The sequence below is a fragment of the Corynebacterium mendelii genome, from assembly GCF_017307055.1.
GTDB lineage: Bacteria > Actinomycetota > Actinomycetes > Mycobacteriales > Mycobacteriaceae > Corynebacterium > Corynebacterium mendelii.
In genome coordinates this window covers 102,202-153,488 of sequence record NZ_JAFLEQ010000015.1, presented here as the reverse complement: position 1 = coordinate 153,488, position 51,287 = coordinate 102,202, and the positions used below count along the sequence as shown (strand labels likewise).

The window sequence follows — 51,287 nt, the reverse complement described above, 5'->3', positions numbered from 1 at the left end:
CCGCCGCCTGCCCGGCGGCGAAGCCGGCGGTGGCCGCCGCCCGGCGGGCGATGGTGCGCGCGCTTGGCCCACAGGTGGCGGACTCGTGGCCGTCGGCGGCGGTGTCGGCGAGCTTTTTGCGTCTGGCCGCCGCCTTGTCGCCGGTGGCTGCGGCCTGGGCCATCGCCTGCGCCGAGGAATCACTGTGGCGGCGGACCGCCTCGGTGGCGGCGTCGGCGGCGGCATCGGCCACGGTGAGATCAATCGCCGGGGCAGTCTGGTAGGCGCCCGGGACCACCGGGCGGTCGGGGGCGGGTTCGAATTCTTCACGCATGTAGCCGTCATAGGTGGTCGCCGAGCCGTAGTCGGCGAAAAACTCGTCGACGACGTAGGTGCGCAGGGTGCGTTCCACCGACCACTGGCACAGCGGGAAGGTGCGCACCAAAAAACGCATGTTGACCATCCACGGCTGGCCGACCGCCGTCGGCTGGGTGATACCCACCGGCGGGTGGACCTCCAGCTCCCCCATGACATCATCGGCGATCACCGGATCAGCCAGGGCGCGTTTACCGGCGGCGACACAACGCTGCACCACCTCGGCCATCGATTCGCTGCCCAGCAGCGGCACCGGAATGACCACCACCGCCCGGGCCCAGTTGTTGGAGTGGTTGTAGCAGACCCGGGCCGTCGAGTTCGGGATGATGACGTTTTCCCCGCCGAGGGTGCGGATGTGGGTGGCCCGCATGGTGATTTTCATGACGTCGCCCTGCACATCAATGCCGTTGCCCTGGAAGCGGACCCAGTCGCCGAGGCCGAACTGTTTTTCGGTCAGGATGAAAAAACCGGCCAAAAAATCCGCGATGATCGACTGGGCGCCGAAACCGAGCGCCGCGGAGACCACCGTCGCCGGAACCGCCACCCCGGTGCCGGACAGCCCGAAGATTTTCAGGGCTATGACAAACAGCACCACATAGATGATGATCTGGGCCAGGTACACCCCCGTGCCGGCCAGTGCCAGCTGGGCTTTGGCTTCCTGGGAGCGCAGATTGACGCGGTTTTCGACGAAGCGGACGGCGAACCGGCCGATACGCGGAACAAGCAGCGCCAGGATCAGCACAATCCCCAACGGGATGCCGATCTCGACGATCCAGCGCCACAACACATTGAGCAGATAACCGAAAGGCATGGCACCAAAGATAACCCACCCGGAGGTTTGCGTCATCGCCGCACACGGCAGCACTTCGCAGTCGCCGCCGGTGCCCGCACGGCCACCTGCCGGGCGGCACGCCAAGCATGCGGACGCATTCTCCCCGGTCCGCCCCAGCTGTCCGCAGGGGTGGACGGGCGGACCCCTGTGTCACCCCCGATTGATGATTGCTTTCCGAGTGAGAGGATAAAGCTTGAAAAAGGGGTAAAAATACAGGTTGAGCACTACGGCGGTGGGGGTGGGGCGGGTATTTTTTTACCTCCCGCGGGGGTGGTGGCGGCGGCGTGGCGGCGCCGCACCGCTCACGCGGTGTCCCGACGGCGTGTAGTGTTCACTGACATGACGAACATTCTACTTGTAGTAATTATGTGTCGGCGTTAGCCGCGACCTTTTACTACTTGTCGTTGCCGTTAACGCCCTCGTTTCCCGCCCCCACCCGGCGGAGGAAAACGGGGGTTTTGTTTTGCTCCGGCCACCCCGGCACACCGGGGTGAACGGGTGAAAGGTTTTTGAAAAAATCGCATATCCCCACCGGCCATGGTGCCCGGTTGACGGTTTTGCCGCAGCCCACCCGTGCGCCGCCGCTTGTTTTTCAACCTGCTGCCACCACCCCGGCAGCCGTCGCGGCGGGCGGACAACACACCACCGGACGCCGCCGGGCGGGAACAAACCACCCCGGCCCCCACCCAACCGCCGCGGGACAACAGCATAAGAAAACACACAACGGAAAAAATTCCAGTGGTGGACTAAGGCCCCTCGCGCCCCACCGGCGCATCCGCCCGGTGTGGGTCAGGTTCAGCTGTGCCCAACCGGTGTTCCGGCGGGCGCCCCATGTTTTTTCCGCCACCCCATTCAACCCATCCCAAGGAGTAGGTGAGACGTCGTGACAGCGGCATCCAACCGGTCCCCGGCCACCGGCGCCACGTCGGCGGGCCACCAAGCCCAAACCATCCGCATCACCGGTGCGGAAGCGATCGTCAAGTCCCTGGAGAACCTCGGTGTGACCACCGTGTTCGGTCTTCCCGGCGGTGCTGTGCTTCCGCTGTACGAGTCGCTGTACAACTCGACGAGGCTGCGCCATGTGCTGGTGCGCCACGAGCAGGGGGCAGGCCATGCCGCCACCGGCTACGCCCAGGCCAATGGCCAGGTCGGGGTGTGCATCGCGACCTCCGGGCCGGGGGCGACCAACCTGGTGACCCCGATTGCCGACGCCTATCTTGATTCGGTTCCGGTGGTGGCGATCACCGGCCAGGTCGGGGCCGATCTGCTGGGCTCGGATGCTTTCCAGGAGGCCGATATCCGGGGCATCACCATGCCGGTGACCAAGCACAATTTCATTGTCAAAGACCCCAACGAAATCGGCTCCGCCATTGCCGAGGCCTTCCATCTGGCCAGCACCGGACGACCGGGGCCGGTGCTGGTGGATATCCCGAAAAATGTGCAAAACGCCGTCTTCGATTTCGTCTGGCCCCCGGAGATCGATCTGCCCGGCTACCGGCCGGTGGTCAAACCGCACCCGAAACAGATCAGTGGCGCCGTCGAGATGATCGCGGAGGCGAAAAAACCGGTGCTCTACATCGGTGGCGGCTGCATCAAAGCCGGGGCGCATGATGTGCTGAGGGAATTTGCCGAATACACCGGCATCCCGGTGGTCACCACATTAATGGCGCTCGGTGTCTTCCCCGACTCGCATCCGCAGCACATGGGCATGCCCGGTATGCACGGAACCGTCGCGGCCAACGGGGCGATGCAGAAATCCGATCTGCTCATCGCCATCGGTGCCCGCTTCGACGACCGGGTCACCGGCGACCTGGAGCATTTCGCCCCGGACGCCAAAGTCATCCACGCCGATATTGATCCGGCCGAGATCTCCAAAATCCGGGTCGCCGACCTGCCGATTGTCGGGGATGCGAAAGAAGTTCTCCACGGGCTGTTGAAGGCCTACAAAAAAAGCGGCAAAAAAACCCCGGATATTGCCCGGTGGAACAGCTACCTCAAGGGTCTGAAAGAAACCTACGCCCGCGGTTTCGACTGGCCCGAGGACGGCAGTCTGGCCCCGCAGTACGTCATCAACACGCTGTCGGAGATGGTCGGACCCGATGCGATCTATTGCGCCGGTGTCGGCCAGCACCAGATGTGGTCCGCCCAGTTCATCGACTACGAACGTCCCCGCACCTGGTTGAACTCCGGTGGTCTGGGAACCATGGGCTATGCGGTACCCGCCGCGATGGGGGCCAAAGCCGCCATGCCGGACACGGAAGTGTGGGCCATTGACGGTGACGGCTGTTTCCAGATGACCAACCAGGAGCTGGTCACCTGTGCAGTGGAGGGCTTCCCGATCAAAGTGGCGTTGATCAACAACGGCAACCTCGGGATGGTCCGCCAGTGGCAGACCCTGTTCTACGGGGGCCGCTACTCCCACACCAAGCTGCGCAACCAGAACGAATACGTGCCCGATTTCGTCGGGCTGGCCCAGGCGCTGGGCTGTGCCGCCTTCCGGGTGACCACGAAAGAGGAAGTCGAACACGCCATCGCACGCGCCCGGGAGATCAACGACCGGCCGGTGGTCATCGACTTCATTGTCGGCGAGGACGCGCAGGTGTGGCCGATGGTCGCCGCCGGCATGTCCAACTCGCAGGTCGAATACGCCCGGGGATTGCGGCCCCTGTTCGACGAAGACTCCGCCGCAGCCAGCTTCCAGGACCTCGATGACGCCATCGACCCCGACGGTGAGGAGAACTAACCATGGCACCGACATCCCCCAAAGGCCCCACCACCCCGAACCCGGTCGACCCTGTCCGCCGCCACACCCTGTCGGTGCTGGTCCAGGACGGTGAAGGCGTGATCTCCCGGATCACCGGATTGTTCACCAGGCGCGGGTTTTCCATTGAATCCATCGCCTCCGCCGCCACCGAACGGCCGGGTATCAACCGCATCACCATGGTGTGCCGCTGTGACGACTACCAGATCGAACAGATCACCAAGCAGCTCAACAAGCAGGTTCCGGTGCTGAAAGTGGTGTGCCTGGACGATGAGCAGATGGTGGCCCGGGCACTGTTGATGGTCAAAGTCTCCGCCAATGCCACCACCCGGCCGCAGATTGTCGACGCCGCCAACATCTTCCGCGCCCGCGTGGTGGATGTGGCCCCGGAATCGGTGGTCATCGAAGCCACCGGCACCCACCCGAAGCTGCGGGCCTTCCTGGATGTTCTCGAACCCTTCGGGATCAAGGAAGTGCTCGAATCCGGTCCGCTGGCCCTGCAGCGCGGACCGAAAACACTGTCCTACAACGGCGCGCTGAAACAGCGCGTGTGACAGACACCAACGACCGGCACGGCCCCGGCGGAAACCCCGCCGTTACCGGGGTCGTCCCGGGAGGCGGTGACACACCGGCCCCTTGGAAGCTGTCTCAACATGTGGTACAACTGGTACCGTAATATGAGACAATCTCCGGTGGTGCCGGTTGGCCGACCGGGCGGATGATCCGCCCGCACATCCCGCTGCCGCGGAATGCACCCACCAATTTTTCTTCTGCTATACCGAAAGGCCCATAACTAACCATGGCTATTGAAGTTCTTTACGACGATGACGCTGACCTGTCGATCATCCAGGGCAAGAAAGTGGCCGTGATCGGCTACGGCTCCCAGGGGCACGCCCATGCCCAGTGCCTGCGCGACTCCGGCGTCGAGGTCGTCATCGGCCTGCGCGAGGGGTCGAAATCCGCCGAGAAAGCCACCGAAGCCGGCTTTACGGTCAAGTCCAACGCCGAGGCCGCCGCATGGGCCGACCTGATCATGCTGCTGGCCCCCGACACCAGCCAGAAGAAGATCTTCACCGAGGACATCGAGCCGAACCTCAACGACGGTGACGCCTTGTTCTTCGGCCACGGCCTGAACATCCACTTCGGCCTGATTGAGCCGAAAGACACCATCACCATCGGCATGGTTGCCCCGAAGGGACCCGGCCACCTGGTGCGCCGCCAGTTCGTCGACGGCAAAGGTGTTCCCTGCCTGATCGCCGTGGCCCAGGATCCGGACGGCAACGGCCGGGATCTGGCACTGAGCTACGCTGCCGCCATCGGTGGAGCGCGCGCCGGTGTCATCCCCACCACCTTCCGTGAGGAAACCGAAACCGACCTGTTCGGTGAGCAGGTTGTGCTCTGCGGTGGCCTGGAAGTGCTGATGATGCAGGGCTTCGAGGTTCTCACCGAAGCCGGCTACGCCCCGGAGATGGCCTACTTCGAGGTTCTGCACGAGATGAAGCTGATCGTCGACCTGATTTGGGAAGGCGGGCTGCAGAACATGAACTACTCGATCTCGGACACCGCCGAATTCGGCGGCTACATCGCCGGCCCGCGCATCATCGACGGCGAGACCAAAAAGCGCATGAAGGAAGTTCTGGGCGACATCCAGGACGGCACCTTCGTCAAGCGTCTGATCAAAAACGTCGAAGGCGGCAACAAGGAACTCGAGGGCCTGCGCGCCGAGGTTGCCGCACACCCCATCGAGGAAACCGGCGCGAAGCTGCGTGACCTGATGAGCTGGGTGAAAAATCCCCTGACCGAAACCGCGTAAAAAACACCGGCGGCACAGACGGATCCGGCCGGAAACATCATCTGCGCCGGGTCGCAAGCCGGCATCACCCCGGCGGCAGCTACTTCTTCCCGTGGATGTACCCCGGGGCAGTGGCGGCCGCCGGGGTAGCGGTTTTTTACCCCTCCGCCGACGGTATACGGGTACACACGGGCGGGCACGCCGGCAGAGGTTTACTTCGGCAGTCAACACACCGCGCCGCCGCATCACCGACGATGCGGCGGCGCGGTGTGTGCCGGGGTGCCCCGTGCCAGTCCGGTCAGCGGAATGTGACGGTGATATCGGCTGCCGGGTCAATGGCCCGGACAATATCGCCGTAGAAGGATCGTGCCTGGGACTGGAGCGCCGCGCGGTTGTCGTCAATTTGTTTGTCTTTCGACGACGGGCCGAGGATGTCGTTGATCATCGCCGCTTCATCGATGTCGGCGGTGACAAAAGAGATGATCCCGTTGTCCTCGACGGCCTTTTTGAAGGTCACATCGCTGGTTCCCAGAAAGCTGAAATCGGGAATGGTGAGGGAGTAGGCGTGCTCACCGGTGGGGGTGATTGTCACCCGGGAGCCGTCAATGCCCAGCATGGCGGTGTACTCGTACTGCAGGTACAGGTTTCTGGCGGTGCCCGGGACAGTCTTGCCGAACAATTGCGCGGTCTGTTCCCTGGATGTGATGCCCTGCATGTGCAGCGCCAGCAGCACCACTTTTTCTTCTTTCGTCACCGCCTTGACTACCTGGGAGGAGTGGGTGCTGGAATCGGTGTCAACGGTGTTCCACAGGGTTGCGCCGGCGCCGGCGATCACCGCCAGTGTCACAGCAACGCCGATCAAGACCCCGAGCAGGGTGAGCAGGAATTTTTTCACGGTGTCTACTGTGGCTCCTTGGTAAAAATCCCGCTGCGGTGCAGCGAGGGATTGTGCTACCGGGGCTGTCCCGGCAGGGGGACTGGATAATGACCGCGGACGCGGGCCCGGACGGATAACCGGGACTTTCTAAGCTTCATCTTATCAACAGCTGCCGGTGCGGCCCCCGCCGGTTTCGGACCCGGTACCGGGGGAGGTGCGCCGGGCCGGGAGTGCCGGGTCCGGTCGGGGGCGGCAGGGCGGAAACAAGGTGTGCCTTTTATCCGGTGCGGGGTGGTCGGCGAAAGGATGGTGGGGGTGGGGCGAAGGGAAAAGTTCGGCACAGCGAAGATGTGGCGTTTGTGCCGGTCGGTGCCCCTAGCCTGGGCATAGTGGAAATCATTGTCTGTCCGCAGGGATCATTTATCACCCCCGTTCATTTTCATTAGGTTTTCAATAAGGGGTTGGCGGGGCTAACGTTGGCGGTACGGGCCGCATGCAAGGCAGCCCCAACAAACGGTGTTGTGGCAGGCACATTCCTGCCCCGGCACCGTGGAACCAGCAACCACGATCTTCCGGAGAACCTGTGACCATGACGAACCCCTTGACCGGTGACAATCCGGAGCACACCACCCCCGGCGGCGACCACCACCACGACCACGACCACGAGCACAGTCACGGTGACGACCACAGTCACGGTCATGACCACGGGGGACATGATCATTCGCATGCCCCGAAGTCGCTGAAGGCACTGTCGGCCGTGATCGGGTTGACCACCATCATTTTCCTGGCGGAAGTCATCTTCGGTGTGCTGTCGGGTTCGCTGGCACTGTTGGCCGACGCCGCCCACATGCTGTCGGATTCGGCCGGGCTGGTGATGGCGCTGGCCGCGATGCTCATCGGGCGGAAAGCGGCGTCGGCGAAAGCCACCTACGGCTACCGCCGGGTGGAGGTCATTGCGGCGGCCATCAATGCGGCCGCGGTGATGGCGATCTCTTTGTGGATCGTCGTCGAAGCCATCGACAGGTTGAACCGGCACGAACAGATCAACACCACCATGATGCTGGTGGTGGCGGTCATCGGTTTGGCCGCCAACACCATCAGTGCGCTGATTCTGGTGCGCCGGCAGCATGACTCGATGAATATGCAGGGCGCCTACCTGCATGTGCTGGCCGACGCCTTCGGTTCAGTGGCGGTCATTGTCGCCGGCCTGGTGGTCCGCTACACCGGTTTTGTGATGGCCGACACCATCGCCTCGGTGGTGATTGCCGTTATTATTCTGCCGCGTTCGCTGAAATTGCTGCGCCGGGCGCTGCGGGTGCTCATGGAACAGGTGCCCGCCCATTTGGACAGTGACGGCATCCGCGACACACTGTCGGCGGTCGACGGGGTGGCTGCCGTGCATGATCTGCACCTGTGGTCCACCGACGGCAATGATTTGATTGCCACCGCCCATCTGGTGGTCACTGACGAGGCAATGGCCGACGGCGGCTGTGATGTGCTGGACCGGGCCAACCGGGTGCTGGCCGGGATGGAGGTCACCCACGCCACCCTGCAGATTGAACCGCTGCTGCACGCCGAACACGAACCGGCCGTCCACGACTAGCCGGAAAAAACACGGGCCGGCGGCCGAAAAAAAGGGGGCGGTGCCGGCCGGGGTGGTGGGGAGAGAAAAATGTGCCGTGCGGCAATCCCGGATGGATGTCACCGCCATCGGTGCTGTGGCGGATGCGGCGGTGGTGAGGGGCTTTGCCGCTGCTTGGCCGGATGGGCGGACAGAAGTGTGCTGCAACAGTTAGAGTTGGTGCCATGGCCTTTACTTCGCCCTCCTACGACCTTATTGATCTGTTTTCCCGCATCGACCGCGGGGATTTGCAGGTTCCCGATTTCCAGCGCGACTACCTGTGGGATGTCGACCGGATCCGGGCACTGCTGATCACCTGCCTGCGCGGCTACCCGATGGGTTCGTTCATGGCACTGGATGTGCGCAACACCGAACCCCGTTTCCGTCCCCGGGCGGTGGCCGGTGCGCCCGATACCGGTGTGGCCCCCGGCCTGCTTCTGCTTGACGGCCAGCAGCGGCTGACCACCCTCTACCATTCGCTGCACGGTGACGGCATGGTTGACACGGTTGATTTCCGCTCCAAGAAAATCAAGCGGAAGTTCTACGTCAATGTCGACGCGGCGGTGTCCCGCACAATTCTTCCCGACGACGCGGTGTTTTCCGTCGACCCGTCGGGCAAGGTGATCAGCCACTATGCCCCGCGGATTGAAGGCGGTGTCACCGACCGTGAATCGGCGGTGAAAAACGGCTGCATCCCGCTGTCGGAGCTGCTGTCCGATGAGGGCACCGACATGCTGTTCGATATCGCCGATTCCCGCGACGACACGTCGCTGGAGCGGATCAAACGTTTCCACAACCAGGTGCTCAAGCCGCTGGTGCGCTACCAGATTCCGATGATCCGCCTGGACCGGGAGACCTCCCGGGGCGGGGTGGGCTCGATTTTCTCCCAGGCCAACAATGTCGGCATGCAGATGGATATTTTCGATCTGCTCACCGCCGTGTTCGCCAACGAGGATCCGTCCTTCCACCTGGCCGCCGAGTGGGAGAAAATCGCCGGCGAGCTGTATGCGCACCCGGTGCTGCGGGGGATCAGCAGGGTGGACTTTTTGACCGCGATCTCCATGTACGCCACCGCCCGGCTGCGGGGACGTGCCTCCGGTGCGCGGGAAGATATTCTGCGCATCGATCTCGGGCAGTTCAAGGAACTGGAGAAAATCCTCCGCGGCGGTTTCGCCAAGGCCGCCGAGTTCCTTGCCGCCCGCCACATGTACACCGCCTCCATGGTGCCCTACACCTCGCAGATCATTCCGCTGGCCGTGATTTTGGCGATTCTGGGCGAAGATGATCCGGAACTGTTCGATCTCGACAGCCCCTGCGACCGTCTCAACCGCTGGTTCTGGTCCGGGATTTTCGGTGAACTCTACGGCTCCGCCGCAGTGATCTCCCGGGCCGGCCGGGATGTCACGGAGGTGACTGCCTGGATCAAAGACTGCGCCGAGATGGTGCGGGAGGAAGCGAAAAAAGACAAACCCGCCAGCAAAAAGAAGGGGCGGGCCACCCGGGCCGACAAAGAGGCGACGGCGAAAGAAATCGCCGAACACCGGCGGGCCATGGCCCTGGGGCGCCCGACGGACAAAGTCGCCGAACCCGCGTCGATCCGGTCGGCGAAATTCGTGGAATCCCGCCTGCTGTCGGTGCGCGCCGATTCGGCGGTCTACAAGGGTATTTTCTCGTTGATCATGGGCCGCGGCGCGAGAGACTGGCGGGCCAATGAAGAGATCAACGCCCACAACTTTTTCACCATGTCCGTCGGCTTCCACCAGATTTTCCCCTCCGCCTACTGCTTCACCCACGGCATCAACCCGGTGCTGGCGGATTCGGTACTCAACCGCACCCCCATGGCGGAGAAAACCGACCACATGATCGGGGAGACCGATCCGGCCCGCTACCTTCCCCGGGTGCAGGGCAAATCACTGCTCGGCGACGCCGACTTCGATGAGGTGCTGGCAGGCCATCTGCTCGACCCGAAGCTTCTCCACCACGGCAAAGTCGACGAATTCTTCCTCGACCGCCGCCGCAAGCTGCTGCGCATGGTGGAAGAAGCCATGGGGCGCAAAGCCGTCCACGATGTCGACGACAGTGACCTGACAGCCGGTGAGGAAGGCCCCGCCGCCTTTTTCCGGGCCGCACAGAAATAGTCCCCACCGCATCACGGACTCCCCGGCGGGCGGACAGCCTGCCTGGCCGGGGAGGAAGAAAAAACCGCACCCGGTCACTCTGATCCGGCCACCACCGGTGGCCGGATCACGTCTGGGTGTTTAGTAGGGTGGCCAGTTGACTCCCCACCGAGAGGACATGTTTGTGACTGTGACGAGCCTGCGACGTTTCATCCGTGCCGCCCGTGGCCCTGTGGCGCTCGTGGTGGCGGTGGGACTGCTTGCCGCCTGTGCCGGCACTCCGGTGGGTGAGGCGGGCGACAGCCCGGCCGACGGGAAGTCGACGCAGAAAACAACCGCGGCAGCCGACCCGCTGGAGATGGCCAAAACGGAAAACCGCTCCCGCAGCGTCGACCCGCGTTTCGGGCAGACCCCGCAGGTTGTCGCCGACAGCGACTATTCCGGCATTGAAGCCAGTCAACTGTTTTTCACCTCCTCCGAAACCGTGGTCGTCTCCGGTCCGACCGTGTCCGAACAGCTGCGGGCCGCCTCCCTGGCGGTGGCCAGCCACGCCCCGGTGATCCGTTTCACCGGGCAGAACTTCTCCCGCGTCAACGCCGAAATCGACCGGCTGGCCGCGACTGTGGTGCTGGTGGTGGGCAATGTTCCCGACCCGGTGGGGGAGAACCTGACCCTGATCCGTGACCCCGGCACCTTCAAGGCCATCGGCCAGATGACCGCCCGCCAATTCGACCGCTTCGAAGTCGACCGGCTCGACCGTGCCGTCGCCGCGGTGGCCGGACTGGATCCGAAACAGCCGGTGCTGCTCTCCGCCGGTTTTGAGACCATGCCCGTTTTCCGCGCCACCCCCGGCACCAGCGGCGACCAACAGGTCACCCCGCAGGGCAGAAGCTCGATCACCTCCACCGGGGCGGAGGACTCACCGCTGAAACGCCTCACCGATCCCGCTGCCACCTCCGGCGGCAGCCGCGACGGTGAGGGGGCGGACAACAAAAAAGACCCCACCGATGTTGACGTGGCCGCATTCCCGGCGCAGTCGGCCCGCGACGGCGGAACCTCACCGATCGTGGTGTGTTCCCCGCTGTCGGGTATCCCGGCGGTGGCCACCGCCAAAGCCTGGGGCGCTGAAGTGCGGTTCATGGACTACCACGATCCGCGTTTCAACGACCACACCCGGGACACCGTGGCGGGGCTGGCGGATAAACCACTGGTTGCCCTGGGGCAGCAGTTTGGCACGGCGAATGATCTGTCCGAACGGATCCTTTTGGCCGACAGCGCCGCCCAGCAGCTGCCCGGCGGCGGGGGGCTGGTGTTTCCGGGCCGGCGCATGATCGCCTTCTACGGGCATCCCTCCGGCCCGGCGCTGGGGGTGATGGGGGAGCAGCCGCCGCAGGAAGCGGTGGACAGGCTCAGTGAGCTCGTCGCCGACTACCAGGGGCTGGAGCGCCAGCCGGTGATTCCCGCCTTCGAGATCATCGCCACTGTTGCCAGTGCCGGCCCGGGGGCCGACGGAAACTATTCAACAGCAACAGATCCGGCCGATATCATCCCCTGGATCGATGCGATCACCGCCGCCGGGGGCTACGCCATCGTTGACCTGCAGCCCGGCCGGGCCAGATTGCTCGACCAGGCGAAGCTCTACGAAAATCTGCTGCTGCGGCCGAATGTGGGGCTGGCCCTGGATCCGGAATGGAAACTCGGCCCGGACCAGGTGCCGCTGCAGCAGGTCGGCCACGCCACCGCCGCCGAGATCAACGAGGTGGCCGGGTGGCTGGCTGATCTGGTCAAAGACCATAAGCTGCCGCAAAAAGCCCTGGTGCTGCACCAGTTCCAGATGCAGATGATCCGGGACCGTGAGCAGCTGGACCTGTCCCGCCCGGAGCTTGCCTGGGTGCTGCACGCTGACGGCCACGGCCATCCGGCCCAGAAGTTCAGCACCTGGAATGTGCTGCGCCAGGGGCTTGATCCGCGCTTTTTCATGGCGTGGAAGAACTTCATCGACGAAGACAGCCCCACCTTCACCCCGGAGGAAACCTACGCGGTCAACCCCCGCCCCTGGTTTGTCAGCTACCAGTAGCAGGGGGAAACCACCAGCTTTCTGCGAGGTCGACCACACCGGGTGAACAGCTCGGTCGGTCATGGTTAGAATGGGTGCACCTGTGCCAGCCGCAGGGACCGCCGAATGGTGGGTGTTGCCGTTGTTTTTTCCGTGTGTCCACTCCATCGCGGCCACGTGCAGAACACGTGCCGCGTGATGCCGTTTCCCGCTCTGGATGCCGGACCGATGACAACGGGCGGGCGATGGCCTTGTGTTGTCCCCCCGCGTGATTGTTGTTTCCCGCCCCACCCCTCACCGGCAGCCGCACCCGATTAGTTTTTCACCAACCACCCCGTTGCCCACCCGCCGACAATCAAGACGGCGATGATTTGGAGTTTCTACCGTGAGCCCGCACAAACCGATCGTTCTCATCGCAGACAAACTGGCCCAATCGACTGTTGACGCCCTCGGCGACACCGTCGACATCCGTTGGGTGGACGGCCCCGACCGGCCGAAGCTTCTTGCGGCTGTCGCCGAAGCCGATGCCCTGCTGGTGCGTTCGGCGACCACCGTCGACAAGGAAGTCCTGTTGGCCGCCCCGAATCTGAAGATCGTCGGCCGGGCCGGGGTGGGGCTGGACAATGTCGACATCACCACCGCCACCGAGCGCGGGGTCATGGTCGTCAACGCCCCGACCTCGAATATCCACTCCGCCTGTGAGCAGGCCATCGCCCTGCTTCTGGCCACCGCCCGCCAGATTCCGGCCGCTGATGCGTCGCTGAAAGGCGGGGCGTGGAAACGCTCCAGCTTCAAGGGGGTGGAAATCTTCGGCAAAACCATCGGTGTTGTCGGCTTCGGTCACATCGGCCAGCTGTTCGCCCAGCGTCTGGCGGCGTTCGGCACCACCATCATCGCCCATGATCCCTACGCCAACCCGGCCACCGCCGCCTCGATGGGGGTGGAACTGGTTGAGCTTGACGAGCTGGTGGCCCGCGCCGATTTCGTGACCATCCACCTGCCGAAAACCAAGGAAACCGCCGGCATGTTCAATGCCGATCTGCTGGCGAAGGCGAAAAAGGGCCAGATCATCATCAACGCCGCCCGCGGCGGGCTGGTCGACGAGCAGGCGCTGGCCGAGGCCATCGAATCCGGGCATATCCGGGGCGCCGGTTTCGATGTGTTTTCAACTGAACCGTGCACCGACTCCCCGCTGTTTGGGCTGGATCAGGTCACCGTCACCCCGCACCTGGGGGCGTCGACGGTGGAAGCCCAGGACCGGGCGGGAACCGATGTGGCCGCCAGTGTGCTGGCCGCGCTGCGCGGTGATTTCGTCCCCGATGCGGTCAACGTGTCCGGCCGCGCCAGCGAAGAGGTGGCCCTGTGGCTGGATCTGGTGCGCAAACTGGGCCTGGTGGCCGGACGTATTCTCGACTGTGCGCCCGACACCCTGGTGGTGCAGGCCCGCGGTGAGCTGGCCGGCGAAAACGTCGACGCTCTGGGGCTGGCGGCCCTGCGGGGTCTGTTCCAGGCGACACTGACCGAGCCGGTCACCTTCGTCAACGCCCCGCGGATCGCCGAGGAACGCGGCGTGGAACTCAACGTGTCGGTGTCCAAGGAATCGGTCACCCACCGCAGTGTGGTGGAAGTCAAAGCCGTCGGCGCCGACGGCCAGTCCTGCACTGTTGTCGGTGCCCTGACAGGTTTGGACCGGGTGGAAAAAATCACCCGCATCAACAACCGCGGCCTGGATATGCGCGCCGAGGGCCAAAACCTGTTCCTGCACTACACCGACCAGCCCGGTGCACTGGGTAAAGTCGGCACCCTGCTGGGTGAAGACGGCATCAATATTGTGGCCGCCGCCCTGTCACAGGATGCCACCGGCACCGGCGCGACCCTGGTGCTGCGGGTGGACAAAGAAATCCCGGATGCGGTCGTTGACTCAATCACCGGTGAACTGGGCGCCCACAGCGTCCAGCTGAACTTGGACTAGGCGACACACCCGCCCGCACCGCCCCGCCCGCCGGTTCCCGGCGGGCGGGGATGACAGATGTGCGGTGTTGCTTTTTCGCTGTTCACCGCCGCCACCGCCGACCATGGGGTGGCGGCGGTGATGTTTTTCCCACCGGGCAATCCTGTGCCCGGAACCTTTCCAGGCAAGATACTGTGCCGGGGGAGGACACAGGGGGGAGGACAAGCAGCCGGGGGAGCGCTTTTCGAGGGCACAAGGGGCACCGTGCCGCGGCTTCCGGGGTGTGTGCTGCGTGTCTGACCGGTGATGGGGCTGTGGTGGCGATAGATTGAAACACATGGACGCGCACACACCACGGTCGTTTTCCGGCGGGGCCCGCCCCGCCGGGCGCCACAGGCTGGTGTGGGCTGCCGTGTTTTGTTTCGTGTTCACTTTGACCACCACAGCGCTGGCGGTGTGTGCGGGACTGCCGCTGGTGGCCGCCGGAACCGGGGCGCTGCCGTCCAGGGTGTCGTGGCTGGTGGCCGTGTGGTGGGCGGTGGCGGCACTGACAGTACCGGTGGCCATCCGTATCATCGACTCCCCGCCGCCGGTGGTGATGGCGGTGTGCGCCGGGGTGCATGTGCTGTGCGCTTCTTTCGCGGCCACGCTGGCGGGGACGGAAGGCATCATTATTTTGTGGGTGCTGGCGGCCGTGGCCGCCGGCTGCGCCACCCCGGCGGTGGCCCGGTTGTCCGCCGGGCTGCCCCGTGGCCGCTTCGGCGGGCTGGGGGTGCTGAAACTGGCGGTGGCCACCGCCATGACTGTGGGGGTTCCGGCCACTGTTGCCGTCAGCTGGTTCGGCCCCCGGCCCGACTGGCAGCGGCTTTTCTATGTTCTGGCGGTGCTGGGGGTGGTGTGCCTGGGAATGGCGGTGGTGGCGGTCAAACCGGCGGCACACCCGTCGGCCGGCCCGGACCATCCCGGCGGGATGCACAGGCACACACCCGGGCAGGCGACAAAAAACACACGGCCGGCATACGCCGGTACGGTGCCGATCACCGGCGGGGGGTTTGTGGCGGCAAGCCTGGCGTCGGGGGCACTGGCCACCGGGATGCTGGTTACCACCGCCACCACCCTGGCCCCTGCCGCCGGCGGTGGCGACCCGGGGGCGGCGATCGTGTTCGCCGCTGTCGGGGCCACCGGTTTGGTCGGTGCCGGGCTTGGCGGGCTGCCGCGTTTTCAGCGGCACCCGGATGCCCGGCTGTCGGCGACAGTGGCGTGTTTGCTGGCGGAGCTTGTTCTGGTGGCTGTGGCGGCAGCCGTCCAGCCGGTTGCATCGTTTCTGGTGACCGCACTGGTGTGCGCCATCGGCGCCACCGGCGGCCTGGCCATCAGATTGTTCCGGGACATCACCGCCGGGCAGATCGATCCCGCAGGTAGCGGCCCGGACGATCCGCCGGCCGGTGCTCTTCCCCGGGTGGGGGTGATCGCCGGATGCCCGGCGGCGGCCGGGGCAGTGGCGGGTGGACTGCTGCTTGATCATCTGTCCTGGCTGATCCCGCTGTGCGCGGCAGCGGCGGTGGCAGTGTCGCTGGTGCTGCTGCGGCTGGCCCGCGGTGGCCGCAGCCGGCCCGATGCCGCCGGACACACTGAACAAAGCCCGGATTCCAACGCCATGACCGGCTGTCAGCCGCACCCCACCGGGCCGCGGCCAGCCCGTGGCCCGAAGCCCCACCGCGACAACCGCCGCCGCGTGCCCCGGCGCCCACCACCGCGCCACAGCAATCGGCCGTGAACAGGGACTCCACCGCCTGCTTTCAGACCCGGGTTTTCCCACCCCTTGCGGGACCCGGTGGCACCGGGGGGCGTGAGTTTTCACGCTGCTGTCGGCTATTGTCGTAGTTTGGCGCGAAGGTGCGCCACCGCCGATATGTGCCCCGACAGCAGGAAAGGACCGCGGCAGACAGGGCTGTGCGAAAAATACCGTCCGGGAATAAGCCACCGCCACCACCGGTGGGCGGGGCGGTGAGGGACGTGTTTTTCAAAACAAACCCGTGTCTTGCGCGAAGGTGACCCACGATGGCTTCCCCCACGACGTTTTGCCCCGATACCGATGCGATTGCCGCCCGGGTGACAGCCGCCGGCCACACCGTGGTGGATACCGGCACCGATGGTGAAGGCAATCCCACCGTGGTCGCGGCCACGGACGGCTGTCTTGTCACCTTCACCTGCCGCAGCGCCCTGTCGGCGACGATGGCTGTGACCGGAACACTGTCCGCGGCAGGGTATGTGGCGGCGATTGTGGCCGCCAACAACGCCAACACCAACACCAGGGGAATCAAAATCGCCGTCGACGGTGACGGTGCGCCGCTCGGGAAAGCCCTCGGTGACAAAGACGCCCCCCTGGTGCTGCTGGCTGAACAGCAGCTTGTCACCGGCGACGGGGTGACCGGCCCGCAGCTGGATGATTTCGTCGGTGAGGTGCTGGCAACCGCCGCACAGCTTGTTGATTTCGCCGCCCGCCTGGCCGCCGACCCCGATCACGATGACCCCGATAACGCCCCGGAGACTGTGTTCGTTGACCGCGCCGCCACCACGCCCGCGGCGCGGGAGACACAGCCCGACGGCAGTTTCCCGCCGGTGGGCCGGGACCGTGTCGCCGCCTGGTTTGCCGCGCGCGGTATCACCGATGTGCCCTATGACGACGAGACGGAAACAGTGTGCCTGATGATGGACGGCACTCCGATCGACATTATTGTCGCCGACCCCGCGACAGTGACAGTGAAAATCGGCGCCCAGCTTCCGGCCACCGGTATCCAGGATCCGGGCACCATCATCCATGCCCTCAACCACGCCAACCTGGAGTTCCGTTCCACGGTGTGCGCCGCCCGCGCCGACGGCAACTGGTGGATCATCGCCCGGCATGTTCTGCCGCAGACCTTCGGCATGTCCGACAGCCAGCTCGACCAGCTGATCGGATCCGGTGTCGTGGAGGTCGCCGCCCAGTTGAAACAGACACTCAAAGCGATCCGCGAATCCTAGCGGCCCCCGGCCAACCACCGCCGCTGTGCCCTGCGGGGCCGAAGCGGGGTGAAACAACAGCGGGAATGTGTGTGTGACCCGTATGCCACAACAGGGGCACACCCGTGCCGGCGGGGCCGCAGCACCGGTGTACCGGGGATGTTTTTTTACCCCACCGTCGTTCGGCCGCCGGAGAGAAGATATCCCGCCGCCTGCCAGCCGGCCATGCCGTGGACCCCGCCGCCGGGGGATGTTGACGCGGAAGCCAGAACAACACCCGGCACACCTGTATCCCACGGCTGCACAAGCCTGGGCCGCCGGAGCAGTTGCAGCGGCGTGGCCGCCCCACCGCCGATATCCCCGCCATAAAGATTGGGGTTGTGCTCTTCCAGGGCTTTCGGCCCGCGGACTCTCATATCGACGATCTGGCCGCCAAATCCCGGGGCGTGGCGGTCGATGGTGGCGATGATCCGGGCGGTTTCATCCCCGGTACAACCGGCGGGCACATGGGCGTAGACCCACACCGGGTACACCGTTTGTCCGCGGTGGACGGCCAACCTGGATTCATCGGCCAGATACTGCTGGCCAACAAGAACAAACGGCTCGTCCGGCACAACCGAGTCGTTGACCGCCTGTTCTTTGTCGATGACGTCGCGTGCTGTGCCGCCGATGTGGACGGTACCGGCCGAGCGGGCTTGCTCGGCCAGCCAGCCGATCGGGCCGGCAAGAAGAAAATCCACCCGCCAGGCCGCCGGGCCGTGGACGAAACGGCGGTATCTGCGGGCAATCCGCCGCGGCTGGCGGGGAAAGGTGTTGTGGCTTGCGGCAACAATTGCGGCTGCGGCCCGCGGTGTGGTGGACAGCACCACCGGCTCACCGGGGCATATCCCCAGCGCATCCAGGCCGGTGACTGTAGTGCCGCACACAATCTCCCCACCGGCTTGGTGGAGAAGATCGACCAGAATGCCGGCGATCACCCCGGTGCCGCCGACCACCACCGGCCAGCCGGTTGTCTGCCCGCACAATCCAAGAACAACACCCGCCCCGGAAGACAGCAGGCCGGTCAACGGGGCCATGGTGTGGGCGGCGATACCGGCAAACAGTGCCGCGGCGTCCCCGCCGCCGAGAAGACCCGCGGTGGTAGAGGCCGGAAGCATGCTGCGCAGCCCCAGGTGCATGGCCGTGTGGACTCCGTGGCCGAGAACGTGTGCCGGGGCAGACAACGCGGCGGACACCATCTCACTCTGCCTGGCGACCAGGGGCGAAAACAGCCTGCGCCAGGCATGTGAACCTGTGGCAAGACCGGCGGCAGTGGCGTCCACCGACTGGTGCAGGGCAACCGCGTGGTCGGGTAAGACAAGATGAACCAGCGGAATATCCGGATGCGACAACGGCAGTTTTTCTGTCACCCCGAGCCGCTGGAAGGCAGGGGAGACCACGGCCAACGGATGGACTGCGGCACAGTCGTCGACAATGGTGCCGTGGAAATGCGAGGAGCGTGCCGCACCACCCGGCCGGTCGGCTGCCTCGATAACACGCACCCGGTAGCCGGCGCGGGCAAGACGGATCGCCGCCACCAGACCATTGGGTCCGGAACCGACAACGAAAGCCCGCGGAGTGTTCACGACCACTCATGCTAGCCGGGCCGGTTGAGACCGCAACGCAGGAAAAACAACCGCCTTGGCGTGATATGGGGCCTTTTCAGCCGAAGTAGAGGTTGCGGACCGGTCTAGTGCTCGCCGAGGCGCCCGGAGAGTTTTTCCCACCTGTCGGCCGACGGGCCGGTAAGCCCCGTGATGGACACGCCGGTGTTTTTCTCCCGGAACTTGCGGGTGATCGCATCCAGGGATGCCACCGTGGAGGCATCCCAGACTTCTGCTTGGGCCAGGTCGATGGTGACCCGGTCGAAACCGGCGTCGTAGTCGAACTGGTAGACCAGATCATTCGAGGAGGCGAAAAACAGCTGCCCGTTGACAGTGTAGACGGCCGAGACTGTCCCGTCCGGCCCGGTGGTGGTGTCGGTGAGTTCCACTTCCGCCAGGTGGGCCACCCGCCGGGCAAACGCAATGGAGGCGGCCACCACTCCGGTGATCACGCCGACGGCGAGATTGTGGGTGGCCAGGGTGGCGGCGACTGTGGCCAGCATGACCGCGGTTTCACTGGCGGGCATCAGTTTCAGGGTTGCCGGGGTCACCGAATGCCAGTCGAAGGTGGCGACGGAGACCATCACCATGATCCCGACCAGGGCGGCCATGGGGATGGCGCCGACCACCGGGCCCAGGGCGACGACGGCAATGAGCAGAAATACCCCGGCGAGAAGTGTCGACAGGCGGGTTCTGGCCCGGGAGGCTTTGACGTTGATCATGGTCTGGCCGATCATGGCGCAGCCGCCCATGCCGCCGACGAAAGCGGAAGCAATATTGGCGATACCCTGGCCGGCGGCTTCCCGGGTTTTATCCGAGTGGGTGTCGGTGATGTCATCGACCAGTTTCGCGGTCATCAGCGATTCCATCAGCCCCACCAGCGCCATGGCCAGCGCGTAGGGGGCGATGGTGGTGAAGGTCTCCAGGGTCACCGGCACATGGGGGATGAACAGTCCCGGCAGCGAGTCGGGCAGATCGCCCTGCCCGGCCACATCGGGCACGGGTTTGCCCAGCACCAGCGTGATGGTGGTGACAATGACAATGGCCACCAGCGGGGCGGGGATGGCGGTGGTGAACTTCGGCAGAAACACAATCACCGCAACAGATAAAGCCACCATCGGATAAACCAGCCACGGGACACCGAACAGGTGCGGCAGCTGGGCGCCGAAGATCAAAATGGCCAGCGCGTTGACGAAGCCGACCATCACCGACCGGGGAATGAACCGCATCAGTTTCGCCACCCCCACAGCCGAAAGAATCAACTGGAAGATACCCGCCAGAAGAACACAGGCCACCAGATAGTCAAGGCCGTGTTCTTTCACCAGCGGGGCGACCACCAGGGCCACGGCGCCGGTGGCGGCGGTGATCATGGCGGGCCTGCCGCCGGTGACACTGATGACCACCGCCATAATGAACGACGAGTACAGCCCGACCGCCGGATCAACTCCGGCCAGCACCGAGAAACTGATCGCTTCCGGGATCAGCGCCAAAGCGACCACCAGGCCCGCGAGGATTTCCGTGCGAAGCCGCGCCGGTGTGGCAAACGCCGCCCTGAATGATGCGGCGATACCGGTCGGCGGGGTGGTGGGGGACGGTCGGGTGGCAGTGGGTGAGTGCATGAAAGAAAAGGGGTATCCGTAAGCGGTGGAAAAAAAGGGGCGGGAAAAAACAGGTCGGCTTTAAAATTCAAGGTGCCGGGCAGCGAAAAAGGCGGCGGAGCATGATCGCTGCCGCACCCCTGGAACTGCTGCCTGCACCCACAGCCGGTTGATCACACCATGCTACGGACTCGGTCACCGCCAACCTAATCGGCGCAGCCGGTGATGTTAGACTTGACCCCTGAATGTTCACATAGTGGGAAAGGACTCCCGTTTCATGAAACTGGCTGTGATTGGCGGCGACGGCATCGGCCCGGAGGTCACCGCGGAAGCACTCAAAGTGCTCACCGCCGTGCGCGATGACGTGGAAACAACCGAGTTCGATCTGGGGGCGCGCCGGTATCTGGCGACCGGGGAGACACTGACCGGCAACGATCTGGAGGAGCTGAAAGCCCACGACGCGATCCTTCTGGGTGCGGTGGGTGCTCCCGGCAAGGTGCCCCCGGGTGTTCTGGAGCGGGGGCTTCTTCTCCGGCTGCGCTTCGAGCTGGATCACCACGTCAATCTGCGGCCGGCCAAACTCTATGCCGGGGCCCGCAGTCCGCTGGCAGATCCCGGGGAGATTGATTTCGTTGTTGTCCGCGAGGGCACGGAGGGTCTCTACTGCGGCAACGGCGGATTTTTGCGCAAAAACACCGCCGGTGAGATCGCCTCGGAGGTCTCCCAGAACACCCGCTTCGGGGTGGAGCGGGTGGTGCGTGACGCATTTACCCGCGCGCAGGCCCGCAGAAAACACCTGACCCTGGTGCACAAAAAGAATGTGCTGGTCCACGCCGGTGACCTGTGGCAGCGCACCGTTGATGCGGTGGCAGAACAGTTCCCGGATGTCACGGTCGACTACAACCACATTGATGCCGCCACCATCTACATGGCCACCGATCCCTCCCGGTTTGATGTGATTGTCACCGACAACTTGTTCGGCGACATCATCACCGACCTGGCAGGTGCCGTGGCCGGCGGCATCGGTTTGGCCGCCAGCGGCAATATCGATGCTTCCCGGACCAATCCGTCGATGTTCGAGCCGGTGCACGGCTCGGCACCGGATATCGCCGGCCGGGGTATCGCCGATCCGACAGCCGCCATTTTGTCGGTCTCTCTCATGCTGCAGCACCTGGGCGACAACACCGCAGCCGAGATCATTGACCGGGCTGTGGCAGACGATATCGCCACCCGCGGTGACACCCCCCTGCGCACCACCGAGGTCGGTGACCGGATCGCTGCCGCGGTGGCGACAGCCCGCGGCTAGCCGGTACCGCACCCGGCCGAAACACCCCGGATCCGTTTGTCACGGCCCTGTGCCTGCCCCATCCCACCTGCTTGCCGCCGGTGGGATGGGGCTGAAGCCGAATCCGACAGGCCCAAAAAACAGGCAACATCGCCGCCCGGGGTTTCGCCCGCACCCCACAGGTGCCAGGGCCCTCCCGGCGGGGATGTGTGGGTGCTGTCACCTCACAGGGTGCCGCTGGCGGCCGCCACATAGTCGCGGGCCATATCCTCCCGCCAGCAGGCCATGTCGTGCCCGCCGGCAAAACGCCCCGCTATGACGGTCACGCCCTGGTTGCGCAGTGTGTTCTCCCCCCAGGTGAAACCGTCGGTCAACAGCCATTCCAGGCTCCCGCCCCGGCTGATGATGACCGTATCTTTACCGGCACGGGTTACAGGCCAGGTGTCGGCCAGTGCCGCATACGGCGGGGAGTAGGCCAGTGCGGTGGAAAACACCCCCGGGTGGGCAAGTGTGGTGCGAACCGCCCCCACCCCGCCGTAGGAGCTTCCCGCCACCATGGCTTTATCGCCCGCAGACAGCCTTCCGGCGATCCGTGCCACCGCCCCCGGGAAATCGGGGCAGTCGATCAGGTCCCGGTTGCGCTCGGCCACACTGTCGCCGTGGCCGATAAACACCATGGCCCGGGGCAGCGGACACCCCGCCGCGAGATAGTGGTCGAGGTGGGCGTCAAGGAATTTGTTGCCGTCGAAAACCACCAGCACCGGGCCCGTGCCTGCGGTGGTGATCACCGTCGCCTGTGCTGCACCCGGATAGTCAAGGCACACATGCTCCCGCTGCCACCGTTCAGGCGGTGCGACAGCCTCCGGGCAGGAGGCATCGGGGGCTTTGACCAGGGAGCTTTTTCCCCGCGGGCCGGTCATCTCCGGCCCGTTGAACAGCACCGACCGGCTGATGGCCGCAAGCCAGAACTGTTTCATCGCCACCGCGTCCGTGCCGTCCGGGACCGCAATGTCACCGGGGAAGGGGATCAGTGAGCAGGCACCCCGCCAGGTGCGGGGTACCTCGAAGACAGCCGACAACACCGTATCCATGCCCTGGTGCGGGGTCAGTATCCCGGCTTCAATTCTGGACCTGTCGGTCAGTCCCCCGAGAGAAGCGAAAACCGTCATCCCCGCCAATCGCGGATCATCCCGGCTGACCGCCACCACCATGGCCCAGGCATCTTGTTCCGGCAGAAAAGCAAACTGCGGCACACCCAGCCGGACAGCGTCAGCCACCAGCTCCTGGTCGACGGCCCGGTCGGCGATCCGCCGGTTGGGAATGGGAACTGGTCTGGAGCCGGGGGATACCCGGCCCGGGGCCGATGATGGGGTGCTGTCCACTGCTGTATGAACTCCTCGGATGAAAAAGAACAAAAACGAATCACCGGCACGCTACGGGGCCTGCGCCCCACTTCACCGGCAGACAAGGTGCCGCCCGCCGGATCGGCCGACTGTCCGGCACACCGCCAACTGTATCGGAATATGTGGGACACGTTAAAGACCGGACCGAAGCTTGCCCGGACAAAGCGGTAGCCGTCCGCTGCCACGGTCCGGCATCCATCCACCTGTCCGCCACGCCCGGCCGCGGGGGTGACAACAGTGAGCGGTATGACAAAGACCCTTATCAGTGCCGCAGATCACCTATAGGCTTGGTGCATGTCTGTAGAGCTTGAAGAGATCGCCGAGTTCCTCGGTCACCACGAACCCTTCCGCCAACTGCCGCGGGAAGTGGTCGGGCAGCTGCCAAGCAAAATGGAGATCACCTACCTGCGCCGCGGGGAGATGGTGGTCGCTCCCGGGGCCGAAAACCACCGGCTCTACGTGATCCGCTCCGGGGCAGTCGACATTGTCTCCGCCGACGGCATTCTCCTCGACCGGCGGGAAGCCGGCCGCACCTTCGGCTACTCCACTCTGGTGGGCGAGAACCCCACCAGCGACTACCAGATGATCGCCGTCGAGGACTGCCTGCTTTTGTATCTGGGAAAGCGGGACTTTCTGGAGCTGTGCCACGCCAACCCGGACATCACACGCTACTACTCCGGGCAATCCGCGCGGGTGAGACAAGCCGCCGACTCACTGCGCGACGACTCCTCCTCACAGATGCTGCGCACCCAGTTGTCCGAGGTCATGGTCACCGACCCGGTCACCGTGGAACCAACAGTGACCATCCGGCAGGCAGCCCGGGCCATGGACGGGCGCAATGTCTCCAGCCTGCTGATCACCGACAGCGGCCGGCTGATGGGCATCATCACCGACCGGGATCTGCGCACACACCTGGCCACAGGCACCAGCAGCGACAACCCGGTCAAAACCATCATGACCGACAACCCCCGCACCGCCACCGGCAGTGACTCCGCTTTCGAAGCCATGCTCACCATGGCCGACATCGGCATCCACCACCTGCCCGTGGTTGATGAAGGCAAGCTGACAGGCATTGTCTCCACCGCCGACATCATGCGGCTGATGAGAAACGACCCCATCTATCTCACCGCCGACCTGGCCCGGCGCAGCACCCCGGAAGAGTTAAAGGAAATCTTCGGCAACGCCCATGATGTGGCGGTGCGCTTCATTGAGCGTGGCTCCTCCGCCCAGGAAGTCACCGGTCTTCTCACTGTCGCCGCCGACGGCCTGGCCCGCCGCCTGCTCACCCTGGCAGAGGAAAAACTCGGCCCCCCGCCGGTGCCCTACTGCTTTGTCACCATCGGCTCCCAGGGCAGGAAAGAAATCGGCCTGGCAAGCGACCAGGACAACGCCCTGGTACTGGACAACAGCTTTAACCAGTCCGCCCACGACGACTACTTCCAGCAGCTTTCCGATCTTGTCTGTGACGGCCTGGCGGCGGCCGGACAAGTGCTCTGCCCGGGAGAGATGATGGCCAAAAACCCGGTGTGGCGGATGACCGAGCACGCCTGGATCGCCCAATTCGCCGACTGGGTCGGAGCACCTGAACCCGACGCCATGCTGCACACCCAAACCTTCTTCGACTTCCGCGGCATCCACGGCGAGACAGCACTGGCCGAATCCGTGCACTCCCACGCGGTGGCCATGGCGCACCGGGCGGCACGCACCCACGCCCATCTGGCGGCGCTGGCCTCCCGGCGGGAACCACCGTTGGGAATATTCCGCGGACTGGTGGTCGACCGCTCCGGCGACTACGCCAACACCCTGGACGTGAAAAAAGGCGGCACCGCAGCCATTGTGCAGATGGCCAGACTCTATTCACTTGCCGCAGGAGTCGAAGCAGTCGGCACCCGGCAACGCCTGCTGCTGGCCGCCGAACACGGCGCAGTATCGGCCCGCGGGGCACAGGAACTCATCGACGCCTTCGACTTCCTTACCGGCATTGCCCTGCAACAGCAGGCGGCACAGGTGAGAGACGGCATCACCCCGAACTACCACATTGATCCGAAGAAGCTGAAAAAAATCGACCGGGAAACCATGCGGGATGCCTTCGGCTGCATCAAATCCATGCAAACCGCCCTGGCCACCACATACCCGGTCCGTGCCGTCTGATCACAGTTACGGCACCGATCCGGCGCCGCTGACACAGACCACCACACGAAAGGGCACACAGCCACACCATGTTCGGACTCGACAAACTCTCCCGGACGAAGAAAAAAGCCACCGGGGCGCTCGCCGATTTCTACACCGCGACTTTCCCCGACGGGCACACCCCACTCGACCAGTTGAAACTGTTGGCCGTCGACGTGGAAACCACCGGCCTGGAACCGGGCACACACCGTCTGCTGTCCATCGGCTGGGTACCGGTCAACGCCACCAGCATTGATTTGTCCGGGGCCGGGCATGTGATCGTCAAAGGCAGCGAAGGCGCAGCCTCTGTCGGGCACTCCGCCACCGTGCACGGACTGACCGACGACGCCGTAGCCGCCGGAACAGACCCCGCGGAAGCTGTCGCCATGGTGCTGGAAGCACTCAAAGGCAGAGCCATGCTCACCCACTACGCCCCCATGGAACAGGGCTTTTTGGGCCAGGCCTGCAAAACACACTTCGGCGCCGACCTCATCGTCCCGATTGTCGACACGTTTGCCTGCGAGAGACGCCACATGGAAAAAATGGCCACCTACCCCAGAGGCGAAGACCTGCGCCTGGCAAGAGTAAGAAGCAGATACAACCTGCCCGCCTACAGCAACCACAATGCTTTAACCGATGCGATCGCCTGCGCCGAGCTGTATCTCGCACTGGCCACAAACGTCCGCGGCGGCACCTTGAAATCCATGCAACCCTACGGCTGACCTGCCGATCGGCGGTATCCTCCGGCAACCACCTGCAACAACCGGCAGATCCCGGCTGCACCGTGGGGTGCATGCCGAAGCCGGCGGCGCGCCGGGCCTGCCGCCGGTAGAGGCCGTGGATGACAAACCCACTCCCGCCCGGTCCACGGCGGTGAAATAATGCCGCGGCAGTAAAAAACCGGTGCCGGTCCCGGACAATGGCGGGGGCAGTCGCCACTGTTTTTTCTCCGGCGCCGCACAGGGGCGCCACCAGCGCTTGTTGGGGTGCCCTTGGTCACATTTTCCCCCGTATGGCAGGGGTCACACCACAGGACGGTACGATCTGACTCATGCGTTTTGCGAGAATAGCCACCCCCACAGGATTACGTTTCGCCGTCATCGACGGAGAAGAAGGAGACGAAAAAGCAAAAATCATCAACGGCCACCCCTTTGCCGAACCCGACTACACCGGCGAGGAATTCGCCCTGGATGAAGTCCGTCTGCTGGCCCCGGTGCTGCCGTCGAAGATTGTGGCCATCGGTCGCAACTACGCCGACCATGTGGCGGAGGTGTTCAAAAAATCAGCCGACCAGCTGCCGCCGACCCTGTTCATCAAACCGCCGACAGCAGTGGTCGGCCCCGGTGCCGCCATCAAAATCCCCGAGTTCGCCCACGATGTCGAATTCGAGGGCGAGCTGGCCATGATTGTCGGAACACCGTGCAAAAACGTCAAAAGAAAAGACTGGAAATCGGTGATCCGCGGATTCACCATCGTCAACGATGTGTCGTCGCGTGCCCTGCAGTTCGCCGACGGTCAGTGGGCGCGTGCCAAAGGCATCGACACCTTCTGCCCGCTGGGTCCGTGGATGGAAACCGACATCGACGCATTCGATTTTTCTGACCTGCCGATCAAAGCCCATCTCACCCACGAAGGCGTCACCGAAACCAAGCAGGACTCCAATTCCAACCAGATGATCATGAGCCCCGGCGAGATCATCGAGTTCATCACCGCCTCGTTTACTCTGCTGCCCGGTGACGTGATCTGCACCGGCTCGCCCGCGGGTACGGCACCGATGGTCCCCGGCGATGAGATCGAAATCGACATCCCCGGTATCGGCAAGCTGAAAAACCCCGTCGCCCGGGCCTGATCACTGACAGCCCACGGGTGCATGGACATGCTTGACTGCACCAGTGGCAGTGGCAGGAACTGCGCTCCACAGAAAAGCGGGCGTGGATGACACCGTGGTCCGTTGGTGGCATCCGGTGGGAGATAACAGCCCACCACTTCTCACACCCCGGATACGGTGCCAGCGGCACCGTATCCGGGGTGCTGTTGGTTAAAGCCCCCGGCACACACCGCCCGCCACCTGCCCGCCAGAGACCAGTCGTGTGCACAGCACCAAGAACCGGGCACAGTCGACTGTCGGGAAACAAGTGAGACCCTTTTTCGTGCGGGAAGACCTTGCTAGCGTGGGAAGCACCATGAACATGCAGCAGCCCACCGGCGACCACGACGACAACCTGTACACAGGGCCGGAACGGGTGTGGTCCGGCTATCCCAATGCCGGCCTGGACAAAGCCCTGCGGGCAGTCGGCTGGACACAACAGACGGTGGCCGGTACCTCACCGGTACCCCGCGCCCTGGATATCGGCTGTGGGGAAGGGGCGGATGCGGTTTTTATGGCGCAGCTGGGTTTTGCCGTCACCGCCTGTGATCCGGTTGCCACGGCGATTGCCCGCACCGAGCAGTCAGCTGCTGCCGCCGGGGTTTTTCTGACCACTGTGGTGGCCGGAATCGACACCATTGCCGCCACCGTGGCAGATTGTGCTGTGGTCACCTCTTTTTTCGTCCCGTTGATCAAAAGCCGCGGTGATCTTGAAGTCCTCGACCGGCTGGTGGGCCCGGGCGGGGCGTTGATTATCGCCCACCATGACAACCCTTCCCGGCAGCTGGAGCGAAACGGCATCAGCCCCGACGATCTCATCGACCCGGTTACCGCGGACACAGAGCTTTCTGCCCGCGGCTGGCAACAGGTTGCCGGTTTCACTGTTGCCGCGAACCACCACAGCCATGCCCACCGCCACCGCCATCCCGACACCGGCGACACCTATGTCCCGGGCGATACGGTAATCCGGATACTGCGCAAACCCGCGGACGGAAAATAGCGTCTGCTTTCGCGCCCCGGTCCAGCCAAAGTGCCGGCTCCGGCGCAATCCGCCTTATTACACCAAAAACACACCGGAGAATCTCCGCAGAGAAGCAGGGCAGAAGACGGTTGGCCCAGTCGCCTTGGTTGGCCCAGGTGTTTCAGGTGTCCCAGTTGGTGCCGCTGTGTCCGGTTGCCTGTTTGTCCAGCCCCAACGCCCGCAGGATCGTCAGCAGCTTGTCGGTGGTTTCCGCAAGTTCTGCTTCCGGATCGGAACCGGCGGTAATTCCGCCCCCGGCCCACGCCCGGGCTGCCCGGCCATCACCGGAGACTTCCGCGCAGCGGATGGCCACCATGAATTCACCGTCGCCGTGTTTATCCGACCAGCCGACAGCCCCGGCGTAGAAATTGCGGGGGACCTCCACGGTGGTGATCAGTTCCTTGGCCAGATGGGTTGGTGTGCCGCAGATCGCCGGGGTGGGATGGACTTTCAGCGCCAGTTCCAGGGCGGTGATCGACGGATCCGCCACTGTTGCTTTCACCGGGGTGGCCAGATGCCACATTTCCGCGGTGCGGGTAATGGTGGGCCGCGGTGGGATTGAAAGATCAGTGCACACCGGTTGCAGGGATTTCCTGAGGGACTCCACCACGAAGCGGTGTTCATCCAGGTCTTTGGCGGAGGAGAAAAGCCGCGCCCCCTGCGCCTGATCCTGATCCCTGTTCGCCAGCCTGGGAAGGGAACCGGCCAGGGGGAAAGCGGTCACGGTGGATCCCTGCTTTTTTATCAGCACCTCCGGCGAGGAGCCGACCAGCATATGGCCGTTAAACTGCTCGCCGGCCGGCGACAGGTCAGCGGCGAAGCCGTCGAGGTTTTCCGACAGGGTGATCAGTCGTGCCGCCACCAGCAGCGGATCAACCGGGGGATCGAAGGCAATGTCGATGGCCCGGGCCAGCACCACTTTGTCCAGCGGTGTTTTCCTGATTGTCGCCACCGCAGCCTGCACCCGGCGGATGTGTTCTTCCGCATCCGGATGCACCTGGCCGGTGGTGGCGTGCAGCACACTGCCCGGCCCGAAGCGGTAGTGGGAGTGCGGTTCCAGCGGCCCGTCGTCCCGGATGATTTTCTCCGGGACGGTCAGTGCCGCAGGAGCGGTGGTATCAAACGGGATGGCCCCGACAACCATGTCGATTTTTCCGGCGACCAGATCATCGACGGCATCCCAGGCATCGTGGTAGGTGCCGAGTGTTCCCTGGGTGCGCACACTGCCGGTGGTGCGGCTGAGCAGGAAATCGGGGGCTGACGACGGCCGGTTGATATGCATAACTGCACAGATATTAGTCGACTGTGGCACCACATGTCCCCGGAAGCCCTTTCCACCGCTTGTGGCGCAGGTTGATTGGCTGGTTCGGACACCGGCACCGGCCACCGGCAGTGCCGACGGTCACACCACTGTCGGTGTCAACCCCCTCCGGGTGCACCACGACCCACACTGGCGGTGGCCGGTGAAACCTGCGTGTGCACCGGCCGGGTCGGCACAGTGGCGGGGCTGCGGGTTGGCGGGTGGACTACCATGGGCAACCATGTCTGATATTCGCGTCCGTTTCTGTCCGTCCCCGACCGGTACCCCGCATGTGGGTATGGTCCGCACAGCCCTGTTCAACTGGGCGTACGCCCGCCATACCGGCGGCAAACTGATTTTCCGCATCGAAGACACCGATGCCGCCCGCGACTCGGAAGAGTCCTACCAGGCGATCATCGATTCACTCGACTGGCTGGGTATGGCCTGGGATGAGGGGGTTAATGTCGGTGGACCCCATGAGCCTTACCGTCAGTCCCGCCGCGGCGATATCTATCAGGACGTGCTGGCCAAACTGAAACAGGCCGGCGAGATTTACCCGGCCTATTCCACCGCCGAGGAAGTCAAACAGCGCCATATTGAGGCCGGCCGTGACCCGCAGCTGGGCTACGACAACTTCGACCGGGACTTGACTGAGGAACAGATCGCCGCTTTCGAGGCTGAGGGCCGCAAACCTGTGTGGCGGTTGAAGATGCCGGACAAAACCTGGAAATGGACCGACCTGGTGCGCGGCGAGATTGAATTCAAATCCGAAACCCAGCCGGATTATGTGGTGGCCCGCTCCAACGGCCAGCCGCTCTACACCCTGGTCAACCCGGTCGATGACGCGCTGATGGGTATTACCCATGTGCTGCGCGGCGAAGATCTGCTTCCCTCCACCCCGCGGCAGCTGGCGCTTTATGAGGCCCTGATCCGTATCGGTGTGGCCGAGAAAACCCCTGAGTTCGGCCACCTGCCGTTTGTCATGGGCCAGGGAAACAAGAAACTGTCCAAACGGGATCCGGAATCGAACCTGTTCAACCACCGCGATGCCGGCATCATCCCCGAGGGCATGCTCAACTACCTGGCGCTGCTCGGCTGGTCGCTGTCGAAGGACAAGGACATCTTCACCGTCGAGGAACTGGTCGACAACTTTGATGTGAAAGATGTGCTGAGCAACCCGGCCCGCTTCGACCAGAAGAAGCTGGAGGCGATCAACGCCGACCACATCCGTCTGCTGGACCCGGAAGATTTCGAAAAGCGCCTGCGCGCCTACTGCGAGCAGTACAAGGGCTTCCCGGCCGACTACCCGGCCGACAAGTTCGCTTTCGCGGCCACCCTGGTGCAGACCCGCTGCAAGACCCTCGGGGAGGCTTTTGATCTGCTGGAGTTCCTCATCATCGATGACAAAGACCTCCAGCTCGACGACAAGGCCGCCCGCAAGAACCTCAAAGACGATGCCGTCCAGGCTCTGGATGAGGCCATCACAGCGCTTCAAGCAGTCGACGATTTCACTACCGAACCGATCGAGAAGGCCCTCCAGGCGGCTCTGATCGACGGGCTGGAGATGAAACCCCGCAAAGCCTACGGCCCGCTGCGGGTGGCCATTTCCGGCCGGCAGGTCTCCCCGCCGCTGTTTGAGTCGATGGAGCTTCTCGGCAAAGACTCCACCATCAACCGGCTGAAGGCCGCCCGCACGCTCACCCCCTGGCAGTCGCAAGCCCAGCAGTAATCACAACCCGGGTATTTTTCGGCCCGTGGACGATCATCTTCCACGGGCCGAAAAACGGCCACAACCAGTCGATTTGTGCGTTTTAAGATAGACCGGTTATAGTTACTACCCGTTGCCCGGTGAGCACAGCTCACAAGGGAAACAAATGGCCTATGGTGTAATTGGCAACACAGCGGTTTCTGGTACCGTCGTTCTTGGTTCGAGTCCAGGTAGGCCAGCAGCGCGAAAAATAAAGTGAATAACACAATGTTTTATGCGCCGCGCCCCGTTCGTCTAGCGGCCTAGGACGTCGGCCTCTCACGCCGGTAACACGGGTTCAAATCCCGTACGGGGTACACATCAGACACCGCCTAACCTTTCAGGTTAGGCGGTGTTTTTTCTTGCCCACCAAACCCTCGGAAAAACCCATTCCACGGCAATTCCACGACATCTGCTCACGCACGATTTCGCAGGACGACATCGAGTGCCCCGGGAGATCGGGATAAGGTGCAAAAAATGTGTATTCTGCGTCGACGTGTCGTGCATGAGGAGAAAACAGCATCGGCGGTCGTCTGAACCATCGACGGAGACTTTTTCACCAAAAAAACCTCGGGCGGGATCAGAACATACGGACATAGTTGTCGGCCAGATCCACCCCGTGTCCGGAACCTATGACCCAACAGGTCAGTCCACCATCATGGCCGGTACACACAGTGCCGCCGAAGACGACAGCATCACCGTCATCCAGGGGTTCGGCGTCCTGGGCGGTGATATTGGCGGTGGATAGCGGTCCGCCACTTGTCGGCCACAGCTCTGCGGTGCCGTCTGGCTGAAAAGTCACCTGGTGCAGGTTCTCTTCGTAGGGTTCGGTGATGTGCCCGTATTTTCCGCTGGCCTGCAGCCCCGGCAGCATGCAATTGAGCTTCTCGTAGGCCTCATCCGGGAGCATCCCGCAGTAGACCGATCCGCTGTTGTTTCTCACTGCCGCGTACTTCACTGACGGATCGTCGATGGTGCCGTTGAAGTTGTTGGGTTGCCGTGCATGGTCGGGGGCAGGCCCACCGGCACCGGGATACGGGGGTATGGCATCCGGATCACCATTGGCAGCAGGGGTGGGTGGTGTCAGTTGTTCTTCGGTGGTGATGACCATGGTGGAGGTCTCAGCAGCTGTTTCGGTGACTGTCACAACTGAAGGGGATGCCGTTGGTTTCTCCGGTTCACCGGACACTGCCGGTGAATCATCAGGGCTGGCAGCGGAGGAAGCAGTCACATAGACGGTTTCTGTTTCTGCCGGAGCATCATTGGCCGGTGAGCACCCGGTGAGAGTGACGGGAGCAGTGGCAGCCGTCAACAACACAGCGGTGGGAACCATGACGGAGGAAAAGCGGTGCGACACGAGAAGCCTCTCCGGGAAAAGAACAAGTAAACAGAGTGTTTTTGACCAAGGAAAACGGTGGCGATGTCAGAGTCGCGAAAAGATATTGCCTGGGAAATCTGTGGGACCGTGGTACCGGTACCGTTAAAAATTGTACAAAACTGCCGGTTAAACCGATATGGGAACAAACCAATAGGGGTATGTGTGGGGGAGTGAGGTCGTCGGGCGGCGGGGACAGAAGAAAAATGAAGGACACCACAGGAGAGGGTGTCCCGTGGTGTCCCGGCAAAGCAGTGCGCCCGTCTTGCCGTGTGTGGCGGCCGCTGCCGTAACTCAGAAAGAGCGGAAATAGTTATCGGCCATGTCGGCACCGTGCCCGGAACCAATGACCCAACATGTCAAGCCACCGTGGTTGCCGGCACAGACATTGTCGCCGAATGTGACGACTTCTCCATCATTGATCACTTGTGAGTTACCTGGATTGGCGTTCATGGAGTTCGGTACATCCGTGACCCCGACGATCTCGGTTGTCCCGCCTTCTGTTGCAGGCACAAACCACCGTGGAGGACGAACTGATGGTGGGAATTCTTCCCTCCCGTATTTCATGGTCCTCATCAGGGTGGGGATTTGGCAACCAAAGAACCGGCCGCCTGACTCCGTGCTGTCCGGGAAGAGACCGCAGACGACGGTGCCGTCGGCGTTTTGAACAGCGGCCATTTTTTTCGAAACATCGTTGGCTGTGGGGATGATATGGGTTGCCGAACGTGCCTGAGGGGGCTTGGGGCCGCCGGCACCGGAAAGGGGCGGAATACCATCAGGGTCGCCGCCGGGAATCTGTTGTGGCGGCTTCTGTTCTTCGGTGACGGTCACAACCACAGTGGATGGTTCTTCCTGTGGGACCTGCTTATTCGACGATGATTTTTTTCCGGGATTGGTTGAGGTGACCGTCACATAGACGATCTCTTCCTCTGCCGGATCATGGGAAGAGCAGCCGATAAGTGTTGCGGCCGCAACGCTGAGTCCGGCGGCAACGGCAGCTGGGCGGGTGATGGCGGGAAACAAAGACATGATGACAATCCTGGGGGATAAGCGGTGATAGATAGCGTGGTGCCCTGAAAAGCAAAAAAACGACGGAAAGGTGGCTGGTCCAACCAAGCCAGTGTACAAACCCAATCCGAAGAAAACGCCTTGGCCTGGAATGCACACCAGACGGACTCTCGTCGTGTGTCACCCGGTTTTTGCTGCCACTGTCACGGTTGTCACCCTTTGCGGATGGAGCGGAGAAAAAGGATAAGGAGAAAAAGAAAATGGCAACATACTGTTTGACAATGCCGAAGGTGGCAGCGGATTATGCAGGCATACAGCTTCGATGATGAGCCGTTTTGTGTTGACCGGCCAGCTGTGACGGGAAGAGTAAATGACACCCCGGCGGGCTGTACCAGAATGCCGGGAGACTGTTTTTTAAATTAGCGATGAGAGTTGGATGATGAGACAAAGACACCCCGCTCAAGGTGCACCGATGACAACACTCGTTGCTGCCGCGGCTGTCCTGGCCTGTGCCGGTGCTGTTATTTCGGCCTGCCGGTCCACTGTCGAAGTACCCACTGTCGATCCCCCGGCATCGCACCAGCCGCAGCGCCCCGATGTCCCGCAGCCGGCACCCAGCGAGGTGACTGCGTCGGAACCCGACTTTCAGATACAAAGCAGAATACGGTTGAAGGGGACAAAACAATGGCGCACCAAAATCCAGGCCAAGCCGGGTGATGATGTCGATATCCGGTTGGACTACCGCAATATCGGACCTGTTGTCCAGCGTTCGGTGGTCGCCCAAAACCGGCTTCCCGACCAACTGGTCTTCCACCCCGGCTCGGTGCGCCTGTACAACTCGAAAGCCCCGGATGGCGCCAAGCAGGATAATTCTGTCATTGCCACGGGATTGGAAGTGGGGGACTACATGCCGCGCGGTAATTTTTCGGTGGTTTTCTCCGGCACAGTCCCGCCCCACCTGGATATCTGTGGACGCAACCGGCTGGTCAACAGGGGCGTGATCGACACCCCGGATTCGGATAAGATGGCCACTTCCGTCATCGAGGTGACTATCGATTGCGCAAAACCGATCAAGGTGTGCCAGACAACCACCGGCAAGGTGGTCACCATCGACGAATCCAGTTTCAAAGGTGACCGTTATTCCCGCAATGTCAGGGAATGCTCGAACGGGAAAAACGGGTAGAAAAGACCCGAGGTCTTGAAAAATATTCCGCTGACGAACGGAACACCCCGGTCTGCCTGAAAATGCTGACCGGGGTGGATAAAAAATCTCGAGCAGGTGGTTCGTGATTTGAGAAACCGGAAACCACTTTTTCAGCGGTCGGTTTCTGCCAGAATCCGTCGCTATCTTCTAGCCGGTGGGCGGGGTGCTCCCTCAGGCGGGGCAACTTTCGGGTAGCGGCCTGCGTGCGCTGCAGCGGCAACGCCAGACGCTGAGGGGGATGTTGCCTGCTTGGTTTTATCGACCCGCTTGGCAGCCGGATCCCAGTGCGTGGAAACCAGGTTGTTCTGAACCCAAATGGCGCTGGCCAAAATCGCCGCACCGATGACGAGCAACACGATCACACCGCCGGTGGTTCCGAGTTTGGCCGCGGCGCCAATCAGGATGCCGAACCATGCGAAGTCAGCGTCACCGAAGGTGGTGTTCTCGTCACCGAACACACCAAGAACTCCCATGAGGAAAGCCGGCCCCAACGTGATGAACAAGCCGTTGGCAAAAGCGCCCAGGATCGCTCCGCGTCGGCCACCGGTGGCATTTCCGTACACCCCTGCTGCACCACCGGTGAAAAAGTGGGGAACAAGTCCGGGCAGAATCAAAACGACACCGAACATCGGATTCAACGCAACTGACAGGATCGCCAGACCCACCAGGCCACCAACAAAGGAACTGATGAATCCGACCAGCACCGCATTCGGTCCGTAGGGGAATACGATGGGGCAGTCCAAGGCCGGGATAGCACCCGGCACAAATTTGGCGGCAATACCCTGGAAGGCGGGGACAAGTTCGCCGAGGATGGTGCGGACACCGAAGAGAATCACGGCCACGCCTACACCGAACAGTAAACCCTGGGTGAACGATTTCATCAGGTAATCGCCGACATCTGTGGCACCGTTGTCGAAGGCACTGAAAGCAACCTTCTGGCCTGCCCGCACCAGGAACAAAAGCGCCAGGATGATGTACATCAGTGACATCGACAACGCGGTGGCGACCATGGAGTCGCGCAGAAAGCGTAGCCCTTCCGGCAGTTTCAGGTTTTCCGTCGACGGTGACTGGTGGGTTTTGCCGTTTTTACCGACCGCACCGCCGACAGCACCGGCGACAATGTAGCCTGCAGTGCCAAAGTGGCCCATAGCAATGGAATCGTCGCCCGTGATTTTCCGGGTCCACGGGTGGACGAACGCCGGCATTGAGACCATGAGAATACCCAAAAGCAGTGAGCCGACACCCACTGTTATTCCTGCACTGAAACCTGCAGTCGCCAGCACAATGGTGATCATGGTGGCCATGAACAAAACGTGGTGGCCGGTGAGGAATACGTAGTGCAGGGGAGTAAACCGGGCGAGAAGAAGAGAGATGGCAAAGCCCGCGACCATCAGCCAGGCGACTTGGGCGCCGTAGTTGGCTTGCGCAATACCGACAATTGCCTCATTTGTGGGAACAACGCCCCGGGCGCCAGTGGCTCCGGTAATCATTGTTCCCAGCGGTGCCAGTGAATCAACGACCAAACCGGCGCCCGCGCCAATCAACAGGAATCCGAGTGTTGCTTTAACAGCACCTCCGATGACCTGGCCGGTGGATTTACGCATTGCCGCAAGACCCACGGCGGTAATGATGCCGATGAGGAACGCGGGCACCGCCAGAACCTGGTTGACCAGGAACTCGATGACAACCATGAGGAAGTTACCTTTCTTGTTACACGTCGTAGATGTCGCGCAGGGCCGCGTCGACTTCCGATTCGGATGTGAAGTCGCTGATCACCCTCATGGGTACCCCGAGATCGCCCAACGCTTTAGCGATCTCCCCGGAGGTCAAGATGCAGTCGGCCTCTTTTGCTTTGCCTTTGGCCGAAATGGTGTCGGTGGCTTCCACGCTTATAAACGGTGCCCAGCCCCAGACCCCGAGAACCTGTTCGAGGGTGTTTTTCAAAAACAGGCTGGTTCCCAGTCCGTTGCCACACACCGTCAAAATCTTTCCGGTGCTCGGCACGGCATTGCCGTCGGGGACAAACCCGTCCGAGTCAGCGGCTGCGTCCGGTGTGAGGTTGACAGCGGCCTGAGATTTATCCGGTGTGGTGAACCGGTCGACAAGTGCAAGGATCTCGTCGGCTGTAGCAGCGCTATCGAGTTCACTGCGCTGCTTTTCCGAGCGCAGCAGCCGTGCCAGTTCCGACATTGCTTTTAGATGTGTGGTGGAATCTGTGGCGGCAAGTGCGACAACCAGCCGGACCGGGTCATTGTCGGGATGGCCGAAACGGACCGGGGTATCCAGTTGCACCCAGGACAGGGCAGTGGTTGTCACCGCATCGCTCGGGCGTGCGTGGGCGAACGCGAAACCCGGGGCAACGACAATATAGGGACCGTTTTCCTCCACGCTGGCGATCATGGCGTCGGTGTATTCACCGGTGATGGCGCCTGTTTTCTCCAGCAAGCAGCCGGCCAGGCGAATCGCCTCGCGCCAGTCGTCGGCTTTTGCGCCGGTGGAAATTGCTTCTTGTGATAGAAGGCTCGCTAGTAGTGACATAGTCACTACATTAGCTTTTATGAGGGTAGTCCAAAAGGTTCAGCCCAAATATCGGGATCATGTCCCGTGGGAAAATCAGATCCGGGAATTTGCGATAGTGAAAAGGATGGTCATCTGGGAAAAGCTCAATATTGCTGCAACATGCAATCTAACAGGCTAAATATTTAAATTTATGCAGGAACCGGGTCCTCACTGGATGATCGTGGGGGTGGTTGACTACCACCCGGTAAGTGAACACTCTTTCTTTATTTGAACGGCCCTATCAAGTGGCTGGACGCATCATTGGGCTGTGGCAATGTCAGTGGGCAAAACCGTGTGTGCGTCGATCGGCGGGACCTGGGGTGACTGCCGCGATCGTCGCGGGTTTTTCATTATGACTAGAAATCATTGCCTGCTTCGTCAACGCTATGACCGAAGTTGATTGTCCAAACGATCAGACAATCCTTATTTCCTACCCTCACGGTGCCATCTGTTCCGGCGACGCACGGGGATTGCCGAAGGCCAAAAAACAAGACTAAAGCAATTGGATTCGGGGTTAATACCTGAGCAGGGAAGGCTGTTGCGGGGCCGAGGGTAAAACAAAAATCGCGCGCCAGGAACGCCTGTCGGCACCACAGTGACGCGCCACAGACACATTATCGGCTGCTGCCCCGGCACACGGATCCACTCTCCATCCGGTTTCAGGCACAACCGTCTGGTGGGGTTGTCGGTCAGACCGTGGGAGCGGCCACCGACACCGGTAATACCGTGGTCGAAGCTGTGATCGGCAGCTATGTACCGGATAAGGGTGTTGGCTAGGCCGCTTTGAGCCTATCCGACGGCGTAAAACCGGCGTCGTCTAAACAGTTGTTGTCAGTTTCCTGTCGCAGCAGTGGGAGCAGGAAGTAGCTCCGAGGATTCCCCGGAGGACAGCACCACGAGTTTGTCCCGCGCCCGGGAGCTGGCCACATACAGCAGTGCCCGTTCTTTGCGGTTGAACTCGCGGGCTTCGTCTGCACCGAGCCCCTTTGCCTTGTAGCGCAACGGAAGCATGGATTTGTTGACGCTGATCAAAATCACGTTGGTGAATTCCAGGCCTTTGGCTGAGTGCATGGTGGTGACCAGACAGTCAGCATCGTCGAGGGCTTTTTTCAGCGACTGGGTGACCGCGTTGATCTCCTGTTCCTGCAAGGCTGCAGCCACCCGGGACACAATCGCCCGGGTTCTGGTGAGAACACCGATGGTGGCTTCCGGGTTGTCCTTCTTCCACTGTCTGATGAACTCGGCTGCGCGATCCACCTCGGCTGTTTCGGTGGGAAGAATCTCCATCACCGGGCGGGGGCCGGAGCGAATCGAGTTCAACCCTTTGACGTCATCGACATCGTCGCCGTCACCGGAGCCGAGCCACTGCTCGTTGTCGAGGATTTTCACCGCATAAGACAGGTTTTCGGCTGTGGTGCGGTAGTTGACCCGCAGTTTCTGTGACCGCCCCCGGGTTTCAATCCCGAAGTGGGACAGCACCAGCCGTTGGCCGTAGATGCGCTGGTGGGCGTCTTCGGCCAGGAAGATGTCGTTTCGCCCCCTTTCCACACAGGCCCGGAGGAACCGCCAGTGGCCGGCATGGAAGTCTTGGGCCTCATCGACCACAACATGGTCGAAAATGGTGGTGTTCCGGGTAATTAAAATCTCCGCTGCAATGGCGGCCCTGGCAGCGAAGGTGACTTTCGCTTCGCTGGCGCAGGTCTGGTTGAAAGCCCGGATGAGGTTCCACACCTGGGTTCTGGCCTTCCTGTTCAAGGCGATACCGCGGCCAGTGCGGGTGGCACGGCGGTAGCCGGCCAGATCATTGATTCCCTGTGCCAGAACGACGGCCTGGTACTCGTTTGTCAGAAATGTCTTGTTGGCGACTTCCCCGGGGAGTTCACCGGAATCCAGGTCGATGACTTCGGTCCAGATGTTTGCCGCCGCCAGATCCTCCAAAACACCCGGCCGGGTGGTCATGGAAAATCCGAGCACATTCTTTGTGGCTGCCATGACCTCCTCGGTGGTGGCGTCCTGGATGACCATCGCCACCGTTTTGTCGATACCGGCGATCATCAGGCCCGGCTCGTTCATTTTCTTGGCCTGCCGGTAATCCGGCGCCAACAGCGACATCTGTTCTTCCAGCGAGTCCGCCAGACTCCTGGTGTAGGTGGTCAGCAGGACACGCCCGGGATTGTCGGCAGATTTGCCGGTGCTGGATTTCCCGCCAATGGTGCAGTTGACCAGATTGTTCGCCCGGTGCAGGGCGACAACTGTCTTGCCTGTTCCGGCCCCACCACTGATCCGTGAGCTGCCGGAGAAATCGGAGGTCGCCGGGCGGCTCTGGGCCTGCGGCAGATAGACCAGCCACTTGTTGAAGCTCAAGGCATCGAGGACTTTTTCCAGTTCCTTCTTCAGCTCATCATCCCCGCCGTCGCTGGTGAGGAAATGGAATTCGCCCCTGACGGCCGGGTGTTTCAAACCGTCAATCAACCGGTCGTCTTCTTCGGTCTCTGTGGCGGGAGCATTATTGCCAACGGCTTCTGGGGTACCTGCGGCAGTGTCTTTTCTGCTGGTGTCAAGGCCCAGGTCTTTCGCAATTTGGTCGAAGGAGTAGCCGAGAAGCATACCTGTGATGGCTTCCTGTTCCCAGCCCGGACGGTGACTCAGTGCCGCCCCGAGATAGCTTTCGTCTTCCAGCCCCAAAACGATATCCGTGGTTTCCGGGTCAATGCCCAGTTCATTGAACAGCAGCTGCGGAGTGTATTCCCGGGACCGGAGGAACTGTGCGGGGTTGGTCCGGTTGGACCCGTGAGGTTTTTCAGTTGCTCCGTTATCAGGGACAGTGGGTTCTTCCGGTGGGGATGAAACCCCGGTGTCCGGCTCCCCGGGGGCCATGCCACCTGTGGTGTCACCGTCATTGGCAGTGGCATCGACGTTGTCAGGGGCATTGTCAGTGGTGTTGTCCGCTTTCTGTTTTTCGGTAGGAGACACACCGGCCAGGCTGCCCGCTTCTAGTGGGGGCGTATCCGTGGTGGAAACAGTCTGCTGCGGGGGAACAACTGTTGATGCTGGGGCAATGATGTCTGCCGCCGGTTTTTCGATCAGCTCGGTGACACCGTTGATCGGATTGACCCTCAACTGCAGGCGCCGGGCTTTGTCTGCGGCCACCTCATTGCGGTAAATACCGGCCAACACGAAGTGCCTGCGGTCTTTTTCACCGGTGATCTGGAACAATACCGCCCGGTGTTCAGAGCCGATTTTCGCGGTCCGCACCCTTTTGTCGACCGCCTGGTCCACCGGTTCGATCTCCGGCTGCGAGGCAGTGGATCCATTGCGCAGGGCCATAACGAAGTTGGCGAGGAGAACCTTGAGATTTCCTTCGATTGTTTCGCCGTCAGTGCTCCTGTGGATACTGAATGTTGATCCGGTGGCTGCCATGGTGGTGAGAGGGTCTTTCCGTCGTTGATCAAATTGGGATTGCGGGAAAAGGCAGATATGCCGCCGAAAAGCGGTCACATCCGGTGGGTCAGGTACCCGGCACAGCTATTTGCCCCAGGGCTTCAACAGTCCACTCGGCAATTTCCGCCGGCAGTGATCCCGGTATGTCGGTGGCGTCCTCGACAATGAGTGTTTTGTCCGCCGACCAGCCGACGAGAGTGGGGATACCGCCTATTTCTTCACCGATCAGATCGGGTGCGGATTGTCCGGACCTGGCCAGTGCGGTGAGTGCATCGACAATATCGTCCTCGTCCTCGAATTCGTCGAGTACGGCCTTCCAATCCTCGTCCATATCTGAGGCGTCACCGGCATGATCCGCCACCGGGGATTCCTGTGCCAGAACACCGCCTATGACATCAACCCGGCTGTCGAGTGCAATGGGAGCGGTGGACTCCGGGGAAACCATCGGGTGTTGTTGCGGTGCCGGGGAGCAGACAACTGTTTCCTGGTGGGCTTTGACTGCGACATGCAGGCGCATCAACCAACCGGTGTTGGTCAGCCTGAGGAATTCATGCCAATTGTCGGTGTAGGTGTCAAGCTCCGGTGCAGCCGGTGGCGGGGGCAGAAGCTCAATATCCGCCCAGGTGTTGCTCATGCGGATACGGAAGTAGTCGCCCACACCGAACTCACTGCAGTCGATGACATCGACTTCGGGCGGTATCTTGTAGTGGCTTCTGTCGTCGGCTTTGACCAGTGCCTCAACGCCCACCGTCGACCGCTTCAGCTGGTGTTGCCGGGCGCACTGTTCCAGCACGGAGCCGAAACTTGCCTCGGCGACGACAGGCAGATACTGCCGGGTTTTGTCTTCCTGCAGCAGATCGATCAGCTGGAGCAGCTGCAGCATGGAATCCCGGAAAGCGAACAGCCCCACATCGGTCGGGATCTGGTGCTGGTTCGACAATCTGGATAAAACCTGCCGCTGTACCGGGGTGACCGATGCCCGGGTTACTTCACGGCCGCGACCCAGGTGGTGCTCGTAGTCATCCAAATCAGCGCTGGTCAATGACCAGGGAATGATGTCGTCGTGTTCCTTCAGTGACGAGCGTTTCTCGAAGTCGTCGTCGACCCGGTAGTTGGCGCCGGTATGGAATGCTTTGCCGTCCAGGTAGACCGCGATATCGGGGATATCGGACGACTGGTGCTCCAAATAGAAGTCGGGAACAGTTGTACCGAGATTCTTCTGCTCGGTCAGCGTCCAGTAGCCGGGTTGCCCGCGCTTTTTGAAGGTGAATCCCCGCCCGGAGCTGCGCTCTGTGATGGTGTAGCGGCGGTCGGTGAGTGCCTTGTTGAACAGTTCCCTGAACCGTAGCTCCAGCTGGCTGGCCGCCGAGGTTCTCGGTCGGCTGTCTCTCAGTTCCCAGGTTCCAAACTCGGGTGTGGCATCAGCTTCCGGATGGGAGGTGGCGGTGAGGATTTTCAGCAGTGACTCCTCCGCCGAGGCCCGTGACAGGCTGTCTGCGTTGCGGCCATAGGCGTAGGGGAGAAGACACTCCGGGCAGCCTGAGGCCTGTTTTTCTTTGCACCCGCAGGTGCTCACAACTTCCCATGCCTGGTAGAGAAGCTTCCACACTGACTCGGCATCGGACAGTTGGGTCAGATAGCCGGTACCGCCCGGAACACTGTCGTGGATAAGAAGTGCGTCAACGGCACCACCACCCACAGCCGGAACCGTCAATGGCGCGATGTCGATGTGCTCCGGATCGCTGCCGAGAATCTTCTTCAATCCGAGCTTGACTGCGGCAACCAGCGAGGGAAGGGCAGAAGTCGCGGTCGCGGTGACCAGCGGGGGAATATACAAAACCACTGCCTGGGTGCGAAGGGAACGACTCAGACAGATTCTTTCGGTTTCTTCGTCGCGGGAATGCCGTTTCACGCACCAGGGGGCATGATCCCGCCAGGAGTTCGATCGGGCTTTGGAATCAAGATGCCCGCAGTAGCGGCAGACAGGGAAATAGGGCACCGTCTGTTCCTTGCCGGCGACAAGCAGCTTTTCCCCGTCGCCTTTGCCCAGGTTCAGCCAGGTGATGTCCAGATGGGGCAGGTAGTGGGCACCGAAACCTTCCTGGTTGAACCAGGCTGTTCCTTGTTTGGGATCAATGTCGGCGGTGAGGACGGCGTGGAAGTACGTTTGCCGCCGCTCGTCCATGATGTCGGAAATATTTGCCCGGGTGCGATCAACCTGGGCCGATACTTTCCGCAGTGGCACTACCGGAATGACCTGTCCGTCATCGGCGAAACCACCGGCGCTGCAGCGCGGGCATGCCGATGCGCTGGTTTGGGGTCCGTTACCGGTATTGGCGGCATAGGAGCATTCGGGGCAGATACGCCACCTCTGGATATCGGATCCCTGGTGGCCGATTTCCACCGAATCGATTTGTGCGGCGATACCCTGTGCGTAGAACGTGGCCCCGGGGGCGAATTCGTGCAGTGCAGCTGACACGCCACGGGAGTATTCCCGGCGTTCGACCTGAAAATCGGTGGACTGCAGATCGTATTCGCTAATCCCCAACGCCAACTCCACATTGTCGTCGACCAGCGTGAAGTTGGGCAGCAGCCCGAAGCGTTCCATCGAACCGATCCAGTTTTCGTTGTGGATCGTATCGTCCAGCTCTTTTTTCGCCAGTTTTTTCGCCGCATATGTGGAGTTTCTGTCGCGGCGGGTCTCATCGTCGACTTCACTTGCAACCAGCTGTTTATCCAGTTCGTCAAGACGCTTGCTGAGAATACCCAGGCGGTCAAGCAGTCGTGCCCGTTGGGTGATCCAGTCCAGTTGGGCCTGCTCAAGATCAAAGATCAGGCCGTCGCTATTGTCATTGACCCAACAGCGCAGTTCTTCTGCCACATCGTTTTCTACTTTGTCTCCCAGCGCCGCGGTGAAAGAGTCGATGTGTGCATCAACCCCTGCCTTGACTGTGGCGGCGATAATGTCGATGAGTGGTTGTTGCTCCCGGCCGCTCTGGAACACATCCCGGGCAGTGGACATCGATGCCAGGACGGCCGGATCAACGGCCACGTCAAGAAGATGGGCCAGAAACTGCCGGTGCAAAATCTCCCGGGCATTCAGATACGCCGTCGGCGGCAGAACCTGGCCTTCAATGACACTGAGCGGTTCCTTGATTTTCGGCAGGGTCGATCCGCGGCCGCGAACCAGGGCCACTGCCAGGCTGTTACCGGTCAAACGTCCCGCACGGCCGACTCTTTGTACATAGTTTGCGACAGTGGCCGGAAGGGAAGCCAACATCACTGTTGACAGGTCCCCGATATCGATACCCATCTCGAGAGTGGGGGTAGCGACCAAAACATTGGGGCTGTCGGGTTCATCATCGCCTGAGGAGAAAGCTTTCTCCAGCCGTTGGCGTTCATCGCCGTCCAACAGTGCGGTGTGTTCGTTGGCGATGACGGTCCGCGGGGTTTTCGTCTCGTACAGACGCTTGTAGTAGTTGCCTTTTTCGATTTGCTCAATCTGGTAGACACCGCGTTGACAGTGGGCTGCCTGGCAGGGGGAACCGGCAAGCATCTGCCGCAGTCTGGTGCTGACTCCCAGTCGGGAGTGGCATACCGAACAAACCAAGACCGCCAGGTCTTCATTGTCTGTTGGGTGGACGATGATCTTTTCCGGTTCGATGGCGAACACGGTGGCTTTTTTCTTTGTCTGTACCGCGGTGAGGATGCCTTGCTCGGCCAGGGCAAACAGCAGATTGGTCACAGCTTGTGCTGCATCTTGTCCTGACAAGCCCAATAGTCTTCTGGTCCAGCGGGCATAACGGCCGTTGGCGGCGGTGACCGGAACCAAACCACTGTTTTTGTGCTGACCACTGCGACCTGAGACCGGGAAGCGCGGGTATCCGCCTTTAGGGAAAGCCGGAACACCGTCGGCCCGGGCTTCCCTCCGGTAGAGCATGTAGGTGTTGCCGTCATCGACCAGATAGGAACGCAGCCACGGATGGTTGATACCACCCTGGCTTCTGATGGTTTCTAAAATCCCGTGTGCCCAGGTGATGTAGGTTGCCGACTCATCGGCAATCATGGGCTGTTGTTCCAACGCCCCGAGGGCTTCACGGGCAACTTTTTCGAGAACCCGGTCATCGGCTGCCACTTCCACAGACAGAGCACCGGTCAGCACCAGGGATCGGGCCAGATCAGCCCGGTCACCGAATTCCAGTGCCATGTCGAAGGCCAGGCGTTTAGCCACCCGGAAAGTAGCTGAACGATAGGCTCCTGGGGTTGTTTTCTGCCGCCAGTAGGCCTCGAAATTGACCGAGTGGGCGATTTCCGGGGGAAGCAGTTCAAAACGTGCCCGTGGATCTGCTTTGGCTGCTTCCATCAGCCGGCCGGGAATCTCTGATAGTGCCACCGGCTCATCGCCTACAGCTTGGCGGGTCATGGTGCGCAGTGTGAAAGCCCTCGCCCGGTTGTGGACAAACCCTGCCCGGTGGGCCGCATCCTGCACCGAATCAGCGAAAACCAGCGTTTTCTTTTCTTCCCTGTCCAGCTCAGGCATACCGAACAGGTTCGACAGCGACACCGACAACAAGGTGGCAACCCGGGAACCCAAGAACCTGATGGAGTCTGCTTCCAGACATGACGGGCAGACACCTTCCTCGGCATCCTTGTCCGCTTCCGGGCCGCAGTAGGTCAAAACCGGCAGATTATTTTCGTTTGATTCGTCATCTTCTGGAGGATCCCGGGGAATCAGGACTCTGGCTGCGGGATCAAACCATTGCACAGCTGATCTGGCATCAGATGAGGTCGCCCCCGCCACTGAAATCCCTTGCCGAAGCGCCTCAAGCTGTTCATTGGTGGCATCCAGCAGCGGGCGTTGCCTTGTCGTTTGGGTCACCGAGAGCTGGCGCACTTTGTTCGGATCAGTGACCAGAACTGAATCTGTGCCGGGTTCCAGGCTTGCCATCCACCCGGAGCGTCCGCAGGTCCGGCAGTAGCAGGCCGCAAGCCAGGTGTGCGCGATACTTTTTTCGACCGGTCCGTCATCGGAGAACCGGAACAGCTGCTCTGTCGGATCAGTGCTGTTGGCCACCGCCCGGTCAATACGGGACAGCTCCCTCACCCACAGGTGTGCTTCCACACCGGGCAGCTGCTTGCCGAGGAACTTATCCTCAGCACCGACTTTCGCCCGCAGTGCCGCCATAAAAGTCAGCATGTCTGTCAAAGCCTGCACCAGGCTTTCTTCGCTGTGTGTGCGCAATTCCGTGACGTTGAAAATTGATGTGACAAGACAGTCCACATCCTCGGATTCACGGCTGCCCAACGGCCGGGAGGTGGCGGTCACCTCCAGCAGTCTGGCGAATGTGGGCTGCAGACAGTAGGCGATGACAATCTCCGTCAGGCTCAGCGAAGCAAGAGCCGAATCAGGGAAACGGTTGAACAGACGCCGGACAAACTGGTCGAAAACACTCTCGGCATAATTGGCGGATGATCCTTCAAGAGTTTTCCTGACATCCCTGCTGATCGACAGCAGGGTGTCCGCATCCAGTGGGCCGGTGGAACCGTGGAGTTTCCGCAGCCGGCGGATGGTCTGCTCAACCCTGTAATCGTCCGGGTCACCATCGGCGGATGAGTCACCGTTATCCTGCTGCTTCAGGTGCAGCCGGGAGAACACTTCCAGCACATGGTTCTGCCAGCCGGCAATATCGAGTTGTTTTTCGGTGACTACCGATGATGTTTTGAATTTGGTGCCGAAGACGGTTTCAGCGAAGTTGAGGATTGGTGACACATCGGATTTATCACCCAGTGTCGCTGAGGTTGCCACCGGAACCACAGCCCCCAATGGGGACTGTGGATCGGCACCGACTGATGCGAGAAAACCTTCAGGTTGCAGGGATTTCAGCACTAAACCCAGCCTGCGCAGAAGAAGCGCCACATCGGTTCCCTGCGCACCGTCGTAGGTGTGGAACTCGTCGAGTACCAGATACCGCAGACTTGTCGCTGATTTCACCCAAATATTGCGGTCTTCCGGGCGGAGCAGGAGAAGATCCAGCATCTTGTAGTTGGTGAGCAGAATATCCGGCGGATCATCCCGCATGGCGGCACGGGAGGTGATCAGTGAGTCCGCCGTCATTTTGCGGTTTCCGCCCAAACCGGAATCACCGGTGTAGATGCCGGCGGTGACAGCCGACAGCTCAGGGGAGGAGTCAAGCAGCTCTGCAAGACGTTTGGCCTGGTCGTTGGCCAGGGCATTCATCGGGTAGATGATGATGGCTTTGACACCGGCTTTGCCCTGGCCCCGTTCCCGCCGGGCATGATCCAGGATCGGGTAGAGGAATGATTCCGTCTTACCGGAACCGGTACCGGTAACCACCAAAGTTGGTTCCGGCGCGGAATCTTTGCTGGACAGTCTCCGGAAGGCTTGGGCCTGATGGTAGTAGGGCACAAACCAGGGGGGAAGAAAATCGAGCAGTCCCTTCCAGTCTTCGGCAGGCGCATAGGGCAGCCGCGTTTTCACATACGGGCCGTGGAAGATGCCTTTTTCCGGGTCCTCCAAAAAGTGGGTCAGTGGTTTGGCCGTGTTGTTGTCGGCCAGGGAGAAACTGGTCGCCAGGTACTCGGTGAGTCCTTTGCGGATACTGTCTCCTGCGTGGACGGGCAACAGGCTGGACACGGGGCAACACTTCCCAACAGTCGGGCGCGGAAAATATGGAAAAAGTAGAAAACTACCGGTGAAAAAAGAAAAACAGCTGCAGTCATAAGGAGATATTATTCACGACGTTTATCTGAGCTCCCGCATGAAACGCTCGTATGCTTCCCGCATGTCAGCTTCCCGATCGTGGATGGTGAACGGGTATTTGAAGGTGTAGTCGACCCCGGATTGCGGGTGTGCCCAGGTGCGTTCTTCGACAGACAGGGACCCGGGTTTCTTTTTCTCCAGCTCTAGAACCTCTTTTGGTACGAGGCGGCCGTTGGCATCGAAGAGATTTTGGCTGTCGTATTTTCGCATGACCGGGAACTGTGTCCGGTAGATCATGCACAGGTCATCGACAGATACGCCGAAGCCGATGGCAACCAGAGCGTCGATCTCGTTTTGTATCCGTTGCCGGGCGAGCGGATTGCGCACGGGAGTATCAACGGTCCAGGGTGTGCCGGTGATTTCTTCCCATAAAGGGGCGTATGCCTTTGTCAGGCAGTTGAGCTTGAGATATCTGCCGATCAGGCTGTCTACCATCTGGCTGTCTGTAGGACTGATAACCGGTAGACCCACAACAACAGAACCAGGGGTGTGGCCTGTGCAGGTTGACCGTACTAAGTGGTCGACCAACAGACTGGAAAGGCAGGCCCCCAACAGTGCTGTAGCGGAATTCTTCGCGGCGGGTTTTTTGTCGGAGTCGATGCAACACGCTGAGTGGACAGCATGAACGTGTGCTGCGTTCGGCGGGATGATCGATGGGAACAGGGTTCTGAATGCTGTTGTCCCTCCCATCTCCCGCCATGCGATGCGGTAGGCAGACCGCATGGGAACCGGTTTTTCTCCGATGGTCCATGTGCCGTAGTTGGCGTCGTATTTTTTCGTGTCGGTTGTTGGGACGTATCCGGTAGCCGGAATGAAATCGTCGGCGATGGCTTCAAAGTCAATCTTCGTCCAGTCACCCTTGCTGTTGAGCGTTTTATTGGGTTGTTTGATCATTGGGCAGGAGATACCGACGTGGGGACCCTGCATGATGACATCGGCCCAGCTGTCGGGTGTGGACCATCCGACGTCGAAGAACCCTTTCTTCTTGTCATTAGTTTCGTCCCAGCCTCGTGAGAACTGTGGGTACAGCGATGCTGCCCGTGGTTGATGGGCCAGTTGTTCCAGGACCCTGGCAGCGTCGGTGTTGACGGTGTAGACGATTCTGGTCTCGATCGGTGGGGTGCCGGGGGTTTCGACGATATCCCGCCAAACTGACAGTGTTTCCATGTCAATGTGTTGGATGCGGTCGGCATGGGGCCGACGGTCCCAGTTGTCGTCATCATCTTTGAGACCGGGCAGTGGGCCGGTGCCGTCGTGGATGAGGGAGTCTGTGATGGTTTGCGGGTGGTAGAGACTCGAAGCCTGCAGAAATGATGGCTCGGTCTGGTGTGCGCCGTAGATGCTGATGCCGTAGGTCTTCGCATGTCCGATTTGGAAGAGTGATAATTCGTTTGAGAATTGCCAGTGGCGACGGAGCCTGGCGTAGCATTCGCGGCGCAAAGAGACGGCTTTTTTCTCTGCAAGGTGTGACTCGGGATGGATCAGGGAGACCACACCGGTGGGGCTTGTATGCTGCCAGGTGCGGCAGATAAACCCACGGTAGAGATCGGGTTGTTGGCCTTTAAGCTGCGGGTACTGCGCGTGGCTTCGCAGCAGCTGTGCAAGAACCGCGGTTTCGGTCAGCCCGTCGAGGACTTTGTCGGTGGCGCAGGGTTGTTGTGCCGTGAACTCCTCCTGTCGGCGTTTTGCAGCTTGGGTTGGTTTGTGGGCGAGCGCCCACCAGGGGTCGGTTTCAGCCCACAACTCGTCGACGTCTGTTCGTGGTCTGACCCAAGGCGGGTTTCCGATCTGCAGGTCGAAACCGCCGTCGGCGAAGATGTGGGCGTATTCGAGTTCCCAGTGGAAAAATCCCTGTTGTTCGGTGATAGTGTCACACACCCGGATCCAGGGATGTTTGTGGCGGATATTGGCGAGTGTGTCGGCGCCGGCGAAATCGCAGGCGGCCTGCTCATTCAAATCCAGGTCTTCCCATGTCTCGAGGGAAGCGAAATCAAGCTGCCCGGGAACACTGGCTTTCGCAGCGGTAGACCCCAGGATCCTCACCAGCGCGTCATACCACTGTGCTGACGTGGGTGGCTCGATGTTTTCACCGTCGATGGTGGTTTTGTCTTCCGTCAACGGCCAGAACCACAGGGCACACCACAAGTCCATGACCAGTTTCAGCCGGGCATACGCCGAATCCGGATTGCGGTGCAGATAATGCTCCACATCCTTTCTGGTCACAGCACCCGGTGTGTAGTCGTACTCGTGGCCGTAGACATCGATATGCCGCATGGTCTGCCGGTTGGCTTCCCTCATCCGCAGCAACGCGAATTTGAACAAAACATCCACCCGGGAGGACAGGCTTTTCAGTTTGTACCAGTCACCGGTGGTGGCATTCTCATTCGATCTCGCCGGTATCTTCGGCCAGTTCATCATTGGTCTGCGCCAGTCAGCGATCTTCTTACGCTGCTCAGGCGAGAACTTTTTGGCTTCCTTCACATCGGCTGCGGCACCCCAGCCGGTGGCGGGAACAAGAAAATGATAGACCCCTTGAGTGAAATACTCGCTGCCCTCATCGTGGGCTTTCGCCAAATCCGGTAGCGGGGCAGGAGTCGGCGGAAGCGACCACCGGTCTTTCTGTTTCAGATCATGCAGCGAGTAGAAACTGTGGGAAGCACCGAAAAGAGAGTTACCGCGGCGAAGATGCAGACCAAACCACGGGGCTTTCAAATCTTTGGTCATCGTGTCCAGCCACAGAGAAATCTCTGCCAGCTCCACCGCTGTGGCATTCAGGTCCACGCCGTAGACCTGGTGCAGGGCAATATAGGCCTTGACCTTCTGCAGTTCCTCGGACCTGTCGGCTGCGTCGATGACATCACCGAGCTCCTGCTGACGCATCTCAAGATACAACTCGGATAGTTGCCGGACCGCTTCGACAGCGAACGCTCCGGAACCCATCGCCGGTTCACAAATCGTCAGGGTGAGAATGTCTTGCGCTTGTTCAATTCGTCCCGCGTATTTTAGCTCCTCGATGGCCTGGGCGACAGTGAACTCGGTGATGACTTGCGGGGTGTAGAAAGACGCGGAGCGTTCCCGGTCACGGCTGGACTGCCGATAAACAAACGAGCCTTGCGGGTGTTTTCTTTCCCGCCGTTCACTACCACCATGTTCATTGACAACTAGATCAGTAACAAAGCAGTCATCGACTTTGTCATCATCACGTAAAGCCTGTGCTTGCTCGGCGGTCACCACCCAGGAACCCTTCGACGGATCCCCGTTGGGGGCCACCTCCCACAGATCCTGCTTCGCAATGAAACCGGTATATGACATCAGGCCTTCATAGACCTGGCCAAGCTCGGTGACACCGAGAGTCGCATAGGAGATGAACCCGCGGTCCTGCCCTGCTTTCACCTCCGATAACAGCAGGTTGTCCAGCACCCGGTGCAGCCCCTCATTCGACAGCTTCACTTCATCGATCATGCCGGTGGCAGAAGGGGTGAAAAGATCAGCCGAAAGATTACGAAACCGCAGGTCTTCTTC

Annotated in this window: 29 protein-coding genes and 2 tRNA genes; 18 read left to right on the top strand and 13 right to left on the bottom strand. The window is 61.7% G+C overall.

The annotated features are described in order from the left end of the window. A partial coding sequence (locus JZY06_RS08475) for a mechanosensitive ion channel family protein (protein ID WP_207279122.1) occupies positions 1–1,165 on the bottom strand: 1,165 nt, incomplete at its 3' end. A gap of 904 nt (positions 1,166–2,069) precedes the next feature. On the opposite strand from JZY06_RS08475, the gene JZY06_RS08470 reads away from it, so the two are divergent. From JZY06_RS08470 to ilvC, 3 genes are all read left to right on the top strand, one after another. Then, positions 2,070–3,929, top strand: a complete 1,860-nt coding sequence (locus tag JZY06_RS08470) for an acetolactate synthase large subunit (protein WP_207279121.1) — start codon at positions 2,070–2,072, stop codon at positions 3,927–3,929. 2 nt (positions 3,930–3,931) lie between these two features. Then, a complete protein-coding gene (ilvN, locus tag JZY06_RS08465; RefSeq protein ID WP_207279120.1) occupies positions 3,932–4,501 on the top strand; it encodes an acetolactate synthase small subunit in 570 nt (189 codons plus the stop codon). 245 nt (positions 4,502–4,746) lie between these two features. Next, positions 4,747–5,760 (top strand): ketol-acid reductoisomerase, encoded by a 1,014-nt coding sequence (gene ilvC / locus JZY06_RS08460; protein WP_207279119.1) that lies wholly within the window; start codon positions 4,747–4,749, stop codon positions 5,758–5,760. Positions 5,761–6,037: 277 nt separating this feature from the next. Here ilvC and JZY06_RS08455 read toward each other — a convergent pair whose 3' ends face one another. Continuing rightward, positions 6,038–6,634 (bottom strand): hypothetical protein, encoded by a 597-nt coding sequence (locus JZY06_RS08455; RefSeq protein ID WP_207279118.1) that lies wholly within the window; start codon positions 6,632–6,634, stop codon positions 6,038–6,040. Positions 6,635–7,205: 571 nt separating this feature from the next. Here JZY06_RS08455 and JZY06_RS08450 point away from each other — a divergent pair. The 6 genes from JZY06_RS08450 to JZY06_RS08425 all read left to right on the top strand — a co-directional run bounded on the left by JZY06_RS08450 (position 7,206) and on the right by JZY06_RS08425 (position 17,385). Next, positions 7,206–8,219, top strand: a complete 1,014-nt coding sequence (locus JZY06_RS08450) for a cation diffusion facilitator family transporter (RefSeq protein ID WP_207279117.1) — start codon at positions 7,206–7,208, stop codon at positions 8,217–8,219. Positions 8,220–8,422: 203 nt separating this feature from the next. Then, entirely contained in the window at positions 8,423–10,375 is a 1,953-nt protein-coding gene (locus tag JZY06_RS08445) for a GmrSD restriction endonuclease domain-containing protein (protein ID WP_207279116.1), read from the top strand. Between the two features lie 163 nt (positions 10,376–10,538). Further along, complete coding sequence (locus JZY06_RS08440) at positions 10,539–12,431, top strand: MBL fold metallo-hydrolase (RefSeq protein ID WP_330617212.1); 1,893 nt, start codon at positions 10,539–10,541, stop codon at positions 12,429–12,431. Positions 12,432–12,795: 364 nt separating this feature from the next. Beyond that, the gene (serA, locus tag JZY06_RS08435) at positions 12,796–14,382 is read left to right on the top strand and encodes a phosphoglycerate dehydrogenase (protein WP_207279114.1); all 1,587 of its coding nucleotides are present in this window, start codon (positions 12,796–12,798) and stop codon (positions 14,380–14,382) included. A 316-nt stretch (positions 14,383–14,698) separates the two neighbouring features. Continuing rightward, positions 14,699–16,138: an MFS transporter gene (locus tag JZY06_RS08430; protein WP_207279113.1), complete on the top strand. Its 1,440-nt coding sequence runs from the start codon at positions 14,699–14,701 to the stop codon at positions 16,136–16,138. Between the two features lie 284 nt (positions 16,139–16,422). After that, the gene (locus JZY06_RS08425) at positions 16,423–17,385 is read left to right on the top strand and encodes a YbjN domain-containing protein (protein ID WP_207279112.1); all 963 of its coding nucleotides are present in this window, start codon (positions 16,423–16,425) and stop codon (positions 17,383–17,385) included. 146 nt (positions 17,386–17,531) lie between these two features. Here the strand turns inward: JZY06_RS08425 and JZY06_RS08420 are convergent, their stop codons facing one another. Further along, the gene (locus tag JZY06_RS08420; RefSeq protein ID WP_207279111.1) at positions 17,532–18,989 is read right to left on the bottom strand and encodes a phytoene desaturase family protein; all 1,458 of its coding nucleotides are present in this window, start codon (positions 18,987–18,989) and stop codon (positions 17,532–17,534) included. 104 nt (positions 18,990–19,093) lie between these two features. Further along, positions 19,094–20,626 carry a SulP family inorganic anion transporter gene (locus JZY06_RS08415; RefSeq protein WP_207279110.1) on the bottom strand — a complete coding sequence of 511 codons (1,533 nt, stop codon included), beginning with the start codon at positions 20,624–20,626 and terminating at the stop codon, positions 19,094–19,096. Positions 20,627–20,882: 256 nt separating this feature from the next. Between JZY06_RS08415 and JZY06_RS08410 the strand changes: the two genes are divergently transcribed. Beyond that, positions 20,883–21,911, top strand: coding sequence for a 3-isopropylmalate dehydrogenase (locus tag JZY06_RS08410; protein WP_207279109.1), 1,029 nt, complete (start codon positions 20,883–20,885; stop codon positions 21,909–21,911). Between the two features lie 203 nt (positions 21,912–22,114). On the opposite strand, the gene JZY06_RS08405 is transcribed toward JZY06_RS08410, so the two are convergent. Further along, the gene (locus JZY06_RS08405) at positions 22,115–23,272 is read right to left on the bottom strand and encodes a hypothetical protein (RefSeq protein ID WP_207279108.1); all 1,158 of its coding nucleotides are present in this window, start codon (positions 23,270–23,272) and stop codon (positions 22,115–22,117) included. A gap of 315 nt (positions 23,273–23,587) precedes the next feature. On the opposite strand from JZY06_RS08405, the gene JZY06_RS08400 reads away from it, so the two are divergent. From JZY06_RS08400 to JZY06_RS08385, 4 genes are all read left to right on the top strand, one after another. After that, entirely contained in the window at positions 23,588–25,444 is a 1,857-nt protein-coding gene (locus JZY06_RS08400; protein ID WP_207279107.1) for a DUF294 nucleotidyltransferase-like domain-containing protein, read from the top strand. 68 nt (positions 25,445–25,512) lie between these two features. Further along, positions 25,513–26,184, top strand: a complete 672-nt coding sequence (locus tag JZY06_RS08395) for an exonuclease domain-containing protein (RefSeq protein ID WP_207279106.1) — start codon at positions 25,513–25,515, stop codon at positions 26,182–26,184. A 329-nt stretch (positions 26,185–26,513) separates the two neighbouring features. Then, positions 26,514–27,311 (top strand): fumarylacetoacetate hydrolase family protein, encoded by a 798-nt coding sequence (locus JZY06_RS08390; RefSeq protein WP_207279105.1) that lies wholly within the window; start codon positions 26,514–26,516, stop codon positions 27,309–27,311. A 334-nt stretch (positions 27,312–27,645) separates the two neighbouring features. Next, a complete protein-coding gene (locus JZY06_RS08385) occupies positions 27,646–28,329 on the top strand; it encodes a class I SAM-dependent methyltransferase (RefSeq protein WP_207279104.1) in 684 nt (227 codons plus the stop codon). A gap of 142 nt (positions 28,330–28,471) precedes the next feature. Here the strand turns inward: JZY06_RS08385 and JZY06_RS08380 are convergent, their stop codons facing one another. Then, a complete protein-coding gene (locus JZY06_RS08380; protein WP_207279103.1) occupies positions 28,472–29,632 on the bottom strand; it encodes an isochorismate synthase in 1,161 nt (386 codons plus the stop codon). Between the two features lie 259 nt (positions 29,633–29,891). Between JZY06_RS08380 and gltX the strand changes: the two genes are divergently transcribed. The 3 genes from gltX (at position 29,892) to JZY06_RS08365 (ending at position 31,714) form a co-directional block, all read left to right on the top strand. After that, the gene (gene gltX, locus JZY06_RS08375; RefSeq protein WP_207279102.1) at positions 29,892–31,379 is read left to right on the top strand and encodes a glutamate--tRNA ligase; all 1,488 of its coding nucleotides are present in this window, start codon (positions 29,892–29,894) and stop codon (positions 31,377–31,379) included. A 146-nt stretch (positions 31,380–31,525) separates the two neighbouring features. Beyond that, positions 31,526–31,597: transfer RNA gene (locus JZY06_RS08370), tRNA-Gln, on the top strand. A gap of 44 nt (positions 31,598–31,641) precedes the next feature. After that, positions 31,642–31,714: transfer RNA gene (locus JZY06_RS08365), tRNA-Glu, on the top strand. A gap of 263 nt (positions 31,715–31,977) precedes the next feature. On the opposite strand, the gene JZY06_RS08360 is transcribed toward JZY06_RS08365, so the two are convergent. Together JZY06_RS08360 and JZY06_RS08355 are read right to left on the bottom strand one after the other, a co-directional pair. After that, positions 31,978–32,754 carry a hypothetical protein gene (locus JZY06_RS08360; RefSeq protein WP_207279101.1) on the bottom strand — a complete coding sequence of 259 codons (777 nt, stop codon included), beginning with the start codon at positions 32,752–32,754 and terminating at the stop codon, positions 31,978–31,980. Between the two features lie 312 nt (positions 32,755–33,066). Continuing rightward, the gene (locus tag JZY06_RS08355) at positions 33,067–33,801 is read right to left on the bottom strand and encodes a hypothetical protein (RefSeq protein ID WP_207279100.1); all 735 of its coding nucleotides are present in this window, start codon (positions 33,799–33,801) and stop codon (positions 33,067–33,069) included. Positions 33,802–34,252: 451 nt separating this feature from the next. Here JZY06_RS08355 and JZY06_RS08350 point away from each other — a divergent pair, with 451 nt between their 5' ends. After that, on the top strand, positions 34,253–34,963 hold the full coding sequence (locus JZY06_RS08350; protein ID WP_207279099.1) for a hypothetical protein: 711 nt from the start codon (positions 34,253–34,255) through the stop codon (positions 34,961–34,963). Between the two features lie 161 nt (positions 34,964–35,124). Here JZY06_RS08350 and JZY06_RS08345 read toward each other — a convergent pair whose 3' ends face one another. The 5 genes from JZY06_RS08345 to JZY06_RS08325 form a co-directional block, all read right to left on the bottom strand. Continuing rightward, the gene (locus tag JZY06_RS08345; RefSeq protein WP_207279098.1) at positions 35,125–36,675 is read right to left on the bottom strand and encodes a PTS ascorbate transporter subunit IIC; all 1,551 of its coding nucleotides are present in this window, start codon (positions 36,673–36,675) and stop codon (positions 35,125–35,127) included. A 19-nt stretch (positions 36,676–36,694) separates the two neighbouring features. Continuing rightward, positions 36,695–37,522, bottom strand: coding sequence for a PTS sugar transporter subunit IIA (locus tag JZY06_RS08340; RefSeq protein ID WP_207279097.1), 828 nt, complete (start codon positions 37,520–37,522; stop codon positions 36,695–36,697). 852 nt (positions 37,523–38,374) lie between these two features. Further along, entirely contained in the window at positions 38,375–40,963 is a 2,589-nt protein-coding gene (locus tag JZY06_RS08335; protein WP_207279096.1) for a 3'-5' exonuclease, read from the bottom strand. Positions 40,964–41,051: 88 nt separating this feature from the next. Next, on the bottom strand, positions 41,052–47,639 hold the full coding sequence (locus tag JZY06_RS08330; RefSeq protein WP_207279095.1) for a DEAD/DEAH box helicase: 6,588 nt from the start codon (positions 47,637–47,639) through the stop codon (positions 41,052–41,054). A gap of 108 nt (positions 47,640–47,747) precedes the next feature. Beyond that, positions 47,748–51,287 (bottom strand): Eco57I restriction-modification methylase domain-containing protein (locus JZY06_RS08325; protein WP_242516861.1); only part of this gene is annotated, 3,540 nt, incomplete at its 5' end.

Bases quoted from the DNA above. Each gene is read 5' to 3' on its own strand.
- ilvN (WP_207279120.1), top strand. From the start codon at position 3,932: ATGGCACCGACATCCCCCAAAGGCCCCACCACCCCGAACCCGGTCGAC.
- ilvC (WP_207279119.1), top strand. From the start codon at position 4,747: ATGGCTATTGAAGTTCTTTACGACGATGACGCTGACCTGTCGATCATC.
- JZY06_RS08450 (WP_207279117.1), top strand. From the start codon at position 7,206: ATGACGAACCCCTTGACCGGTGACAATCCGGAGCACACCACCCCCGGC.
- JZY06_RS08445 (WP_207279116.1), top strand. From the start codon at position 8,423: ATGGCCTTTACTTCGCCCTCCTACGACCTTATTGATCTGTTTTCCCGC.
- JZY06_RS08430 (WP_207279113.1), top strand. From the start codon at position 14,699: ATGGACGCGCACACACCACGGTCGTTTTCCGGCGGGGCCCGCCCCGCC.
- JZY06_RS08425 (WP_207279112.1), top strand. From the start codon at position 16,423: ATGGCTTCCCCCACGACGTTTTGCCCCGATACCGATGCGATTGCCGCC.
- JZY06_RS08415 (WP_207279110.1), bottom strand. From the start codon at position 20,626: ATGCACTCACCCACTGCCACCCGACCGTCCCCCACCACCCCGCCGACC.
- JZY06_RS08410 (WP_207279109.1), top strand. From the start codon at position 20,883: ATGAAACTGGCTGTGATTGGCGGCGACGGCATCGGCCCGGAGGTCACC.
- JZY06_RS08400 (WP_207279107.1), top strand. From the start codon at position 23,588: ATGTCTGTAGAGCTTGAAGAGATCGCCGAGTTCCTCGGTCACCACGAA.
- JZY06_RS08395 (WP_207279106.1), top strand. From the start codon at position 25,513: ATGTTCGGACTCGACAAACTCTCCCGGACGAAGAAAAAAGCCACCGGG.
- JZY06_RS08390 (WP_207279105.1), top strand. From the start codon at position 26,514: ATGCGTTTTGCGAGAATAGCCACCCCCACAGGATTACGTTTCGCCGTC.
- JZY06_RS08385 (WP_207279104.1), top strand. From the start codon at position 27,646: ATGAACATGCAGCAGCCCACCGGCGACCACGACGACAACCTGTACACA.
- JZY06_RS08380 (WP_207279103.1), bottom strand. From the start codon at position 29,632: ATGCATATCAACCGGCCGTCGTCAGCCCCCGATTTCCTGCTCAGCCGC.
- gltX (WP_207279102.1), top strand. From the start codon at position 29,892: ATGTCTGATATTCGCGTCCGTTTCTGTCCGTCCCCGACCGGTACCCCG.
- JZY06_RS08355 (WP_207279100.1), bottom strand. From the start codon at position 33,801: ATGTCTTTGTTTCCCGCCATCACCCGCCCAGCTGCCGTTGCCGCCGGA.
- JZY06_RS08350 (WP_207279099.1), top strand. From the start codon at position 34,253: ATGACAACACTCGTTGCTGCCGCGGCTGTCCTGGCCTGTGCCGGTGCT.
- JZY06_RS08345 (WP_207279098.1), bottom strand. From the start codon at position 36,675: ATGGTTGTCATCGAGTTCCTGGTCAACCAGGTTCTGGCGGTGCCCGCG.
- JZY06_RS08340 (WP_207279097.1), bottom strand. From the start codon at position 37,522: ATGTCACTACTAGCGAGCCTTCTATCACAAGAAGCAATTTCCACCGGC.
- JZY06_RS08335 (WP_207279096.1), bottom strand. From the start codon at position 40,963: ATGGCAGCCACCGGATCAACATTCAGTATCCACAGGAGCACTGACGGC.